Source organism: Humibacillus xanthopallidus, assembly GCF_006717145.1.
GTDB classification, from domain to species: Bacteria; Actinomycetota; Actinomycetes; order Actinomycetales; family Dermatophilaceae; genus Humibacillus; species Humibacillus xanthopallidus.
Map to the genome: position 1 here is coordinate 1 of NZ_VFQF01000001.1, position 57,671 is coordinate 57,671.

46 protein-coding genes and 1 pseudogene (1 of these 47 running past the window's edge) are annotated in these 57,671 nt (G+C 71.4%); 25 read left to right on the plus strand and 22 right to left on the minus strand.

Annotation, left to right across the window (positions count from 1 at the left end; translation table 11 throughout):
* Nucleotides 1-96 (plus strand): Rv3235 family protein (locus FHX52_RS24500; protein WP_281287993.1); only part of this gene is annotated, 96 nt, incomplete at its 5' end.
* A gap of 182 nt (nucleotides 97-278) precedes the next feature.
* Here FHX52_RS24500 and secA (FHX52_RS00005) read toward each other — a convergent pair.
* Nucleotides 279-3,106: pseudogene (gene secA / locus FHX52_RS00005) on the minus strand (preprotein translocase subunit SecA).
* A gap of 257 nt (nucleotides 3,107-3,363) precedes the next feature.
* Nucleotides 3,364-3,534, minus strand: a complete 171-nt coding sequence (locus tag FHX52_RS23660; RefSeq protein ID WP_185747013.1) for a hypothetical protein — start codon at nucleotides 3,532-3,534, stop codon at nucleotides 3,364-3,366.
* Nucleotides 3,535-3,759: 225 nt separating this feature from the next.
* On the opposite strand from FHX52_RS23660, the gene FHX52_RS24050 reads away from it, so the two are divergent.
* Both FHX52_RS24050 and FHX52_RS24055 read left to right on the plus strand, forming a co-directional pair.
* Nucleotides 3,760-5,133 (plus strand): S8/S53 family peptidase, encoded by a 1,374-nt coding sequence (locus FHX52_RS24050; protein ID WP_221630375.1) that lies wholly within the window; start codon nucleotides 3,760-3,762, stop codon nucleotides 5,131-5,133.
* On the plus strand, nucleotides 5,130-7,067 hold the full coding sequence (locus FHX52_RS24055) for a S8 family serine peptidase (protein WP_221630377.1): 1,938 nt from the start codon (nucleotides 5,130-5,132) through the stop codon (nucleotides 7,065-7,067). Before FHX52_RS24050 ends, FHX52_RS24055 begins: the two co-directional genes overlap by 4 nt.
* Nucleotides 7,068-7,158: 91 nt before the next feature.
* Here FHX52_RS24055 and FHX52_RS00015 read toward each other — a convergent pair whose 3' ends face one another.
* The 4 genes from FHX52_RS00015 to FHX52_RS00030 form a co-directional block, all read right to left on the minus strand.
* Nucleotides 7,159-8,364 (minus strand): winged helix-turn-helix domain-containing protein, encoded by a 1,206-nt coding sequence (locus tag FHX52_RS00015; RefSeq protein ID WP_221630379.1) that lies wholly within the window; start codon nucleotides 8,362-8,364, stop codon nucleotides 7,159-7,161.
* Between the two features lie 17 nt (nucleotides 8,365-8,381).
* A complete protein-coding gene (locus FHX52_RS00020; RefSeq protein ID WP_141818835.1) occupies nucleotides 8,382-9,068 on the minus strand; it encodes a response regulator in 687 nt (228 codons plus the stop codon).
* A 91-nt stretch (nucleotides 9,069-9,159) separates the two neighbouring features.
* Nucleotides 9,160-9,849, minus strand: coding sequence for a ribosome hibernation-promoting factor, HPF/YfiA family (hpf, locus tag FHX52_RS00025; RefSeq protein WP_246069534.1), 690 nt, complete (start codon nucleotides 9,847-9,849; stop codon nucleotides 9,160-9,162).
* A 254-nt stretch (nucleotides 9,850-10,103) separates the two neighbouring features.
* The gene (locus FHX52_RS00030) at nucleotides 10,104-10,811 is read right to left on the minus strand and encodes a ComF family protein (RefSeq protein WP_141818837.1); all 708 of its coding nucleotides are present in this window, start codon (nucleotides 10,809-10,811) and stop codon (nucleotides 10,104-10,106) included.
* Nucleotides 10,812-11,570: 759 nt separating this feature from the next.
* On the opposite strand from FHX52_RS00030, the gene FHX52_RS00035 reads away from it, so the two are divergent.
* The 4 genes from FHX52_RS00035 (at nucleotide 11,571) to FHX52_RS00050 (ending at nucleotide 15,223) form a co-directional block, all read left to right on the plus strand.
* Nucleotides 11,571-12,278 carry a ComF family protein gene (locus tag FHX52_RS00035; protein WP_141818837.1) on the plus strand — a complete coding sequence of 236 codons (708 nt, stop codon included), beginning with the start codon at nucleotides 11,571-11,573 and terminating at the stop codon, nucleotides 12,276-12,278.
* Nucleotides 12,279-12,532: 254 nt separating this feature from the next.
* On the plus strand, nucleotides 12,533-13,222 hold the full coding sequence (gene hpf / locus FHX52_RS00040; protein ID WP_246069534.1) for a ribosome hibernation-promoting factor, HPF/YfiA family: 690 nt from the start codon (nucleotides 12,533-12,535) through the stop codon (nucleotides 13,220-13,222).
* Nucleotides 13,223-13,313: 91 nt separating this feature from the next.
* Nucleotides 13,314-14,000 (plus strand): response regulator, encoded by a 687-nt coding sequence (locus FHX52_RS00045; RefSeq protein WP_141818835.1) that lies wholly within the window; start codon nucleotides 13,314-13,316, stop codon nucleotides 13,998-14,000.
* 17 nt (nucleotides 14,001-14,017) lie between these two features.
* Nucleotides 14,018-15,223, plus strand: coding sequence for a winged helix-turn-helix domain-containing protein (locus FHX52_RS00050; RefSeq protein ID WP_221630379.1), 1,206 nt, complete (start codon nucleotides 14,018-14,020; stop codon nucleotides 15,221-15,223).
* Nucleotides 15,224-15,314: 91 nt separating this feature from the next.
* Here FHX52_RS00050 and FHX52_RS00055 read toward each other — a convergent pair whose 3' ends face one another.
* Nucleotides 15,315-18,815 carry a DUF11 domain-containing protein gene (locus FHX52_RS00055; RefSeq protein ID WP_141818839.1) on the minus strand — a complete coding sequence of 1,167 codons (3,501 nt, stop codon included), beginning with the start codon at nucleotides 18,813-18,815 and terminating at the stop codon, nucleotides 15,315-15,317.
* 27 nt (nucleotides 18,816-18,842) lie between these two features.
* On the opposite strand from FHX52_RS00055, the gene FHX52_RS23665 reads away from it, so the two are divergent.
* Nucleotides 18,843-19,013, plus strand: coding sequence for a hypothetical protein (locus FHX52_RS23665; protein WP_185747013.1), 171 nt, complete (start codon nucleotides 18,843-18,845; stop codon nucleotides 19,011-19,013).
* Nucleotides 19,014-19,270: 257 nt separating this feature from the next.
* Complete coding sequence (gene secA / locus FHX52_RS00060; protein ID WP_141818841.1) at nucleotides 19,271-22,099, plus strand: preprotein translocase subunit SecA; 2,829 nt, start codon at nucleotides 19,271-19,273, stop codon at nucleotides 22,097-22,099.
* A 182-nt stretch (nucleotides 22,100-22,281) separates the two neighbouring features.
* Here the strand turns inward: secA (FHX52_RS00060) and FHX52_RS23670 are convergent, their stop codons facing one another.
* Both FHX52_RS23670 and FHX52_RS23675 read right to left on the minus strand, forming a co-directional pair.
* Complete coding sequence (locus tag FHX52_RS23670; protein WP_185747015.1) at nucleotides 22,282-22,920, minus strand: Rv3235 family protein; 639 nt, start codon at nucleotides 22,918-22,920, stop codon at nucleotides 22,282-22,284.
* Entirely contained in the window at nucleotides 22,917-23,837 is a 921-nt protein-coding gene (locus FHX52_RS23675) for a LysM peptidoglycan-binding domain-containing protein (RefSeq protein WP_185747016.1), read from the minus strand. The genes FHX52_RS23670 and FHX52_RS23675 overlap by 4 nt, the downstream gene beginning before the upstream one ends.
* A gap of 110 nt (nucleotides 23,838-23,947) precedes the next feature.
* Here FHX52_RS23675 and FHX52_RS00070 point away from each other — a divergent pair, with 110 nt between their 5' ends.
* Nucleotides 23,948-24,511: a hypothetical protein gene (locus FHX52_RS00070; protein ID WP_141818845.1), complete on the plus strand. Its 564-nt coding sequence runs from the start codon at nucleotides 23,948-23,950 to the stop codon at nucleotides 24,509-24,511.
* Nucleotides 24,512-24,522: 11 nt separating this feature from the next.
* On the opposite strand, the gene FHX52_RS00075 is transcribed toward FHX52_RS00070, so the two are convergent.
* A complete protein-coding gene (locus FHX52_RS00075; RefSeq protein WP_141818847.1) occupies nucleotides 24,523-24,750 on the minus strand; it encodes a helix-turn-helix domain-containing protein in 228 nt (75 codons plus the stop codon).
* Between the two features lie 214 nt (nucleotides 24,751-24,964).
* Between FHX52_RS00075 and FHX52_RS00080 the strand changes: the two genes are divergently transcribed.
* Together FHX52_RS00080 and FHX52_RS00085 are read left to right on the plus strand one after the other, a co-directional pair.
* Nucleotides 24,965-25,627, plus strand: a complete 663-nt coding sequence (locus FHX52_RS00080; protein WP_141818850.1) for a CpaB family protein — start codon at nucleotides 24,965-24,967, stop codon at nucleotides 25,625-25,627.
* The gene (locus FHX52_RS00085) at nucleotides 25,624-27,162 is read left to right on the plus strand and encodes a CpaE/TadZ family protein (protein ID WP_141818852.1); all 1,539 of its coding nucleotides are present in this window, start codon (nucleotides 25,624-25,626) and stop codon (nucleotides 27,160-27,162) included. Before FHX52_RS00080 ends, FHX52_RS00085 begins: the two co-directional genes overlap by 4 nt.
* On the opposite strand, the gene FHX52_RS00090 is transcribed toward FHX52_RS00085, so the two are convergent.
* Genes FHX52_RS00090 through FHX52_RS00100 form a run of 3 tightly spaced genes read right to left on the minus strand, consistent with a single transcriptional unit; the run spans nucleotide 27,140 to nucleotide 29,605 of the window.
* Nucleotides 27,140-27,847, minus strand: a complete 708-nt coding sequence (locus FHX52_RS00090; RefSeq protein WP_141818854.1) for a GAP family protein — start codon at nucleotides 27,845-27,847, stop codon at nucleotides 27,140-27,142. The genes FHX52_RS00085 and FHX52_RS00090 overlap by 23 nt on opposite strands.
* 22 nt (nucleotides 27,848-27,869) lie before the next feature.
* Nucleotides 27,870-29,219, minus strand: a complete 1,350-nt coding sequence (locus tag FHX52_RS00095; RefSeq protein WP_246069535.1) for a hypothetical protein — start codon at nucleotides 29,217-29,219, stop codon at nucleotides 27,870-27,872.
* Complete coding sequence (locus tag FHX52_RS00100; RefSeq protein ID WP_246069536.1) at nucleotides 29,216-29,605, minus strand: cupredoxin domain-containing protein; 390 nt, start codon at nucleotides 29,603-29,605, stop codon at nucleotides 29,216-29,218. The genes FHX52_RS00095 and FHX52_RS00100 overlap by 4 nt, the downstream gene beginning before the upstream one ends.
* A 40-nt stretch (nucleotides 29,606-29,645) precedes the next feature.
* Here FHX52_RS00100 and FHX52_RS00105 point away from each other — a divergent pair, with 40 nt between their 5' ends.
* The 8 genes from FHX52_RS00105 (at nucleotide 29,646) to pruA (ending at nucleotide 36,773) form a co-directional block, all read left to right on the plus strand.
* The gene (locus FHX52_RS00105) at nucleotides 29,646-31,067 is read left to right on the plus strand and encodes a WS/DGAT/MGAT family O-acyltransferase (protein WP_141818856.1); all 1,422 of its coding nucleotides are present in this window, start codon (nucleotides 29,646-29,648) and stop codon (nucleotides 31,065-31,067) included.
* Nucleotides 31,067-31,510 (plus strand): DUF6912 family protein, encoded by a 444-nt coding sequence (locus tag FHX52_RS23680; RefSeq protein ID WP_185747017.1) that lies wholly within the window; start codon nucleotides 31,067-31,069, stop codon nucleotides 31,508-31,510. Before FHX52_RS00105 ends, FHX52_RS23680 begins: the two co-directional genes overlap by 1 nt.
* 11 nt (nucleotides 31,511-31,521) lie before the next feature.
* Nucleotides 31,522-32,067, plus strand: coding sequence for an NUDIX hydrolase (locus tag FHX52_RS00115; RefSeq protein WP_246069537.1), 546 nt, complete (start codon nucleotides 31,522-31,524; stop codon nucleotides 32,065-32,067).
* A gap of 52 nt (nucleotides 32,068-32,119) precedes the next feature.
* Complete coding sequence (locus FHX52_RS00120) at nucleotides 32,120-32,722, plus strand: TetR/AcrR family transcriptional regulator (RefSeq protein WP_141818858.1); 603 nt, start codon at nucleotides 32,120-32,122, stop codon at nucleotides 32,720-32,722.
* A 74-nt stretch (nucleotides 32,723-32,796) separates the two neighbouring features.
* Entirely contained in the window at nucleotides 32,797-33,735 is a 939-nt protein-coding gene (locus tag FHX52_RS00125) for an alpha/beta hydrolase (RefSeq protein ID WP_185747018.1), read from the plus strand.
* A gap of 59 nt (nucleotides 33,736-33,794) precedes the next feature.
* Nucleotides 33,795-34,508 carry an SGNH/GDSL hydrolase family protein gene (locus FHX52_RS00130; protein WP_141818862.1) on the plus strand — a complete coding sequence of 238 codons (714 nt, stop codon included), beginning with the start codon at nucleotides 33,795-33,797 and terminating at the stop codon, nucleotides 34,506-34,508.
* 104 nt (nucleotides 34,509-34,612) lie between these two features.
* The gene (locus FHX52_RS00135; RefSeq protein WP_141818864.1) at nucleotides 34,613-35,014 is read left to right on the plus strand and encodes a DUF4870 domain-containing protein; all 402 of its coding nucleotides are present in this window, start codon (nucleotides 34,613-34,615) and stop codon (nucleotides 35,012-35,014) included.
* A gap of 130 nt (nucleotides 35,015-35,144) precedes the next feature.
* Nucleotides 35,145-36,773 (plus strand): L-glutamate gamma-semialdehyde dehydrogenase, encoded by a 1,629-nt coding sequence (gene pruA, locus FHX52_RS00140; protein WP_141818866.1) that lies wholly within the window; start codon nucleotides 35,145-35,147, stop codon nucleotides 36,771-36,773.
* A gap of 37 nt (nucleotides 36,774-36,810) precedes the next feature.
* Here the strand turns inward: pruA and FHX52_RS00145 are convergent, their stop codons facing one another.
* The 3 genes from FHX52_RS00145 to FHX52_RS00155 are packed head-to-tail and all read right to left on the minus strand — an operon-like array spanning nucleotide 36,811 to nucleotide 38,174.
* Complete coding sequence (locus tag FHX52_RS00145) at nucleotides 36,811-37,308, minus strand: DUF2505 domain-containing protein (protein WP_141818868.1); 498 nt, start codon at nucleotides 37,306-37,308, stop codon at nucleotides 36,811-36,813.
* A 27-nt stretch (nucleotides 37,309-37,335) separates the two neighbouring features.
* Nucleotides 37,336-37,857 (minus strand): hypothetical protein, encoded by a 522-nt coding sequence (locus tag FHX52_RS00150; protein ID WP_141818870.1) that lies wholly within the window; start codon nucleotides 37,855-37,857, stop codon nucleotides 37,336-37,338.
* Nucleotides 37,854-38,174, minus strand: coding sequence for a hypothetical protein (locus FHX52_RS00155; RefSeq protein WP_141818872.1), 321 nt, complete (start codon nucleotides 38,172-38,174; stop codon nucleotides 37,854-37,856). The genes FHX52_RS00150 and FHX52_RS00155 overlap by 4 nt, the downstream gene beginning before the upstream one ends.
* Before the next feature lie 155 nt (nucleotides 38,175-38,329).
* Between FHX52_RS00155 and FHX52_RS00160 the strand changes: the two genes are divergently transcribed.
* The 3 genes from FHX52_RS00160 (at nucleotide 38,330) to FHX52_RS00170 (ending at nucleotide 48,697) form a co-directional block, all read left to right on the plus strand.
* A complete protein-coding gene (locus tag FHX52_RS00160) occupies nucleotides 38,330-43,645 on the plus strand; it encodes an NAD-glutamate dehydrogenase domain-containing protein (RefSeq protein ID WP_141818874.1) in 5,316 nt (1,771 codons plus the stop codon).
* 141 nt (nucleotides 43,646-43,786) lie between these two features.
* Nucleotides 43,787-47,113: a fibronectin type III domain-containing protein gene (locus FHX52_RS00165; protein ID WP_141818876.1), complete on the plus strand. Its 3,327-nt coding sequence runs from the start codon at nucleotides 43,787-43,789 to the stop codon at nucleotides 47,111-47,113.
* Nucleotides 47,114-47,209: 96 nt separating this feature from the next.
* The gene (locus FHX52_RS00170; protein ID WP_141818878.1) at nucleotides 47,210-48,697 is read left to right on the plus strand and encodes a sensor histidine kinase; all 1,488 of its coding nucleotides are present in this window, start codon (nucleotides 47,210-47,212) and stop codon (nucleotides 48,695-48,697) included.
* A 182-nt stretch (nucleotides 48,698-48,879) separates the two neighbouring features.
* Here the strand turns inward: FHX52_RS00170 and FHX52_RS00175 are convergent, their stop codons facing one another.
* Nucleotides 48,880-49,128 (minus strand): WhiB family transcriptional regulator, encoded by a 249-nt coding sequence (locus tag FHX52_RS00175; protein ID WP_141818880.1) that lies wholly within the window; start codon nucleotides 49,126-49,128, stop codon nucleotides 48,880-48,882.
* A 397-nt stretch (nucleotides 49,129-49,525) separates the two neighbouring features.
* Here FHX52_RS00175 and FHX52_RS00180 point away from each other — a divergent pair, with 397 nt between their 5' ends.
* Nucleotides 49,526-49,969: a hypothetical protein gene (locus FHX52_RS00180; RefSeq protein WP_246069538.1), complete on the plus strand. Its 444-nt coding sequence runs from the start codon at nucleotides 49,526-49,528 to the stop codon at nucleotides 49,967-49,969.
* Nucleotides 49,970-49,995: 26 nt separating this feature from the next.
* Here FHX52_RS00180 and FHX52_RS24630 read toward each other — a convergent pair whose 3' ends face one another.
* From FHX52_RS24630 to FHX52_RS00205, 5 genes are all read right to left on the minus strand, one after another.
* On the minus strand, nucleotides 49,996-50,928 hold the full coding sequence (locus FHX52_RS24630) for a GDSL-type esterase/lipase family protein (RefSeq protein WP_141818882.1): 933 nt from the start codon (nucleotides 50,926-50,928) through the stop codon (nucleotides 49,996-49,998).
* Between the two features lie 15 nt (nucleotides 50,929-50,943).
* Complete coding sequence (locus FHX52_RS00190) at nucleotides 50,944-51,120, minus strand: DUF6104 family protein (RefSeq protein ID WP_141818884.1); 177 nt, start codon at nucleotides 51,118-51,120, stop codon at nucleotides 50,944-50,946.
* A 72-nt stretch (nucleotides 51,121-51,192) separates the two neighbouring features.
* On the minus strand, nucleotides 51,193-55,062 hold the full coding sequence (locus FHX52_RS00195; protein ID WP_141818886.1) for a multifunctional oxoglutarate decarboxylase/oxoglutarate dehydrogenase thiamine pyrophosphate-binding subunit/dihydrolipoyllysine-residue succinyltransferase subunit: 3,870 nt from the start codon (nucleotides 55,060-55,062) through the stop codon (nucleotides 51,193-51,195).
* Nucleotides 55,063-55,215: 153 nt separating this feature from the next.
* Nucleotides 55,216-56,019, minus strand: coding sequence for an ABC transporter permease subunit (locus FHX52_RS00200; protein WP_141818888.1), 804 nt, complete (start codon nucleotides 56,017-56,019; stop codon nucleotides 55,216-55,218).
* Nucleotides 56,016-57,068, minus strand: a complete 1,053-nt coding sequence (locus tag FHX52_RS00205) for an ABC transporter ATP-binding protein (RefSeq protein WP_141818890.1) — start codon at nucleotides 57,066-57,068, stop codon at nucleotides 56,016-56,018. Before FHX52_RS00205 ends, FHX52_RS00200 begins: the two co-directional genes overlap by 4 nt.
* A gap of 175 nt (nucleotides 57,069-57,243) precedes the next feature.
* Here FHX52_RS00205 and FHX52_RS00210 point away from each other — a divergent pair, with 175 nt between their 5' ends.
* Nucleotides 57,244-57,671, plus strand: the beginning of a protein-coding gene (locus FHX52_RS00210) for a hemolysin family protein (RefSeq protein ID WP_141818892.1). Its footprint extends 949 nt past the window's final position; only the first 428 of its 1,377 coding nucleotides appear in the window; the start codon lies at nucleotides 57,244-57,246; its stop codon lies beyond the right edge, outside the window.

Sequence of the window (57,671 nt, forward strand, 5' to 3'; positions counted from 1 at the left end):
CCGTCCGTCGTCGCGCACGGCAGGGTGCGGGCGCTCGCCATGCGCCTCGAGGGGCTCGACGGCAGATGGGTCGTCACGGCCCTGACGATCGGCTGAGTGGCCGAGCGGGCCGAGCCACGACGTCCTGTGGCACCGATGCGCGGACGGCCGGCCCTCGCGGACACGCCCAGACGCCCAGACAGCGGCGCCGACACAGCCCGGACAGGGAAGGGTCCGTCCCCCAGGGGGACGGACCCTTCTCGCGGTTCTCGTGCGGCAGGCGGGCTGCCGGCCGGCTCTCAGCGGCGCTTGCGCTTGACCTTCTTGCCGCGTCGGTCTGCCTGTCGCTCCACGGTGCGCTGCGGCTCGGTCTCGACGACGTGGCCGTCCTCACCCGGAGCCGAGTAGCGCAGGGCTGCCGGGCGCTGGCCGTCCTGGAGGTCGACGCCGGAGACCTGGACGCCGGAGCGGGCGAACGAGCGACCGCTCTCGTCGTCGGCTGCCGCGCCCGTGTGGTCCGCGCCGGAGGCGACCGCACTGTCGCCCGGCGCCGCGGCGGCGAGGCCGCCGACGAGGTCGCCGACGGACATCGGCGCCGCGCCCACGGCGGGCGCGGCCGGCTGCGCGACCTGCACCTCGACGGAGAACAGGTGGCTGACCGACTCCTCCTTGATGGCCTCCATCATCGCCTCGAAGAGCTGTAACCCCTCGCGCTGGTACTCGATGAGCGGGTCGCGTTGCGCCATCGCGCGCAGGCCGATGCCCTCCTGGAGGTAGTCCATCTCGTAGAGGTGCTCGCGCCACTTGCGGTCGAGCACGGAGAGGACGACGCGGCGCTCGACCTCGCGCATCGTGTCGGAGCCGAGGGCCTCCTCGCGCTGGTCGTAGGCGTGGTGGGCGTCGGACATCAACTGCTCGCGGAGCACGGCGGCCGAGATGGCCTGGCGTCCGCCGGCGAGGTCCTCCACCTGCTCGATCGTGATGCCGACGGGGTAGACCTGGCGCAGGGCCTCCCAGAGCCGCTCGAGGTCCCAGTCAGCGGCGAAGCCCTCGGCCGTTGCCGCGTCGACGTAGGACCCGACGACGTCGTTGACGAACATCCGCAGCTGCTCGTGGAGGTCCTCCCCCTCGAGCACCGCCCGACGCTCCTCGTAGATGACCTGACGCTGGCGGTTCATGACGTCGTCGTACTTGAGGACGGTCTTGCGGATCTCGTAGTTCTGCGCCTCGACCGACCCCTGCGCCTTCTGGATCGAGTTCGTGACCATCTTGCTCTCGATCGGCACGTCGTCCTCCATGCCGGCCGTCGTCATGAAGCGGTCGACGAGGGCGGCGTTGAACAGGCGCATGAGGTCGTCGTTGAGCGAGAGGTAGAACCGCGACTCACCCGGGTCTCCCTGGCGGCCGGAGCGGCCACGGAGCTGTTGTCGATGCGGCGCGACTCGTGGCGCTCGGTGCCGAGGACGTAGAGGCCGCCGAGCGCGGTGACCTGCTCGTGCTCCGCGGCCACCTCCGCCTCGGCCTTGGCCAGGGCCTCGTCCCAGGCTGCTTCGTACTCCTCCGGCGTCTCGTGCGGGTCGAGGCCGCGGCGCTTGAGCTCGGCGACGGCTCGGAACTCGGAGTTGCCGCCGAGCATGATGTCGGTGCCTCGACCGGCCATGTTTGTCGCGACGGTGACGGCGCCCTTGCGTCCGGCGTCGGCGACGATCGTCGCCTCGCGCTCGTGCTGCTTCGCGTTGAGGACCTCGTGGCGGATCCCCCGCTTCTTCAGCTGCTGCGAGAGGTACTCGCTCTTCTCGACCGACACCGTGCCGACGAGCACCGGCTGGCCCTCGGCGTGACGCTCGGCGATGTCGTCCGACGACGGCGTTGTACTTCGCCACCTCGGTGCGGTAGACGAGGTCGGCCTGGTCCTTGCGGATCATCGGTCGGTTCGTCGGGATCGGGATGACACCGAGCTTGTAGATCGAGTTGAGCTCGGCGGCCTCGGTCTGGGCCGTGCCGGTCATGCCCGAGAGCTTGTCGTACATGCGGAAGTAGTTCTGCAGGGTGATCGTGGCGAGCGTCTGGTTCTCGTTCTTGATCTCGACGCCCTCCTTCGCCTCGATGGCCTGGTGCATGCCCTCGTTGTAGCGCCGGCCGGGCAGCATACGGCCGGTGTGCTCGTCGACGATGAGGATCTCGCCGTTCATGACGACGTAGTCCTTGTCCTTCTTGAACAGCTCCTTGGCCTTGATGGCGTTGTTGAGGTAGCCGATGAGAGGGTGTTGACGGTGTCGTAGAGGTTGTCGATGCCGAGCAGGTCCTCGACCTTGGCGATGCCCGACTCGAGCACGCCGACGGTGCGCTTCTTCTCGTCGACCTCGTAGTCGCCGCGGCCGTCCTCACCGCGGTGCAGGCGCTGCACGATCCGGGCGAACTCGACGTACCACTTGGTGGCGAGGTCGGCCGGGCCGGAGATGATGAGCGGCGTGCGGGCCTCGTCGATGAGGATGGAGTCGACCTCGTCGACGATGCAGAAGTGGTGGCCGCGCTGCACGAGCTCGGCCGGGTCCCAGGCCATGTTGTCGCGCAGGTAGTCGAAGCCGAACTCGTTGTTCGTGCCGTAGGTGATGTCCTTGGCGTACTCCGCCCGGCGCTGCTCGGGCGTCATCGACGCGAGGATGCACCCGGTCTCCATGCCGAGGGCGCGGTGGACGCGGCCCATGAGCTCGGACTGGTACTCGGCGAGGAAGTCGTTGACGGTGATGACGTGGACGCCCTTGCCGGTCAGGGCGTTGAGGTAGCTCGGGAGCGTCGCGACGAGGGTCTTGCCCTCACCGGTCTTCATCTCGGCGACGTTGCCCATGTGCAGGGCCGCTCCACCCATGATCTGCACGTCGAAGTGCCGCTTGCCGAGGGTGCGCTTGCTCGCCTCGCGCACGGCGGCGAAGGCCTCGGGCAGGAGCATGTCGAGGGTCTCGCCGTTGTCGAGGCGCTCGCGGAAGCCCTTGGTCTCGTCGCGCAGCTCCTCGTCCGTGAGCTTCTCGAAGTCGGCCTCGAGGGCGTTGACCTGCTTGGCGATGCCCTGGAGCCTCTTCAGGGTCCGACCTTCGCCGGCACGAAGCAGCTTCTCGATGACGGCCATCTGGTGATCTCACTCCCGACTCAACGTGTGGACCCGCCCGGTGGGTGGGCTCCATCGCCCGCGATGGGTCACGGGACCCGCCTAGGCTATCCGTCCACCTGACGGAACGACCAACGCACCGTCTCCTCCGCTGGTTCCGCACCAGCTGCTCCCCTGGTTCCGCACCAGCGACCAGGCCGTATGCCGTCCGCCCGGGTCCGTGGCCACGCCTGCGTCCGCGTCCCCGACCGGGTGAGCATCGGTGTGCCCCGATCCGGTCATTTCGCCGGTGGGCGGGCCACCCCGGGAATAACCTGAAAAGTCTCGGGGATCCAGCCGAACGAGCGGAGATCAGTCGCCATGATTGCCATCGTCGGCCCCAGCACCTGCGCCCGCACCAGCGCCCGCACCTGCTCGGACCGTTCAACGTCCTGCCGCGCAGCCGTCATCTCACCCCCTCCGTCAGGAGGTTCGAGATGTCCCCTGACCCGCAGGCCCCCTCGGGCGCCTCACCATTGCCGCCGGTGTGGTGGCGCTCATCAACTCGGGTGCCGCGGTCGCCGTGGCCCTGCCCTCCAGCTCCTCAGCGATCCCCCTGACCGCTGCCACCACCGCGGCATCGGGTGTCCGCAACGGCCACGTCCGCGGCGAAGACCTCCAAGGTCCCTTCCCTCGTGAACCAGCGAGCGGCAGAGGTGCGCGCGGCCACCGGCGGTGGGCACCGGCTCACCCCGGCCAAGCAGAAGTCGGTGAGCGACCTGCTACTGCGCGTCGACGGGGCCGGTGCGCTCGACCTCGAGATCCACGCCCTCGGCACGCTCACCGGCAAGGAGCGGGCCGACCTTCGTCGGCTCGGCGTGAGCGTGCTCAACGCCTCGGACCAGTGGGTCAAGCCCGCAAAGCTCAAGGCGCTGCCCAATGCCGGGGTGCTCCGAACCCTCGTGCCGTATGACCGCGTCGACGCGGTCGCGGCGCTCGGCTGGGTGGCCGCCATCCGACCGACGGAGATCCTCCCCGCCGACGCGGGCAGCTTCCTCAGCGAGGGTGTCCCCCTGCATCGGGCCGACGACGCACAGGCGATCGGCATCGATGGTGGGGGCGTCGACGTCGGCGTCATCTCCGACGGTGTCAGCGCGATCGCCGCTGCCCAGTCCCTCGGAGACCTGCCTGCCGGCGTCAACGTGCTCGATGCCGGCAGCGGCGACGAGGGAACGGCCATGCTCGAGATCGTCCACGACATGGCTCCCGGCGCCGGACTCCTCTTCCACGGCACCGGCGGCGGGGTCGCCGCCCACGTGTCGGCCCAGAACGACCTCGTGACGGCCGGCGCCGACATCGTCACCGAGGACATCCCGTTCGATGCCGAGCCCGCCTTCCAGAAGGGCCTCGCCGCCACGAACGGCGAGATCCTCGGCGCCGCGGGCGTGTGGGTCAGCTCGTCCTCGGGCAACCTCAACTCGACGCACGCACCGCGTGTCGTTGCGACGGGCACGGGCAATGGTCCTGACAACCAGGCGCCTACGGGCTGCGTGGTCGCACCGACGAACACGGTCGCCTTCAACGGGGCCGACACGACGTTCGACGTCAGCGTGAACCCCGGCGCGACGATCGGGGCGACGCTGCAGTGGAGCGAGCCGCGCGCGATCTTCCCGACCGCCGGCGCGGGCGGATTCACCAACCTCGACCTCTACATCCTCAACGCGGCAGCGACCAGCTGCCTCGCCACGAGCACCGCCGCCCAGGGTGGCGGCTCCGGCGACACGATCGAGCAGGCGTCCCTGGACCAACGGCGGCGCGAGCCCCGTCACGGTCAAGCTCGCCGTCAACAACAGCGGCAACAGCGGCGCCAAGGGCACCCCGACGCTCGACCTGCGCTGGCGCGGTGCCGGCGCGATCGACGCCACGGGCAGCGGAGGCTCGCTCAACCCCGACAGCAACTACACCGACTTCGCCACGTCGGCAGGCGCCGTGAACGGCGGCGCCGACCAGAACCCCACGACGACGCCCCTCGAGGGCTTACAGCGGGCAGGGGCCCGTCTCACTCGTGAGCACGACGGTGTGCTCGGCGTCCTACCCGTGCCCCGCGTCGGCCGCGCCCGGCGCGAACCAGAGCGTCCTCGGGGGCGGCGGCCGCACGGCCATCGCGCCGACGTATGCCGCGGCCGACGGCGTGTCGGTCAGTGGCGCCGGCGGCTTCGGGGCGGGCTCGTGCCCGGCGGCGACCCAGGGCGACTGTCGCTTCTTCGGCACCTCGGCGGCAACGCCGTCCTCTGCCGGTGTCGCAGCCCTCGTCCTCGACGCTTCGGGCGGCCCCGGATCGCTGACGCCCTCGGCGCTCACCGCCGTCATGACGGCCAACGCGACCGATCGTGGCACCCCCGGCACGGACAACGCCTTCGGAGCCGGCGTCCTCGACGCCTTCTCGGCGGCGACGGGCCGAGCCGACCTGTCGGTGACGAAGAACTGCCTCCCGAACGGAGACGCACCGGCCGGTGTGCTCAATCCCTGCTCGATCACGGTCACCAACTCAGGGCCGGCGATCGCCCGGGCCGTCACGCTGAGGGACGACATCCAGTCGACCACCGGCTTCACCGTCGCGACGTCGTCCACTGGCTGCACCGCCCCCGCAGGCACACAGTCGGGCAACGCTACGGCGACCTGCGCCTTGGGCGACCTCGGCGCCAACACGTCCATCACCATCGAGATCAGCGAGCGGTCGAACGAACCCCAGGACCTCGCCGACACCGCGAAGGTCTCGTCCGGGACGATCGACCCGAACCCCTCCAACAACTCGGCGAGTGACACGCTGCACGTCGTCGGGGCAGCGGAAGTGAGCATCGTCAAGACGGCGCCGGCGACGGCCACCGCCGGTGGGCAGATCACGTGGACGAGCACCGTCTCCAACGCCGGTCCGTCGACGGCGACCGGCGTCGTCGTGCGCGACGTGCTGCCCGCTGCCGTCACGGTCGTCTCCGTCACCGCCTCCACCGGGTCGTGCACCGCCGGTGTGCCGGGTAACTCGTCACAGCCGACGACCTGCTCCTTCGGCAACGTCGCCTCAGGCGCGTCCCCCACCATGACGGTCGTCGCCACCATCGATCCCGGCTTCACGGGCTCGATGCACAACGACGCCGTCGTCTCGTCGACCACCGCTGATCCGGACACGGGAAACAACTCCGCCACGGTCAGCACCACGGTCGCAGCGTCGGCAGACCTCAGTGTCACGATGGTGGACAGTCCTGACCCCGTGCTGGCCGGGCGTCCGCTGACCTACACGCTGACGGTACGCAACAACGGTCCGTCGACGGCCAAGGACGTCAGCCTCGTCGACGTCCTGCCGGGCGCGGTCGACTTCACGTCGGTCGCGGTCACGTCGGGTTCGGGCACGTGCGTGCACGTGACCATTCCGATCGACCCGCCGGAGCACCAGGTCGAGTGCCTCCTCGGCACGATCCTGCCGGGGGCCGGACCGACGACGGTCGTCATCCAGACGCTCGTCAAGCCGGCGACGCCGGCCGGTTCGATCAGCGACTCGGCTACGGTCGACTCCTCCACGAACGACCCGGTATCGAGCAATGACACCGCGTCGGCGACGACGTTGGTGAACACGAAGGCCGACCTCCGCATGGCACTGACGAGCGACAAGGACGTCTACAAGCCGTCCGCGACGATCGTCTACACGGCAACGGTGACGAACGTCGGACCGTCCGACGCCGCCGCGCCGACGGTCACGATCGCCCTGCCCGACATCAAGGCGGCCGTCTACGTCTTCGACACGGCCGGCTGCACCAAGGCCGGCCAGACGCTGACGTGCCCGCGGCCGACGTCGCTCGCGGCGGGTGGTACGTGGTCGTTCAACGTCCACCTGCTCGTCAAGGGCAACAAGGGAGTCGTGACGACGTCTGCGACGGTCGCCTCGGCCACTCTCGACGACGCCCCGGCGAACAACTCGATCACGCGCACGGTGAAGATCGGCAAGTAGCCCGAGAACCGTCCGGTGCTGCTCGCGCCGGACCGACCACTGCAGGTGTCCCGCCGAGCGGGGCACCTGCAGTGCGTCACCGGCGACGGGGTCAGCCGTCAGTCAGGCCAGGGAGGTCGACCCGCCCCAGGCCGAGCCAGGACGCCATCGACTCGAGGTTCGTGACCAGGGCGGCCCGGGCCGCCGGGGGTGCCCCTGCCTCCCAGGTGATGCGGTGGCACCGGAGCACCCCGGCCGCGCGATCGGCCTTGAGGTCGCAGCGGGCGACGAGGTCCTCTCCGAAGAGGAAGGGCAGGACGTAGTAGCCGTGTACGCGCTTCTCGACCGGGGTGTAGATCTCGATGCGGTAGTGGAAGTCCCAGAGCGCGAGGATCCGGTCGCGTTGCCAGACGAGCGAGTCGAAGGGGCTGAGCAGCGCCTCGGCGTGCGCACGCCGGGGCAACCGTGCCTCGGCGTGCAGCCAGGCCGGCTTCCACCCGGGGACGGAGACCGGGACGAGCTCGCCGTCGGCGACGAGTCGGGCGATCGCCGGCCGGGCGTCCTCGCGCCTGATGCGGAAGTAGTCGGCGAGGCAGAGCTCGGTGCCGACGCCGTGCGCACGCGCCGCGATCCGCACCAGCTCGACGTGCCGCTCGGGGTCGGCCTCGGCGCCCGGCCGCTGGGTCCACGCCTCACGCAGCGGCGGGGGCGCGGTGGCCGGCAGGGCGGCATACCGCCGCTCGAACTGGGCGGTGCGCCCGGCCGAGCTGATGCGTCCGGCCCAGAAGAGGTACTCGAGCGCCTGTTTGACGTCGGACCAGTTCCAGCCCCAGTGGTCGGTGCGGCGCGGCTGGTCGTGCTCGAGGGCCGCCTCGACCTCGCGAGCGGTCATCGGCCCCCGAACCTCGACCTCTGCGCACACGAGGTCGACGTAGTCAGGGCGCTCCTCGAGGATGCGGCGCATGCCGCCCCATGCCTTCTCGGCGGCGGCCCGCATCCTGAAGTCGAGCAACGGCCAGGTCGACGGCGGGATGAGGCTGGCCTCGTGGGCCCAGTACTCGACGAGGCGCCGGGGCGCCCGGTCGCGCGCGCGGTCGAGCAGAGCGGTGTCGTAGGGACCGAGCCGCGAGAAGAACGGGAGATAGTGGCTGCGGGTCAGCACGTTGACGCTGTCGATCTGCACGACCTGGACACGGTCGATGACGCGCTGGACCTGGCGCGCCGTCGCCGCGAAGGGAGCCGGACGGGGGTCGAGGAAGCCCTGGGCGGCGATGGCCACGCGCCGGGCCTGGGCGCGAGTGAGCGACCTCGTCGTCACGGGAGGGGCCACTCCCCTCACTCGCCGGGGTCGATGAGCCGCTGCCGGACGGCATACATCGCCGCCTCCATGCGCGAGTGCATCTGCAGCTTGTCGAGGATGTTGCGGATGTGGTTGCGCACGGTGTTCTCGGAGATGTAGAGCTCGGCGGCGATCTCGCGGTTGAGCCGGCCGCGGGCCACGAGCCGCAAGATGCCGAGCTCGCGCTCGGTGAGCCGCGGCAGCTCGAGACCGGGAGTCGGCGCGGGCAGGGTGTCACGCTGGCTGATCTGAGCGAACTCCAGGAGCAGCTTGGAGGCCATCATCGGGGAGAGCAGCGACTGGCCCTGGTGCACACCGCGGATGCCGGCCGCGACCTCCTCCGGCGGAACGTCCTTGAGGAGGTAGCCGTTGGCGCCGGCCCGCACCGCCTCGAAGAGGTTGGCCTCGTCGTCCGAGCTCGTCAGCATGAGGATGCGCGCCGACGGCACGCGCTGCTTGATGACGCGGCAGGCGTCGATGCCGCCGCGCTTCGGCATGCTGACGTCCATGACGATGACGTCGGGCAGCGTCTCCTCAGCCTGGTCGACCGCCTCGATGCCGTCGGCCGCCTCGCCCACCACCTCGATGCCGTCCTCCACCTCGAGCACGGTGAGCAGGCCCCGCCGGTAGAGGGCGTGGTCGTCGACGATGAGCACCCGGATGACCTCTGCGGTGACGTTCACGTCGTCATCCTGTCAGGCGGTGGCGACGGCGGGGCGTCGACCGGGCATTCCCGGTGACGCCCCGACGCCTCGCCGCACCGGCCGCAGGGGGTCAGCCCGTGGCGGCGACACTCCCGACAGCCTCGACAGGGGACGGGGTGTGTCGGGAGTCGGCTCCGGATGCAGAGTCGGTCTCGAGGTGCAGGACGCCGTAGCTCCAGCCCCTGCGCCGGTAGACGACGCTCGGGCGGTCGGTGTCGGCGTCGTGGAACAGGAAGAAGTCGTGCCCGACGAGCTCCATCTGGTTGACCGCGTCCTCGAGCGACATCGGCGCCGCCGTGTGGACCTTCTCGCGGACCTCGATCGGGGAGTTGCCCAGGGCTCCGAAGCGGTCGAGGTCGTCGACCTCAGCCTCGGGCGTCGCCGTCGTCACAGGGGCTGCACCGTTGGTCGCAGCGTCGATGCGGGCGGTGGCCCGGGCCACCGACTCCGGCTGGCGCCGGCCGCGACTCACACGTTGCTTGTCGTGCACCCGCCTCAGTCGTTCCATGAGCTTGTCGACGGCCGCGTCGAGCGCGGCGAACTTGTCGTCCATGCACGCCTCGGCCCGGATGACGGGCCCCTTGGCGTGACAGGTGATCTCCACCTTCTCGGATCCGCGAGCAACCCGCTCGTGGGTGACGACGACGTCGATGCGATGGACCTTGGGAGCCAGCGCCGGCACCTTGGCCAGTCGCTCCTCCAGCAGCTCACGGAATCGGTCGGGGATCTGGACATGGCGTCCAGTGACGACGATCTCCACGGTTCCTCCTTGTCGCGCGCGACTTCTTCGCGCGCATGTGGCGACGTGTTGACCGGGCCGGCCTCAGCGAGGTCAGGCCCGCCGTTCGATCGGCACCACCCCTCTCCCGCTCCGTGCGTCCTGACCTCGAGCACGCCCGTCGATCGGGCTGCCGAGCCCTTCAGGACGGGGCCTTGACTCGACCCTACTTGGCCCGAGACGACCATGTGAAGCGTTGTGACGCCCGGACTGCACCATCACAGCGGACTCATGGGTCACACCTTCTCGTGACGCTGCGTGGCCGCGAGCGACGCGCCGACGACCTGCACGGCGCCGGCTCGGCGCAGCGCCCGAGCGGCCTCGGCGAGGGTGGCGCCCGTGGTGACGACATCGTCGACGACCATGACATATCGGTCGCGAATCACGTTGTGCCACATGGGGTTGACCGCCATGGCGCCGGCGAGGTTGCGGCGTCGTTCGGCGATGTTGAGTCCGGACTGGTCTGCGACCCGCCGCACCTGACGCAGCGCCGGGACCACGCGCAGCCGGGAATGTCTCGGCTGCCGCCCGACCCAGGTGGCGAGGTCGAGCAGAGGCGCGTCACCGCGACGCCGCTGCGCCCCCGCCGACGAGGGCGCCGGCACGACGACGACCGGCCGCTCGCCCCAGCCGGCCGCGTCGAGGGCCGCCTGGACAGAGCGGTCGAGCAGGGGTCCGAGCACGGCCACGAGGTCGCGGCGATCCGCGTCCTTCCACGCCGACACGGCTGCCCTCACCGGGTCGGCGTAGGCCACGACGGCGTGGGTCGGGGGCATCGACGGCGGCAGCGGCCGAGGACGCACGGGCACCGGGTCCGGTCCGAGCTCGAGCCGCTGCAAGGCGAGGTCGCAGCGCGCGCACCACCGGGTGCCGGGGCGGTGGCACGCGGCGCACTCGGTGGGCAGCACGAGGTCGACGAGTCGAGAGGCGAGGGGCTGGAGCATCCCCGGAGTCGACCATTCGGACCGAGGTCCCCGCCCCTATGTGGATTCCGCTGTGGACGACGACAGCCCGAGCCGCTGCCCCATCCGGGAGGTGTGGACGAGCCACGACGGTCGGCTCGCGCCCTCGTCCCCTCCCCTGCGACACACCGAGCAGTCGTCAACACCACGAGGTATGTCGCGGCGCCGGGCACGGGTGGGTCCGGTCGACTCGCCGTCGTGCGGCCGTGGCTGCGCATGCGTCGAGGCCCATGCCGACCGTGCCCACCCAGGCCGAACCGCTCGGCCGACGGCCGCAGCCGGTTCGGCCCTGCTGGGCACGGTCGGCAATGGGCCTCGACGCATGCGCCGCCACGGCCGCACGACGGCCGAGCGAGCCGGACCGCACCCGTGCCCGCGCCGCGACCATCACGACCGCGGGCCCACGGGGGATCGTCATCACGTCGGACGACGGCTGGGCCTGGACCGGGCGGGGTCCGCATGGCGGCAGGTCGTGCGGGCCACCGACGTCCTCGTCCCTGCCCGTGACTGCTCCCTCACCACCTGGGCGGCCGGCCGGGCCCCGGTGTCGTGACCGGGGGCGCGGCATACCCTCGTGGTGTTGACGACTGCTCGGTGGGTCGCAGGGGAGGGGACGAGGGCGCGAGCCGACCGTCGTGGCTCGTCCACACCTCCCGGATGGGGCAGCGGCTCGGGCTGTCGTCGTCCACAGCGGAATCCACATAGGGGCGGGGACCTCGGTCCGAATGGTCGACTCCGGGGATGCTCCAGCCCCTCGCCTCTCGACTCGTCGACCTCGTGCTGCCCACCGAGTGCGCCGCGTGCCACCGCCCCGGCACCCGGTGGTGCGCGCGCTGCGACCTCGCCTTGCAGCGGCTCGAGCTCGGACCGGACCCGGTGCCCGTGCGTCCTCGGCCGCTGCCGCCGTCGATGCCCCCGACCCACGCCGTCGTGGCCTACGCCGACCCGGTGAGGGCAGCCGTGTCGGCGTGGAAGGACGCGGATCGCCGCGACCTCGTGGCCGTGCTCGGACCCCTGCTCGACCGCTCTGTCCAGGCGGCCCTCGACGCGGCCGGCTGGGGCGAGCGGCCGGTCGTCGTCGTGCCGGCGCCCTCGTCGGCGGGGGCGCAGCGGCGTCGCGGTGACGCGCCTCTGCTCGACCTCGCCACCTGGGTCGGGCGGCAGCCGAGACATTCCCGGCTGCGCGTGGTCCCGGCGCTGCGTCAGGTGCGGCGGGTCGCAGACCAGTCCGGACTCAACATCGCCGAACGACGCCGCAACCTCGCCGGCGCCATGGCGGTCAACCCCATGTGGCACAACGTGATTCGCGACCGATATGTCATGGTCGTCGACGATGTCGTCACCACGGGCGCCACCCTCGCCGAGGCCGCTCGGGCGCTGCGCCGAGCCGGCGCCGTGCAGGTCGTCGGCGCGTCGCTCGCGGCCACGCAGCGTCACGAGAAGGTGTGACCCATGAGTCCGCTGTGATGGTGCAGTCCGGGCGTCACAACGCTTCACATGGTCGTCTCGGGCCAAGTAGGGTCGAGTCAAGGCCCCGTCCTGAAGGGCTCGGCAGCCCGATCGACGGGCGTGCTCGAGGTCAGGACGCACGGAGCGGGAGAGGGGTGGTGCCGATCGAACGGCGGGCCTGACCTCGCTGAGGCCGGCCCGGTCAACACGTCGCCACATGCGCGCGAAGAAGTCGCGCGCGACAAGGAGGAACCGTGGAGATCGTCGTCACTGGACGCCATGTCCAGATCCCCGACCGATTCCGTGAGCTGCTGGAGGAGCGACTGGCCAAGGTGCCGGCGCTGGCTCCCAAGGTCCATCGCATCGACGTCGTCGTCACCCACGAGCGGGTTGCTCGCGGATCCGAGAAGGTGGAGATCACCTGTCACGCCAAGGGGCCCGTCATCCGGGCCGAGGCGTGCATGGACGACAAGTTCGCCGCGCTCGACGCGGCCGTCGACAAGCTCATGGAACGACTGAGGCGGGTGCACGACAAGCAACGTGTGAGTCGCGGCCGGCGCCAGCCGGAGTCGGTGGCCCGGGCCACCGCCCGCATCGACGCTGCGACCAACGGTGCAGCCCCTGTGACGACGGCGACGCCCGAGGCTGAGGTCGACGACCTCGACCGCTTCGGAGCCCTGGGCAACTCCCCGATCGAGGTCCGCGAGAAGGTCCACACGGCGGCGCCGATGTCGCTCGAGGACGCGGTCAACCAGATGGAGCTCGTCGGGCACGACTTCTTCCTGTTCCACGACGCCGACACCGACCGCCCGAGCGTCGTCTACCGGCGCAGGGGCTGGAGCTACGGCGTCCTGCACCTCGAGACCGACTCTGCATCCGGAGCCGACTCCCGACACACCCCGTCCCCTGTCGAGGCTGTCGGGAGTGTCGCCGCCACGGGCTGACCCCCTGCGGCCGGTGCGGCGAGGCGTCGGGGCGTCACCGGGAATGCCCGGTCGACGCCCCGCCGTCGCCACCGCCTGACAGGATGACGACGTGAACGTCACCGCAGAGGTCATCCGGGTGCTCATCGTCGACGACCACGCCCTCTACCGGCGGGGCCTGCTCACCGTGCTCGAGGTGGAGGACGGCATCGAGGTGGTGGGCGAGGCGGCCGACGGCATCGAGGCGGTCGACCAGGCTGAGGAGACGCTGCCCGACGTCATCGTCATGGACGTCAGCATGCCGAAGCGCGGCGGCATCGACGCCTGCCGCGTCATCAAGCAGCGCGTGCCGTCGGCGCGCATCCTCATGCTGACGAGCTCGGACGACGAGGCCAACCTCTTCGAGGCGGTGCGGGCCGGCGCCAACGGCTACCTCCTCAAGGACGTTCCGCCGGAGGAGGTCGCGGCCGGCATCCGCGGTGTGCACCAGGGCCAGTCGCTGCTCTCCCCGATGATGGCCTCCAAGCTGCTCCTGGAGTTCGCTCAGATCAGCCAGCGTGACACCCTGCCCGCGCCGACTCCCGGTCTCGAGCTGCCGCGGCTCACCGAGCGCGAGCTCGGCATCTTGCGGCTCGTGGCCCGCGGCCGGCTCAACCGCGAGATCGCCGCCGAGCTCTACATCTCCGAGAACACCGTGCGCAACCACATCCGCAACATCCTCGACAAGCTGCAGATGCACTCGCGCATGGAGGCGGCGATGTATGCCGTCCGGCAGCGGCTCATCGACCCCGGCGAGTGAGGGGAGTGGCCCCTCCCGTGACGACGAGGTCGCTCACTCGCGCCCAGGCCCGGCGCGTGGCCATCGCCGCCCAGGGCTTCCTCGACCCCCGTCCGGCTCCCTTCGCGGCGACGGCGCGCCAGGTCCAGCGCGTCATCGACCGTGTCCAGGTCGTGCAGATCGACAGCGTCAACGTGCTGACCCGCAGCCACTATCTCCCGTTCTTCTCGCGGCTCGGTCCCTACGACACCGCTCTGCTCGACCGCGCGCGCGACCGGGCGCCCCGGCGCCTCGTCGAGTACTGGGCCCACGAGGCCAGCCTCATCCCGCCGTCGACCTGGCCGTTGCTCGACTTCAGGATGCGGGCCGCCGCCGAGAAGGCATGGGGCGGCATGCGCCGCATCCTCGAGGAGCGCCCTGACTACGTCGACCTCGTGTGCGCAGAGGTCGAGGTTCGGGGGCCGATGACCGCTCGCGAGGTCGAGGCGGCCCTCGAGCACGACCAGCCGCGCCGCACCGACCACTGGGGCTGGAACTGGTCCGACGTCAAACAGGCGCTCGAGTACCTCTTCTGGGCCGGACGCATCAGCTCGGCCGGGCGCACCGCCCAGTTCGAGCGGCGGTATGCCGCCCTGCCGGCCACCGCGCCCCCGCCGCTGCGTGAGGCGTGGACCCAGCGGCCGGGCGCCGAGGCCGACCCCGAGCGGCACGTCGAGCTGGTGCGGATCGCGGCGCGTGCGCACGGCGTCGGCACCGAGCTCTGCCTCGCCGACTACTTCCGCATCAGGCGCGAGGACGCCCGGCCGGCGATCGCCCGACTCGTCGCCGACGGCGAGCTCGTCCCGGTCTCCGTCCCCGGGTGGAAGCCGGCCTGGCTGCACGCCGAGGCACGGTTGCCCCGGCGTGCGCACGCCGAGGCGCTGCTCAGCCCCTTCGACTCGCTCGTCTGGCAACGCGACCGGATCCTCGCGCTCTGGGACTTCCACTACCGCATCGAGATCTACACCCCGGTCGAGAAGCGCGTACACGGCTACTACGTCCTGCCCTTCCTCTTCGGAGAGGACCTCGTCGCCCGCTGCGACCTCAAGGCCGATCGCGCGGCCGGGGTGCTCCGGTGCCACCGCATCACCTGGGAGGCAGGGGCACCCCCGGCGGCCCGGGCCGCCCTGGTCACGAACCTCGAGTCGATGGCGTCCTGGCTCGGCCTGGGGCGGGTCGACCTCCCTGGCCTGACTGACGGCTGACCCCGTCGCCGGTGACGCACTGCAGGTGCCCCGCTCGGCGGGACACCTGCAGTGGTCGGTCCGGCGCGAGCAGCACCGGACGGTTCTCGGGCTACTTGCCGATCTTCACCGTGCGCGTGATCGAGTTGTTCGCCGGGGCGTCGTCGAGAGTGGCCGAGGCGACCGTCGCAGACGTCGTCACGACTCCCTTGTTGCCCTTGACGAGCAGGTGGACGTTGAACGACCACGTACCACCCGCCGCGAGCGACGTCGGCCGCGGGCACGTCAGCGTCTGGCCGGCCTTGGTGCAGCCGGCCGTGTCGAAGACGTAGACGGCCGCCTTGATGTCGGGCAGGGCGATCGTGACCGTCGGCGCGGCGGCGTCGGACGGTCCGACGTTCGTCACCGTTGCCGTGTAGACGATCGTCGCGGACGGCTTGTAGACGTCCTTGTCGCTCGTCAGTGCCATGCGGAGGTCGGCCTTCGTGTTCACCAACGTCGTCGCCGACGCGGTGTCATTGCTCGATACCGGGTCGTTCGTGGAGGAGTCGACCGTAGCCGAGTCGCTGATCGAACCGGCCGGCGTCGCCGGCTTGACGAGCGTCTGGATGACGACCGTCGTCGGTCCGGCCCCCGGCAGGATCGTGCCGAGGAGGCACTCGACCTGGTGCTCCGGCGGGTCGATCGGAATGGTCACGTGCACGCACGTGCCCGAACCCGACGTGACCGCGACCGACGTGAAGTCGACCGCGCCCGGCAGGACGTCGACGAGGCTGACGTCCTTGGCCGTCGACGGACCGTTGTTGCGTACCGTCAGCGTGTAGGTCAGCGGACGCCCGGCCAGCACGGGGTCAGGACTGTCCACCATCGTGACACTGAGGTCTGCCGACGCTGCGACCGTGGTGCTGACCGTGGCGGAGTTGTTTCCCGTGTCCGGATCAGCGGTGGTCGACGAGACGACGGCGTCGTTGTGCATCGAGCCCGTGAAGCCGGGATCGATGGTGGCGACGACCGTCATGGTGGGGGACGCGCCTGAGGCGACGTTGCCGAAGGAGCAGGTCGTCGGCTGTGACGAGTTACCCGGCACACCGGCGGTGCACGACCCGGTGGAGGCGGTGACGGAGACGACCGTGACGGCAGCGGGCAGCACGTCGCGCACGACGACGCCGGTCGCCGTCGACGGACCGGCGTTGGAGACGGTGCTCGTCCACGTGATCTGCCCACCGGCGGTGGCCGTCGCCGGCGCCGTCTTGACGATGCTCACTTCCGCTGCCCCGACGACGTGCAGCGTGTCACTCGCCGAGTTGTTGGAGGGGTTCGGGTCGATCGTCCCGGACGAGACCTTCGCGGTGTCGGCGAGGTCCTGGGGTTCGTTCGACCGCTCGCTGATCTCGATGGTGATGGACGTGTTGGCGCCGAGGTCGCCCAAGGCGCAGGTCGCCGTAGCGTTGCCCGACTGTGTGCCTGCGGGGGCGGTGCAGCCAGTGGACGACGTCGCGACGGTGAAGCCGGTGGTCGACTGGATGTCGTCCCTCAGCGTGACGGCCCGGGCGATCGCCGGCCCTGAGTTGGTGACCGTGATCGAGCAGGGATTGAGCACACCGGCCGGTGCGTCTCCGTTCGGGAGGCAGTTCTTCGTCACCGACAGGTCGGCTCGGCCCGTCGCCGCCGAGAAGGCGTCGAGGACGCCGGCTCCGAAGGCGTTGTCCGTGCCGGGGGTGCCACGATCGGTCGCGTTGGCCGTCATGACGGCGGTGAGCGCCGAGGGCGTCAGCGATCCGGGGCCGCCCGAAGCGTCGAGGACGAGGGCTGCGACACCGGCAGAGGACGGCGTTGCCGCCGAGGTGCCGAAGAAGCGACAGTCGCCCTGGGTCGCCGCCGGGCACGAGCCCGCCCCGAAGCCGCCGGCGCCACTGACCGACACGCCGTCGGCCGCGGCATACGTCGGCGCGATGGCCGTGCGGCCGCCGCCCCCGAGGACGCTCTGGTTCGCGCCGGGCGCGGCCGACGCGGGGCACGGGTAGGACGCCGAGCACACCGTCGTGCTCACGAGTGAGACGGGCCCCTGCCCGCTGTAGCCCTCGAGGGGCGTCGTCGTGGGGTTCTGGTCGGCGCCGCCGTTCACGGCGCCTGCCGACGTGGCGAAGTCGGTGTAGTTGCTGTCGGGGTTGAGCGAGCCTCCGCTGCCCGTGGCGTCGATCGCGCCGGCACCGCGCCAGCGCAGGTCGAGCGTCGGGGTGCCCTTGGCGCCGCTGTTGCCGCTGTTGTTGACGGCGAGCTTGACCGTGACGGGGCTCGCGCCGCCGTTGGTCCAGGACGCCTGCTCGATCGTGTCGCCGGAGCCGCCACCCTGGGCGGCGGTGCTCGTGGCGAGGCAGCTGGTCGCTGCCGCGTTGAGGATGTAGAGGTCGAGGTTGGTGAATCCGCCCGCGCCGGCGGTCGGGAAGATCGCGCGCGGCTCGCTCCACTGCAGCGTCGCCCCGATCGTCGCGCCGGGGTTCACGCTGACGTCGAACGTCGTGTCGGCCCCGTTGAAGGCGACCGTGTTCGTCGGTGCGACCACGCAGCCCGTAGGCGCCTGGTTGTCAGGACCATTGCCCGTGCCCGTCGCAACGACACGCGGTGCGTGCGTCGAGTTGAGGTTGCCCGAGGACGAGCTGACCCACACGCCCGCGGCGCCGAGGATCTCGCCGTTCGTGGCGGCGAGGCCCTTCTGGAAGGCGGGCTCGGCATCGAACGGGATGTCCTCGGTGACGATGTCGGCGCCGGCCGTCACGAGGTCGTTCTGGGCCGACACGTGGGCGGCGACCCCGCCGCCGGTGCCGTGGAAGAGGAGTCCGGCGCCGGGAGCCATGTCGTGGACGATCTCGAGCATGGCCGTTCCCTCGTCGCCGCTGCCGGCATCGAGCACGTTGACGCCGGCAGGCAGGTCTCCGAGGGACTGGGCAGCGGCGATCGCGCTGACACCGTCGGAGATGACGCCGACGTCGACGCCCCCACCATCGATGCCGATCGCCTGTGCGTCGTCGGCCCGATGCAGGGGGACACCCTCGCTGAGGAAGCTGCCCGCGTCGGCGGGGAGGATCTCCGTCGGTCGGATGGCGGCCACCCAGCCGAGCGCCGCGACCGCGTCGACGCGGTCATACGGCACGAGGGTTCGGAGCACCCCGGCATTGGGCAGCGCCTTGAGCTTTGCGGGCTTGACCCACTGGTCCGAGGCGTTGAGCACGCTCACGCCGAGCCGACGAAGGTCGGCCCGCTCCTTGCCGGTGAGCGTGCCGAGGGCGTGGATCTCGAGGTCGAGCGCACCGGCCCCGTCGACGCGCAGTAGCAGGTCGCTCACCGACTTCTGCTTGGCCGGGGTGAGCCGGTGCCCACCGCCGGTGGCCGCGCGCACCTCTGCCGCTCGCTGGTTCACGAGGGAAGGGACCTTGGAGGTCTTCGCCGCGGACGTGGCCGTTGCGACACCCGATGCCGCGGTGGTGGCAGCGGTCAGGGGGATCGCTGAGGAGCTGGAGGGCAGGGCCACGGCGACCGCGGCACCCGAGTTGATGAGCGCCACCACACCGGCGGCAATGGTGAGGCGCCCGAGGGGGCTGCGGGTCAGGGACATCTCGAACCTCCTGACGGAGGGGGTGAGATGACGGCTGCGCGGCAGGACGTTGAACGGTCCGAGCAGGTGCGGGCGCTGGTGCGGGCGCAGGTGCTGGGGCCGACGATGGCAATCATGGCGACTGATCTCCGCTCGTTCGGCTGGATCCCCGAGACTTTTCAGGTTATTCCCGGGGTGGCCCGCCCACCGGCGAAATGACCGGATCGGGGCACACCGATGCTCACCCGGTCGGGGACGCGGACGCAGGCGTGGCCACGGACCCGGGCGGACGGCATACGGCCTGGTCGCTGGTGCGGAACCAGGGGAGCAGCTGGTGCGGAACCAGCGGAGGAGACGGTGCGTTGGTCGTTCCGTCAGGTGGACGGATAGCCTAGGCGGGTCCCGTGACCCATCGCGGGCGATGGAGCCCACCCACCGGGCGGGTCCACACGTTGAGTCGGGAGTGAGATCACCAGATGGCCGTCATCGAGAAGCTGCTTCGTGCCGGCGAAGGTCGGACCCTGAAGAGGCTCCAGGGCATCGCCAAGCAGGTCAACGCCCTCGAGGCCGACTTCGAGAAGCTCACGGACGAGGAGCTGCGCGACGAGACCAAGGGCTTCCGCGAGCGCCTCGACAACGGCGAGACCCTCGACATGCTCCTGCCCGAGGCCTTCGCCGCCGTGCGCGAGGCGAGCAAGCGCACCCTCGGCAAGCGGCACTTCGACGTGCAGATCATGGGTGGAGCGGCCCTGCACATGGGCAACGTCGCCGAGATGAAGACCGGTGAGGGCAAGACCCTCGTCGCGACGCTCCCGAGCTACCTCAACGCCCTGACCGGCAAGGGCGTCCACGTCATCACCGTCAACGACTTCCTCGCCGAGTACCAGTCCGAGCTCATGGGCCGCGTCCACCGCGCCCTCGGCATGGAGACCGGGTGCATCCTCGCGTCGATGACGCCCGAGCAGCGCCGGGCGGAGTACGCCAAGGACATCACCTACGGCACGAACAACGAGTTCGGCTTCGACTACCTGCGCGACAACATGGCCTGGGACCCGGCCGAGCTCGTGCAGCGCGGCCACCACTTCTGCATCGTCGACGAGGTCGACTCCATCCTCATCGACGAGGCCCGCACGCCGCTCATCATCTCCGGCCCGGCCGACCTCGCCACCAAGTGGTACGTCGAGTTCGCCCGGATCGTGCAGCGCCTGCACCGCGGTGAGGACGGCCGCGGCGACTACGAGGTCGACGAGAAGAAGCGCACCGTCGGCGTGCTCGAGTCGGGCATCGCCAAGGTCGAGGACCTGCTCGGCATCGACAACCTCTACGACACCGTCAACACCCCTCTCATCGGCTACCTCAACAACGCCATCAAGGCCAAGGAGCTGTTCAAGAAGGACAAGGACTACGTCGTCATGAACGGCGAGATCCTCATCGTCGACGAGCACACCGGCCGTATGCTGCCCGGCCGGCGCTACAACGAGGGCATGCACCAGGCCATCGAGGCGAAGGAGGGCGTCGAGATCAAGAACGAGAACCAGACGCTCGCCACGATCACCCTGCAGAACTACTTCCGCATGTACGACAAGCTCTCGGGCATGACCGGCACGGCCCAGACCGAGGCCGCCGAGCTCAACTCGATCTACAAGCTCGGTGTCATCCCGATCCCGACGAACCGACCGATGATCCGCAAGGACCAGGCCGACCTCGTCTACCGCACCGAGGTGGCGAAGTACAACGCCGTCGTCGACGACATCGCCGAGCGTCACGCCGAGGGCCAGCCGGTGCTCGTCGGCACGGTGTCGGTCGAGAAGAGCGAGTACCTCTCGCAGCAGCTGAAGAAGCGGGGGATCCGCCACGAGGTCCTCAACGCGAAGCAGCACGAGCGCGAGGCGACGATCGTCGCCGACGCCGGACGCAAGGGCGCCGTCACCGTCGCGACAAACATGGCCGGTCGAGGCACCGACATCATGCTCGGCGGCAACTCCGAGTTCCGAGCCGTCGCCGAGCTCAAGCGCCGCGGCCTCGACCCGCACGAGACGCCGGAGGAGTACGAAGCAGCCTGGGACGAGGCCCTGGCCAAGGCCGAGGCGGAGGTGGCCGCGGAGCACGAGCAGGTCACCGCGCTCGGCGGCCTCTACGTCCTCGGCACCGAGCGCCACGAGTCGCGCCGCATCGACAACCAGCTCCGTGGCCGCTCCGGCCGCCAGGGAGACCCGGGTGAGTCGCGGTTCTACCTCTCGCTCAACGACGACCTCATGCGCCTGTTCAACGCCGCCCTCGTCGACCGCTTCATGACGACGGCCGGCATGGAGGACGACGTGCCGATCGAGAGCAAGATGGTCACGAACTCGATCCAGAAGGCGCAGGGGTCGGTCGAGGCGCAGAACTACGAGATCCGCAAGAACGTCCTCAAGTACGACGACGTCATGAACCGCCAGCGTCAGGTCATCTACGAGGAGCGTCGGGCGGTGCTCGAGGGGGAGGACCTCCACGAGCAGCTGCGGATGTTCGTCAACGACGTCGTCGGGTCCTACGTCGACGCGGCAACGGCCGAGGGCTTCGCCGCTGACTGGGACCTCGAGCGGCTCTGGGAGGCCCTGCGCCAGGTCTACCCCGTCGGCATCACGATCGAGCAGGTGGAGGACCTCGCCGGCGGACGCCAGGCCATCTCGGCCGCCGTGCTCCGCGAGCAGTTGATGTCCGACGCCCACCACGCCTACGACCAGCGCGAGGAGGCCCTCGGCTCCGACACGATGCGCGAGGTCGAGCGCCGCGTCGTCCTCTCCGTGCTCGACCGCAAGTGGCGCGAGCACCTCTACGAGATGGACTACCTCCAGGAGGGCATCGGCCTGCGCGCGATGGCGCAACGCGACCCGCTCATCGAGTACCAGCGCGAGGGGTTCCAGCTCTTCGAGGCGATGATGGAGGCCATCAAGGAGGAGTCGGTCAGCCACCTGTTCTCCGTCGAGGTGCAGGTCGCGCAGCCGGCCGCGCCCGCCGTGGGCGCGGCGCCGATGTCCGTCGGCGACCTCGTCGGCGGCCTCGCCGCCGCGGCGCCGGGCGACAGTGCGGTCGCCTCCGGCGCGGACCACACGGGCGCGGCAGCCGACGACGAGAGCGGTCGCTCGTTCGCCCGCTCCGGCGTCCAGGTCTCCGGCGTCGACCTCCAGGACGGCCAGCGCCCGGCAGCCCTGCGCTACTCGGCTCCGGGTGAGGACGGCCACGTCGTCGAGACCGAGCCGCAGCGCACCGTGGAGCGACAGGCAGACCGACGCGGCAAGAAGGTCAAGCGCAAGCGCCGCTGAGAGCCGGCCGGCAGCCCGCCTGCCGCACGAGAACCGCGAGAAGGGTCCGTCCCCCTGGGGGACGGACCCTTCCCTGTCCGGGCTGTGTCGGCGCCGCTGTCTGGGCGTCTGGGCGTGTCCGCGAGGGCCGGCCGTCCGCGCATCGGTGCCACAGGACGTCGTGGCTCGGCCCGCTCGGCCACTCAGCCGATCGTCAGGGCCGTGACGACCCATCTGCCGTCGAGCCCCTCGAGGCGCATGGCGAGCGCCCGCACCCTGCCGTGCGCGACGACGACGGCGCAGGCCTCGACGACCCCGTCGGCGGGCTCGCACAGCCGGACCCGTCGGACCAGCGGAGACCGTTGCGCACCTGGCGTCCGGCGGCGTCCGGCGACCATGGACTGCCGGGCGAGCACGGAGTAGACGCTCGGCGCGGTGTGCCGGATCAGCTGAGGGGCAGGGCGCTGGCCGGACACGACCTCGATGACGGTCTGGGCGAGTCGGGGCACGAGAGGAGCGGGGTCGGGCAGGAGCGCCCGGCGCGTCGGTTGCGGCCCGAAGTCGTCCTCGTCGATCTGTGACTGGAAGTCGAGGGCAAGGGCGTCCTGGGAGTAGGGCTCCTGGCCGTACCAGGCCTCGTCGGCGCTGATGATCTCGGGCGCCGTCGCGGGGATCGGCCGCACCACGAAGCCCGCGACGATGCGGCCGACCTGGGCCCGACCACCGGCCGCCGCAGGCGCCGAGCTGGGCGCTGAGCCGGGCAGCGGCTCCGCGGCGGCCTCGCCTCCTCCACCGGCGGGCGTGCCGGGGGTCGTGCCGGGGGTCGTCGCCAGAGGTGTCATGAGAGGTCTCCTTCTCGAGGCGGGACGAGCTGCATGCCGGGTCGGATGAGGTCGGGGTCCTCGCCGATGACTGCGCGGTTCGCGGCGAACCACCGCGGCCACGCCCGCGCGACCTCCGCGTCGCTCGCGCCGGCTGCGAGGTGTCGTGCGGCGAGGGACCAGAGGCTGTCGCCTCGGCGCACCGTGACGGTGTCGAGCGCCGCGACGTCGGGCCGTGGTGGCGGTGCGAGGAGGCTGGACCCCGCCCTGTCGTGGGCCGGCAGCGGACGTGTGGGCCGGAAGCCGGGCGTGGCGTCGCCAGGTGTGTATGCCCGCTGGCTCGCAGCAGACCCGGGAGTCGTGTGGAAGCCCGGGCCCACTTCGCCGGTCGGGGCATAGCCGGGGCTGGCCTCGGGAGTCGGCTGGTAGCCCGGACTGCCGACGCCGGTCGGGGCGTAGCCGGGGTCGGGCACGGCCGCAGCCGTGCCCGGGTGCTCGGCGTGACGCGTCGCGCCGTCTGAGTTGCCGGGCATCGCATGCCCGACCGGCATGGGGGCGGCAACGGTGCCGACGACGCTGGCCGGAGGGAGCGCCATAGAGACGGTGGAGGTGCCGAGAGCGACAGTGAGCACCCGGCGCACGAGCAGGGGCGTCAGATGGTCGGCGAGTCGGCCGCACCCTCGACCGAGGGCGCCGGGGACCGTCGAGAGCAGGCCGAGGGCCGAGCCGAGAGCGAGCCAGCCCGCGAGCGCCATCCCCACCCAGGCCAGCACGACGACGAGCACCTCGTCCGGGCGCCGAGCCGACGAGCCCCAAAGTGCTCCGCCTCCGGTCGGCGACGAGGCCACGCCACGCAGCAGGGCGAGCGACAGGACGGACAGACCGAGCCCGAGGACGGACCGCAGGCCCGTCGCGGAGGGGTGGCGCACTGCTGACATTCGTTCATTCAATGCCGTTTGCTTGTGTTTGGTCAAGTATGAATGCGGCAGACTGTGGACACGATGGTTCTCGGCTGGCGCAGCCGGGTTCGGCGATGAAGGGTGGGCACATGCGGTGGGAGCGTCTCTTCGACGACCTGGAGGCTCAGCTTGCCTCCGACGACGCGCACGACCTCGAGTCGGAGATCGCCGACCGCACGCGCCGCGAGCGCGCCCTCATCGACCTGCACGCCCGGCTGCTCGCCAACGTCGGCGCGCGGGCCACCTGGTGGGTCGGCGGTGAGTCGCTCGCCGCCCAGGTGGTCGACGTCGGGCCGGACTGGGTCCTCGTCGAGCCGGCGCCGACCCGGCCCATCCTGCTCCGCCTCGGGGCGGTGCGGTCCGTGGCAGGTCTGCGGCGCGGCGCCCAGACGCCGTCAGTCGTGGCCCGGCGCTTCACCCTGGCCCTGGCGCTGGGAGCGATCAGCCGTGACCGCGCGCCGGTCGAGATCCGCGACGTCGACGGGAGGCTGCTCGTCGGCACCATCGACGTGGTGGGGGCCGACCACCTCGAGATCGCGGAGCACCCCGCCGATGCGCCGCGGCGACCGGCCAACATCACGTCGGTCGCGCTCGTGCCCTACGCGTCCTTGGCCTGGGTCCGCCGGGTCCGACCCGTCACCGCTGACGGCTGAGCACCCTGCCGTCAGTCCTCGACCGAGCCGCCGAAGGGATGCGCCTCGACGAAGGACCGGGTCTCGGCATACATCCGCTGGATGTAGGCCTCGAGCTCGGTGGCCTCGACGCGCCACTGGCCACGACCGCCGATCTTGATGGCGGGCAGCTCGCCGGACCGCACGAGGGCGTAGGCCTGGGCGGCGGAGATGTTGAGCACCTCGGACACCTCGGCGAGCTGCAGGAAGCGTTGGGTCACGCTCTCTCTCCTCCTCGTGGTCGTGCGACGGGCCGGTCCCATCGTAGGTCGCCGCCGTATGCCGCCGGGCCCGGTCTCCACAGCTGTGCAGCTCGCCGCGCGCAACGTCCCCTCGTGTTGCAGGATGTGGTCGCACTCACCGCGCACATTGCACGACACATCACACGACACGGCCCGACGCCGCACGACATCGCACGACCTCAGGGGACATCGCATGACCGAGCTTGCCCGACCCACCGCCAAGAGACTTCAGCGGCCTTCGTGGCGTGACAGCCGGCTCGTCGCGGGCGTGCTCCTCGTGCTCGTCGCGGCGACCCTCGGCGCCAAGGCGGTCGCGAGCGCCGACGACCGGGTGCCCGTCTGGGCCGCGGCCGCCGACCTCGTCGTGGGCGACCGGGTCGACGCGGCGTCCTTCACCCGGGTCGACGTGCTGCTCGCCGACGGCTCCGTGCCGTACCTGTCGGCAGACGCCCCCGCACCCACGGGGAGCTTCGTCGTTCGTGACGTCAGGGCCGGCGAGCTCGTGCCCGCGTCAGCCGTGGGGAGCCCGACCGACGTCGACGTGCGCCGGGTCACGGTGCGCGCCGACTCCGCGTCGACCGCCGGGTTGGCCCGCGGGAGCCGGGTCGACGTCTTCGTCACCCCCAAGGCTGCGACCGGCGGCGACGCCGAGCCGCCTCGAACGACGCGCCTCATCGAGGCGGCCGGAGTCGCTGCGGTCTCCACGACCACGGGAGGGCTCGGCGCCAACGCGACGACCTCGGTGCAGCTCTACGTCCCGGCCGCCACCGTGCAGGACCTCGTCGAGGCGGTCGACGGCGACGCCAAGCTGACCCTGGTGCCGGTGGCCGGCTCGGTCGGCGGTGGTGGCGCGTGACCGACGTCATCACCGGGCTCGGACCCCGCTGGGAGGCGCAGGTCGCGACGTCGCTCGAGCGGGTCCCGGGGGTGACGATCGCACGCCGCTGCGCCGACGTCGCCGAGCTGCTCTCCGTCGCCGAGGCGGGGGTGGGGCAGGTCGCCGTCGTCTCGCACGACCTGCGCGGTCTCGACCTCGACGTGGTGGCGCGCCTGCGGGCCAAGGGGATCCGCGTCATCGGCCTCCACCCCGCCGACGACGAGCCGGCGCAGAAGCGGTTGCGGCAGCTCTCCGTCCGGACCCTCCTGCCCCTCGACGCAGCGGTCGGTGACCTCGGCGACGCCTTCGACCCCGCAAGGGCCGACGGCTCCGGCACCGAGGGCATCGATGGCGTCCCGGGCGTCGGGCGGAGCGGCACGCAGAACGGCAACTCCTCCGGCGACGGCGCCGCCGACCCCGTCTCCAGCGTCGTCCTCGGAGGCCCCGGCGACGCGGACCTCCCTGACGAGTGGACCGGTTGGCGGCCACGCGGCGACGGCGTCGACCCCGCCGATCGTGACGACGACGGCATCGACCCCGCCGGCCGCGCCAACGGAGCCAACCGAGCCGACCGAGCCGACCGCGCCGACCGAGCCGACCGAGCCGACCGAGCCGACCGTGCCGACCGTGCCGACCGTGCCGACCGCATCGACGCCGTTCCCGAACGGGGACGGATCGTCGCCGTCTGGGGGCCGACCGGCGCACCAGGACGCACCACGGTCGCGACGACGCTCGCGGCGGAGGTGGCCTCGCGCGGCGGGGAGGTGCTCCTCGTCGACGCCGACACCTACGGCGGCTGCATCGCCCAGGCGCTGGGCCTGCTCGACGAGGCACCCGGGATCGCGGCGGCCTGCCGTGCGTCCGAGCAGGGCGCCCTCGACCTGCCCGCACTCGCCGCCCTCGCACCCCAGGTGCTCCCCGGCCTGCGGGTGCTGACCGGACTGCCCAAGGCCGAGCGCTGGCCCGAGGTGCGGGCCGCTGCGCTCGAGCGTGTCCTCGAGCTCAGCCGCTCGCTCGTGTCGCTCGTCGTCGTCGACTGCGGCTTCTGCCTCGAGGACGACGAGGAGCTGAGCTACGACACCGTCGCTCCCCGGCGAAACGAGGCCACCCTGACGAGCCTCGCTGCAGCCGACACGGTCGTGGCGGTCGGGGGAGCCGACCCCGTGGCCCTCCAACGGTTCGTGCGAGGACTCCAGGAGCTCGGCACCGTGCCGTCGCCCCCGCCGCTTCCCGTCGTCAACCGGGTGCGCAGCGCCTCGGTCGGGTCGCGTCCCGAGGCCCGCATCGCTGCGTCCCTGCAGCGCTTCGCCGGTCTCGAGGAGGTGCGCTTCGTTCCGGACGACCCCGCGGCGGTCGATGCCGCGGTGCTGGCCGGCCGCTCCATCGTCGAGCAGTCACCGGAGTCGCCGGTCCGCTCGGCGGTCGGCGACCTCGCCTCCGTGGTCGCGCCGTGGACGGCGCCCACGGCGCGCCGGCGGCGACCTCGTGGCCTCAGAGCGCTGTCACGCCGTTGACGAGCACGATGACACCGAGCACGGCGAGCACGACAGCGCTGAGGACGCTGGCCCTGGCCTGGAGCCACTCGTCGCCGCGGGCGAGCGCGCGGCCCGCGCCCTCGCCGCCGGCCACCCGGTAGATCGCGGGGCCGGCGACGCCGATCGATCCCACGAGGGCGAAGAGGACCACCGCAGGCACCTGGTCGGCCGGAGCCACGGAGGCCGCGAGCATCGACGACGCGCCGCTCGCGATGATCGCGAGGTTCTTCGGGTTGAGCGCCCCGAGGCCGAGACCCGTGGCGAAGGCCTGACGGGTGCTCCACCCGCCGACGCCCTTCATCCAGCCGGGCTGCTTCGCCGAGCCGCGGGCCTGCCACGAGCGGACGGCCAGCACGAGCAGGGCGATGCCGGCGACGATGCGCACCCACGCGAGCACCGCCGATGACGTGGTGCCGGGCGCGTCGAGGCCGTCCGAACCGCCAGTGCCGTCTGCCACCGCCACCGCGACGTCGGACACCGCGACGACGACGCCCAGCGCGGCCGCGAGGCCGAGCGCCCACCCGCCCGCGAAGCCGAGGCCGACGGGGGCCGGGCGCGACGAGGCGAGCACGAAGGCCAGCACCACGACGGGCACCCCGGCGAGGGCGACCGCTCCTCCATAGGTCAGTGCCACGAGGAGGGCCGCGCCCAGGTCCGAGGTCATGGCGTGAGCCTAGGCACGATCGCTACGGCGTGAAGAGGATGGTCAGCCCGCCGACCGTGTAGAGGATCATGACGACCATGAGCGGCACCTGGCCGATGATCGCGGCGCGGTGCGGCAGGACGGTGATGGCCCGCTCGTGGGCGGCGAGCACGCCGAGCAGGTGGCCGATGACGATGCTGACGGCCTGGATGGTCGCGACGAGCGTCGGCTGGATGAGGGCGTCGGCCGGCACGAGCCCCGCCGTGCCGAGCCAGTCGACGCCAATGCCGAGCGGGTCGCTCAGCAGCTGCCAGGTCACCTGCCCCTGGTAGACCCAGAGCGACCAGTAGTGCGCGATGACGTAGCCGCCGGCGATGGGGATGAGCGACGGCGCCATGTCGCTGACGAAGCTCACCGACTGCCGCAGTGGCTCGCCCGCGAGCCGCACCGAGACCGCCGACGCCAGCCACAGGGTCAGCGCGACGAGCCCGAAGAACCCGATGAGGGTGACGGTCCGCAGCAGTGACGAGGGCAGCGGCGAGCTCTGCACGAAGGTCGCCCACCCGAGGTTCGCCGAGAAGCCGTCGTATGCCGTCCCGCCGAGCATCACGGCCACGGTGGCCACGAGCCCCCGCTGGCCGCGCAGCGTGTTGACGCCGTGCAGGGGGGTGCGGAGCACCCATCGCCCGTCGTCGCGCCGGCCGAGCGGGGCGAGGAGGCCGAGCAGCCGAGACCACGCCTCGAACGGGTCCGCGTAGTCGAACCACGTGCGACCGAACACCGCAGCGCCGAGCAGCGACAGGGCGAAGAAGGACGCGATGAGCAGGCGCAGGAAGCCGAGCGAGGTGTTCTCCTCGGCGACGAGCTCGACCCACGTGAACGTGCCGAGCCCCAGGGCAGCCGGCCACAGCCCCCACCGGTAGGGCAGGACGGCGAGGTCGGGCGACACCCGGGCCAGTCGCAGCACACCGGCGTGGAGCATCCGCACGGGGTTGATGACCCGCCAGACCGGCCCGAGAAGCATCGAGGCGAAGGCGAGGCCCACCCAGAACCACACGTAGACGACGTGCGGCACCGGGTTGAGGGCCGAGTCGGGTCCGAAGACGAGGGCGAAGAGGGTCCACAGCGTGAGCACGACCGCGAGCACCTGGGCCGCGAGCCGCAACCACCGCGAGTCGAGCACCCGGGCGAGCCAGCCCGGCAGCAGCAGCCCGTCGCTCTCGCGCAGCCGCGGCTCGCGCCACAGGAAGCCGATCGCGACGAACGAGATGAGCAGGGCGGCGCCGGCCGCGACGACGAGTGCCGCGAAGGGCAGCGGCAGGTCGCCCCTGCTGCCGACCCCGTGGGCGGGCAGCGCTGCGGACCAGCCCGCGAGAGACTCCCGCCCGGTCACCGAACGGCGACGGTGAGCAGGGTCAGTGCGGGCTCGTGCGTCTCGACCTCGTAGCGGCCGGGCTCCTTCGCCGTGAGCCGCAGCGTCGTCGGCACGCCGGCCTTGAGCGTGGCCTCCTGGTCGAAGCCGTGCGCGTGCAGCTCGTCGTCGTGGTCGCTCGTCACGACGAGCTCCAGCGTGCTGCCGACGGGCAGCTCGACCTGGGCCGGCGCCGGGGTCACCGTGGTGCCCGTGATCGTCACCTCGAGGCGCTTGACGGTGCCCGTCGCGCTGGAGACCGACGACCCCGTGGACCCGCTGTCCGAGGCGCACCCGGCCACCCCGGTGAGCGAGCCCGCGAGCACGAGGGCGGTGACGGCATACGGGATGGGGCGAAACGAGCGCATGGCCACGATCCTAGGTCGGGGCGTCTGGCAGAGTGTCACCATGTCCGACCGGCTGACCTCGCTCGACGCGTCATTCCTCTATCTCGAGGAGTCGACGACGGCGATGCACGTCGGCTCCGTCATGGTCTTCCAACCCCCGCGCGAGGGGTTCGACTACGACCAGCTGGTCGGCATCATCGAGAGCCGCATCGGGGCGATCCCGCGCTTCCGCCAGAAGGTGCGTGACGTGCCGGGGCGCATCGCCAACCCCGTGTGGGTCGACGACGAGGGCTTCGACATGAGCTACCACGTGCGGCGGGCCGGTCTGCCGCGCCCGGGCAGCGAGGAGCAGCTGCAGGACTTCGTGGCCCGGGTGCAGCCGCGCAAGCTCGACCGCACCCGTCCGCTCTGGGAGGTCTACCTCGTCGAGGGTCTGCAGGACGGCCGCTTCGCGATCGTCACGAAGACCCACTACTCCCTCATCGACGGCGTCAACGCCCTCGACATCGCCCACGTGATCGTCGACGCCGTGAAGGGTGAGGGCGAGGGCCTCGAGCCCGTGCCCTGGGAGCCGAGCCGGGCTCCGAGCTCGGCCGAGCTGCTGACCGAGGCGGTCGTCGACGCGGTGCGCCGCCCCACCCAGGTCGTCGACCTCGTGCGCGGTGGCCTCAACGACGTGCTCAACGTCGGCCTGCGCGCTGCCGAGTCCGCGGGCACGCTGCTGTCGGCCGTCGCCCGAACGGCCGCGCGGCCGGCGCCCGACTCGCCGCTCAACGCCGAGGTCGGCACGGCACGTCGGTGGGTCATGGTCTCGACCGACCTCGACGACTACCGCACGGTGCGGGGGCGCCTCGCCCGCGGCGCCTATGCCGAGGACGTCACGATCAACGACGTCGTCCTCGCGACGATCGCCGGCGGACTGCGCACCTGGCTGCTGGGACGCGGCGAGGCGGTCAGCGGGCCCACGGTGGTGCGGGCGATGGTGCCGGTCAGCATCTACGGCGACGACCCCGCGGGCATGTATGCCAACCAGGTCATGGCCTGCGTCGTCAACCTGCCCGTCGGCGAGCCGGGCGCCTCGATGCGGCTGCACCAGATCGCCTTCGCGATGCGCCAGCAGATGGAGGGTGGTCAGGCCGTCGGGGCCTCCTCGCTCGCCAACCTCGCCGGCTTCGCGCCGCCGACGCTGCACGCGCTGGGCGCGCGGCTCGGCTCGGCCATGTCGCGCCGGCTCTACAACGTCATGATCACCAACGTTCCCGGGCCGCAGAGCCCGCTCTACGCCGGCGACGCCAAGATGCTCTCGACCTTCCCCGTCATGCCGCTCGCGAAGGGGCAGGCGCTCTCGATCGGCATCACGTCCTACGACGGAGGGGTCTACTACGGCCTCAACGCCGACCGCGAGGCCATGCCCGACGTCGACGACCTCGGCTCCTCGATCCTCGAGTCCCTCGCGGAGCTGACGAGTGGGCGGGAGTCCTGATGGCCGTCGTCCGCGTCTACGTGCCGCTCGCGCGGACTGACCTCGAGCAGCTCGCGACGGCGGGCAGCCTCCCGGCGGGGCAGGGCGCCCCTGTCTCCGCGTATGCCGTGACGTCGGCCCTGCGATCGCGTGCCCCCGGTCTCGACGTCGAGGATCTCGAGTACGCCGCCTTCAGCGACGCGGTCGCGGCGGCCGCCTCGGTGCGGTCCTCGCCACGGCACCGTCGGGTCGTCGCGGCGGCCGACGCCGACCCGGCCTGGCTCGTCCAGGGGGTCGGGGAGCCGGCCTCGAGCGTCGTCCTCGTCGCGCCGCTGCCGCTCTCTCGCGTCGCCTCCTTCCACATCGACGACGAGTCGGCGGTCGGTGTCGCCGACGAGGAGGCCGACGAGCTGCTCTGGTACGACGTGACTGAGCTCGACGACGTCCGCTCCTTCCTCGGCTGACGGCGCCCTCGGTGAGCGGGCAGCCCGCAGGGGGCAGGCCGGGCGACGAGCTCGTCGCCCGCTACGACGCGCGGGGCCACGTCGTGGGGGAGGTCGTGCGCTCGGTCATGCGTCGCGAGAACCTCTGGCACGCAGCGTCTTCCGTCGTGGTGCGCGACCCGCTGGGGCGCATCTACCTCCACCGGCGCACTCCGACCAAGGACGTCTATCCCGGTCTGCTCGACTTCGCGGCCGGAGGTGTCGTGCTCGCCGGAGAGGACCCGGGTCTCGGTGCCGTCCGCGAGGTGGAGGAGGAGCTCGGGGTGCACGGGGTGGCGCTCGAGCCGGTCGGCGTCGTGGCCTACGAGGACGCGCACACCCGCTACCACGCCCACCGCTTCACGGTCGAGTGGGACGGCCCGATCCGGTGGCAGCCCGAGGAGGTCGTCGGGGGCGAGTGGGTCGACCTGGACGCGCTCGTCCGGCGCCTGGACGACGACCCAGCGACGGTCGTGCCCGACAGCGCCGCCGTCTGGGGCGACGTGCTGCGCGGCTGGCAGGCCGCCCGGCGCGGGTGACGTCGCGACCGGGACCCTTGAGGAACCCGAACGATCGTGCTTTTATTGACCCATGAGCAAGGGTGACGAGACGAGGACCGCGATCCTCGACGAGGCGGCGGAGCTCGCCTCGCTCGTCGGGCTGGGCGGCCTCACCATCGGCACCCTCGCCGCGGCGACGAAGCTGAGCAAGAGCGGGCTCTATGCCCACTTCGCGTCGAAGGAGGCCCTCCAGGTGCAGGTCCTCGAGCATGCCCGTGGACGGTTCACCGATGTCGTCATGCGTCCCACCCTGGCCGCGCCGCGGGGGGAGCCCCGGCTTCGGGAGTTCTTCGACCAGTGGCTGCGGTGGCAGTCGGAGGCCTTCGACGGCGGCTGCATCTTCGTCGTGGCCGCCACGGAGTTCGACGACCAGGAGGGCCCGGTCCGCGACGAGCTGCTCCGAGCCGAGCGCGACAAGCTCGAGTCGGTGACCCTCATCGTGGGCACCGCCGTCAGCGAAGGGCACTTCCGACCCGATGTCGATGCCGAGCAGGTCGCCTACGAGCTCGAGGGCATCCTGCTGGCTCACCAGCACGCATGCCGCCTCATGCGCGACTCCGGCGCGGAGGCGCGCGCCCGGCGAGCCTTCGAGCGGCTCGTCGCTGACTGCCACCCCGTCGCGCCGACCGGCTGACGGGTCGACCCACGCGCAAGGAGCTTGACATGACAGTTGCATCGATGCGGAAAAGCACGATCGATCGTGCAATTATGCAACAGGGGATGGCGCTGGCCGAGCGCATCGCACCGGCTCTCGGGGCGCGCCTCGTCAACCGCAGCTGGTTCCGGGTGCCGGCGGCGCCCTCCCGTCACCCCGACGCGGGCGCAACGCCGATCGAGGAGCTGCTCGGCAGCCCCTTCGAGGTCGCCCTCCACGGGCGCAGCGTCCGCGGCTGGTTCTGGGGCGCGGGCCCGGTGGTCTACCTCGTGCACGGCTGGGGCGGGTCCCTCGAGCAGCTCACCCCACTGGTGACCCCCCTCACCCGGCGGGGACTGCAGGTGGTGGCCTTCGACGGGCTGAGCCATGGCCGCTCCGACCCCGGCGCCCACGGCCCCCGGTCGAGCCACGCCGTCGAGCTCGGCCGGTCGCTCGACGCCGTGGCGGCCCGCTTCGGGCCGTCCCGGGCCGTCGTCGCGCACTCGCTGGGCGGCCTGTCGACCCTGCTGGCCCTGCGCGACGGGTGGCTCGGCACCGAGCGTCTCGTGCTCGTCGCCCCCGTGAGCGGGGTGCCCGAGGTCCTCGGGCGCCTCAGGGGCGAGCTGGGCTTCGGCGACCGCGTCGAGCGACGCCTGCGCGCCCTCGCCGAGCGCCGCACGGGGTATGCCGTGAGCGACCTCGAGCTCGCCCGGCTCGCGGGTGCGATCGAGCGTCCGAGGCTGCTCGTCGTCCACGACCTGCTGGATCGCGAGGCGCCCCACGCCGCCTCCGTGCGTCTCGTCAGGGAGTGGGCGGGGGCCGAGCTCTACTCGACTTCCGGTCTGGGGCACCGGCGCGTCCTCGCAGACCCCGCCGTCGGTGGGGCGGTCGCGAGGTTCGTCGACCGGCTGCCGGTGGAGCCGAGCCTGCACGCCGGTGAGCCGCGCGCTCCCTGGCCGCTCGGCGCTGCAGACGGCCAGACGGAGGCCCGGTCTGCCGCACGGGTCGCCTGAGCGTCCACCCACTGGGCCGGGGGAGTCGGTGGCGCCCCGTCGCTTGTTACGTTGCTCTGATGGACTTCACGGCTGACGAGTACGCCCGACGCGATGCCGACCGACTCCGCGAGGTGCTCGCCGGGCCACCGGTGACGTGGGTGTTCCTCGGCGACAGCATCACGCAGGGGGTGCACCACACCCGCGGCAGGCGAGGCTACGTCGAGCACTTCGCAGAGCGGGTGCGCGGCGAGCTGGGGCGGCGCAGCGACGCCGTCATCAACTCCGGCGTCTCGGGCACGACCACCGACGACCTCCTGCCTGAGTTCCACTGGCGCGCGGGGCGGTTCGCGCCCGACGTCGTCTTCGTGATGTTCGGGACCAACGACCAGACCGCTGGTCCCGACGGCATCCGCGGCTTCCGCTACCGCCTCGACCAGATCGTGCAGCGCTCGCGCGACGTCGGCGCGATGGTCGTGCTCCAGACGCCGCCGCCCGTCGAGGCCGACGGCGACCGCTCGCCCGAGCTGGCGGAGTCCTACGCGCAGGCCGTCCGCCAGGTCGGTGACGACCTCGGGGTCCTCGTGGTCGACCACGCAGCGGCCTGGAGTGCTGCGGCCGAGCGCAGCGGTGCAGCAACCGCGCCGGACGGCTGGCTCGACGATGCCTTCCACCCGAGCGCCCGCGGTCACCACGAGCTGGCCCTCACGCTCTTCTCCGGCCTCGGCATCGCCGACGCGTCGAGCGAGGTCTGCTCGCTCGTGATCGACGAGTCCGTCGGCGCCAGCGCCTGAGCCACCCCGGAGCGCCTGGACTCCCCGCCACTCAGGGGTGGATCAGGGTCGGATCAGGGCCGACCCCAGCAGCGCACGGGGGCGGGAGGCGGGACGATGGAGCCATGACACAACCGATTCCCTCCCCGCAGGGCCAGGGCCTGCCCGCCACCACGGCCGAGGAGCGCACCTGGGCGATCCTCGGCCACCTCGCCGCCGTCATCGCCGCCGTCATCTCGGCGGGGTGGCTCAGCATCGTGGGTCCGCTCGTGATCTGGGCGCTCTACAAGGACAAGAGCGCCTTCGTGCGACAGGCCGCGGCCGGCGCCTTCAACTTCAACCTCGCCGTGTGGGCCGCCGTCATCGTCGGCTGGATCATGTTCTTCACGGTCATCCTCATCCCTGTCGCGCTCATCGTGTGGCTGGTCGCGGTCGTCGCCGCCCTCGTCTTCCACATCAAGGCCGCTCTTGCTGCGAACCGCGGCGAGCTCTACCACTACCCGTGGGCCATCACGGTCCTGCGCTGAGGCACCTTCCCCGGGGATCTGACCGGGGCCTTGCAGGCATGGAACGATGGGGTGGCCGCTCACGAGGCGGCCACCCCATCGCGCGCCGGCTCGGCCCGCGCGCGCCCCGTGCTACAGCAGGAGAAGGTCGATGGATGCAGTGACGCACGTGCCCGCGCCGGTCAACGAGACGGTGCTCGACTACGCCCCGGGGTCGTCTGAGCGCGCCTCGCTCGAGGTGGCGCTGGCCGAGCTCGGGAGCTCGTCAGTCGAGCTGCCCCACGTCATCGACGGGCAGCGGGTGACCGGCACCGGCCGTGCGGTGGCCGTGCGGCAGCCGCACGCGCACCGCTCGGTGCTCGGCACCCTGCGCAACGCCACCGTCAAGGAGGGGCAGGCCGCGGTCGACGCGGCCAAGGCTGCCGCCCCGATGTGGCGCGAGCTCGCCTTCGACGACCGCGCAGCGATCCTCCTCAAGGCGGCGGAACTGCTCTCCGGCCCGTGGCGCGCCCGGCTCAACGCGGCGACCATGCTCGGGCAGAGCAAGACGGCCTACCAGGCCGAGATCGACAGCGCCTGCGAGCTCATCGACTTCTGGCGGCTCAACGTCCACTTCGCGCGTCAGATCCTCGAGGAGCAGCCGCCGCTCAACACCAAGGGCATCTGGAACCGCTCCGACTACCGCTCGCTCGAGGGCTTCGTCTACGCGATCACGCCCTTCAACTTCACGGCGATCGCCGGCAACCTGCCGACCGCGCCGGCCCTCATGGGCAACACGGTCGTCTGGAAGCCTTCTCCCACACAGCAGTTCGCGGCGTCACTCACGATGCAGCTGCTCGAGGAGGCGGGCATGCCGCCGGGTGTCATCAACATGGTGACCGGCGACGGGATCAACGTCTCCAAGGCGGCGCTCGCCGACCCCGACCTCGCCGGCATCCACTTCACCGGCTCGACGCCGACGTTCCAGCACCTCTGGTCCGAGGTCGGCTCCAACCTCGGCCGCTACCGCACCTACCCGCGACTCGTCGGCGAGACGGGTGGCAAGGACTTCATCCTCGCCCACCCGAGCGCCGACCCGGCCGTCCTGCGCACCGCGATGATCCGGGGCGCCTTCGAGTTCCAGGGCCAGAAGTGCTCGGCCGCCTCCCGCGCCTACGTGCCGGCGTCGCTGTGGAAGCAGATCAAGGCTGACCTCGTCGAGATCACCAACGGGCTGTCGCAGGGCGATGTCACCGACCTGTCGAACTTCATGGGTGCCGTCATCGACGACCGGGCCTTCGCCAAGCACAAGGACGCCATCGACCGCGCCCACGCCACGTCGGGCATCGACGTCATCGCCGGTGGCACCTACGACGACTCGGTGGGCTACTTCGTACGCCCGACCGTCCTCGAGATCAAGGACGCCTCCGACGAGTCGTTCCGCACCGAGTACTTCGGCCCGATCCTGTCGGTGCACGTCTACCCGGACCGCCAGTACGACCGGGTGCTCGACCAGATGGAAGGCTTCGCCCCCTTCGCCCTCACCGGGTCGATCATCGCCCAGGACCGCCGGGTCATCGCCGACGCGACGAAGCGGCTGCGCTTCGCGGCCGGCAACTTCTACATCAACGACAAGCCGACCGGTGCCGTCGTCGGTCAGCAGCCCTTCGGTGGGGGCCGCGCCTCGGGCACGAACGACAAGGCCGGCGCGGCGCAGAACCTCCTGCGGTGGACGAGCGTCCGCTCGATCAAGGAGACGTTCGTGCCCCCGACCGCTCACGCCTACCCCCACATGGGCTGACGCTGTGCCGACGGGCCTGGCCGAGATCCCTTGCGGGTCAGGCCCGTTCGGCCAGCCACCGTGCGCCGGTGCGCCCTTCGCCGTGGATCGCGTCGATGACCGCCGGAGCGGCAGCCTTCTCGACCTTGCCGCCGAGGAGCGGGATCGAGGCCTTGAGGTCTCCGTCGATCGTCATGGCCGTGTTGGCGGCGCCGGGGACCAGTCGCACCTTCGCGCGCAGCGCCACGGGTGCCCCGGCGACCTCGACGACGAGGCTGCCGTCGCGGCTGCCGTCGGCGGCCGCTCCCGCCCAGTCGTAGGTCTCGGTGACCGAGAGGGTGTCGCCCACGATGGATCGCGCGAAGTCGGGCAGGTTGTGGGCCGGCAGGTCGCGCTGGGTCACGACCCGGGCCCCGTCACCGGTGGGCGTCACGGCCGACTCGTGTCGCGCTGAGCCGGCCTCGAGGCACTTGGCCTCCTGGAAGGCGGGGTCGGTCAGCATCGCGAAGACGGCGTCGGGCGCGGCCGTGTAGTCGATCCGTTCGGTGATCTTCATGGGCCCACGCTAGGGCACCGCCTCCGCTCACGACGTGGCGGACCGGCCCGCTCGCGCGTCGAGCGCCACCGCTGCCAGGGCGTCGTGCGAGTGCTGCAGCTCGCGACCGAGTCTCGCGAGCTCGCGGGCACGAACCATCGTCACGCGGTTGAGCAGCTCCTGCAGGCGCTGCCGCTCGCGCGCCCGGGTCTGCGGGTCGACGCGGCTCGGGCCCGACGACTCGACGACGACCTGGCCGTCGATGACGAGGTCCGCCCGCGCGAGGTCGGGGGCCAGCTGTCGGGCCCGTGCGGCCGTCTCGACGCTCGTCGTGGTCCAGGCCTGGAGCAGCGCCCCGACCCGGTCGAGCTCGGTCGCCGCCCGCTCGAGCAGCAGCCGCTCGTGCGAGCTGACGTCGTCGACGGGCCGCCGCCGGGCCTGTGACGCGCGAGCCGCACGGGCCGCCGACCCGCCGAGCTCGGTGACGAGGTCGGCCAGCCGGGCCGACTGGGTGAGCAGGGCACCGCCCAGGGCCGAGACCGAGGCGGGGTCGCCGGTGGGGAGGGTCATCGGGGACCGCCCTCCGGGGCACCCGGCCGGGCGGACCTCGCGAGGTCGCCAGCGGCATACCCCGTCGGTATGCCGTCCGGCGCGCTCGCGCGGCCGAGGTCGAGCAGGCGCTCCTCCGCCGCCTCGGACAGGGCGCGCAGGGCATCGGCGGCCTGCTCGACCCACGTGTCGAGCAGGCGCTGGGTCGGGACGTCGCCGAGGTCGGGGAGGTGGTCGAGCAGCCGGTCGGACATCGCCCGGGTCTCGAGGCGCGCCGTCGCGAGCGCCCGCAAGGCCGCGGCGTCAGCCGTCGCGGGACGGCTGCTCGCATCGCTCATGAACCCCACTCTAGGCAGTCCGGCGACGACACCCGGAGAGTTCTCCACGGGTCGTTTCGGACCCGGCGCCGGTCGGCGCTAGGCTCACATCGTGAGATGCCCGGCACGACGAGGTGCCGGCGCACGCGCCACACGGTGAGGAAACCGACACACGCATGACCGCGTCACTCGAAGAGTCTCGGATCGACGTCCTCCGTACCGCCGCCGCCGCGGCGGCGCCACCGACGACCAGCACACGAGCCGAGGGTCGCCGTGGCCGGCGCGCAGACCCCACCGCGGAGGTCGAGGCGTTCCTCGCCTCCTACTACCGACTCGTCGCGACCGAGGACCTGCTCGCCCGCCCCGCCCGCGAGCTCTCGACGATGGCCCTCGCGCACCGCGACTTCGCCCAGCAGCGCCCCGTCGGCACGCTCAACGTCCGGGCCTTCAACCCCACGGCGCAGGACGAGGGCTGGTCGACCGGCCTCACGGTCGTGCAGATCGTCTGCGACGACATGCCCTTCCTCGTCGACTCTGTCGTCTCGGCGCTCGGCGGGTTCGACCGGGGGGTGCACCTCATCGTCCACCCCCAGATGACGGTCGAGCGCACCATCACGGGTGAGCTGCGCTCGGTGCTGCCCGAGGGCAGCTCGATGGGAACGCACGACGACTCCATCGGCGTGGTGCGTGAGTCGTGGATGCACGTCGAGATCGACCGCCTGCCCCCGAGTGCCCTCGAGGACCTCGAGGCGCGGCTGCGCCACGTGCTCGAGAACGTCCGCGACTCCGTCGAGGACTGGCCGAAGATGCGCGCGCACGCGCTGACCATCGCGAGCGAGCTCAAGTCGGCCACCCCTCCCGGGACCGACCCCCGCCAGGCGCGCGAGGCGAGCCGCTTCCTCGAGTGGCTCGCGCACAACAACTTCACCTTCCTCGGCTACCGCGAGTACGCCCTGAAGCACGAGAGCGGCCACGACATCTCGGTGCAGGTGGCCGGCACCGGCCTGGGCGTCCTGCGCTACGACCGGCCGCACGCCGGCACGGGTGTCGTGCTGACGCCCGCGGCGAGCCGGGCCGCCCGCGACTCGACGATCCTCATCATCACCAAGGCCAACTCGCGCGCCACCGTGCACCGCGACGTCTACCTCGACTACATCTCGATCAAGAAGTTCGACGCGCGCGGCGAGTGCGTCGGCGAGCAGCGCTTCCTCGGGCTCTACGCCTCGGCCGCCTACAACGACACGATCCACGACATCCCGCTGCTCGACGTCAAGGCGGAGGAGGTGCTGCGCCTCACCGGGCTCTCCCCGGACAGCCACTCCGGCAAGGACATCCTGCAGATCCTCGAGACCTACCCGCGCGACGAGCTCTTCCAGACGAGCCCCAAGCAGCTCTCCGACATCGCGACGAGCGTGCTGCACCTCCAGGAGCGCCGCAAGACCAAGCTCTTCACGCGTCGCGACGAGTTCGGCCGCTTCGTCTCCTGCCTCGTCTACCTCCCGCGCGACCGCTACAACACGACGGTGCGCCTGCGCATCGAGGCCATCCTGCTCGAGGCCTACGGCGGCCAGACGATCGACAACACGACCCGCGTCAGCGAGTCGACGCTCGCGCGCCTGCACTTCGTCGTCCGTATGCCGTCCGGCGTGGACATCCCCGACATCGACGAGGACGCGCTGGAGCGTCGCGTCATCGACGCCACCCGCACGTGGGACGAGGATCTCTCCGAGGCGCTCAGCCAGTCGCGCGGCGTCGACGAGGGCGCCCGCACGATGGCGGCCTACGCCAAGGCGCTGCCCGAGGCGTACAAGGAGGATTTCGACGTCGAGACGGCCGTGGCCGACCTCGACCGCATCGAGCGCCTCGGTGAGGGCGACCGCACCACCGCGCTGCACCTCTATGCCGATGCCGCAGCAGAGGGGCCCGAGGAGCGGCGGTTCAAGCTCTACCGTCGGGCCGACCTGTCGCTGACTCAGGTGCTCCCGCTCTTCACCCACCTCGGTGTCGAGGTGACCGATGAGCGGCCCTACGAGGTGCGGGTCGTCGACCACCAGCGCGTGCTGCACATCTTCGACTTCGGCCTGCGGGCTCCCGCCGAGCGGTGGGGCACCGGCGCCGACGCCGACGAGGTGCGGGGCCGCTTCGAGGACGCCTTCCGCGCGGTCTGGGAGGGCCGCGCCGAGTCCGACGGCTTCAACGCCCTCGTCCTCGCCGCCGGTCTGACGTGGCGCCAGGTCGTCATCCTGCGCACCGTCGCGAAGTACCTCCGCCAGACCGGGTCGACCTTCTCGCAGGACTACGTCGAGTCGGCCCTCGTCGCCCACACCGGCATCGCGCGCAGCCTCGTGGAGCTCTTCGAGGCGCGCTTCGACCCCGACGCCTTCGACGACACGACCGAGGCAGGGGTCGCCCAGCGCGCCGCCCGGCAGCGCACGCTCGTCGCGAGCGTCAAGGAGGCCCTCGACGACGTCGCGAGCCTCGACCACGACCGCATCGTGCGGGCCCTGCTCGGCGTCATCCAGGCAAGCCTGCGCACGAACTTCTACCAGCCCGACGAGCGCGGCAACGACAAGACCTACGTCTCGCTCAAGCTCAACCCCAAGAAGGTCCCCGACCTGCCGGCGCCGCGGCCGATGTTCGAGATCTGGGTCTACAGCCCCCGCGTCGAGGGTGTGCACCTGCGCTTCGGCAAGGTCGCCCGAGGCGGCCTGCGCTGGAGCGACCGCCGTGAGGACTTCCGCACCGAGATCCTCGGCCTCGTCAAGGCACAGATGGTCAAGAACGCCGTCATCGTGCCGACCGGGAGCAAGGGCGGGTTCTATGCGAAGCAGCTGCCCGACCCCGCCGTCGACCGCGCGGCGTGGATGGACGAGGGCATCGCGGCATACCGGCTGTTCATCTCGGGCCTGCTCGACCTCACCGACAACCTCGTCTCCGGCGAGGCGGTGCCGCCGCAACGGGTCGTGCGCCACGACGAGGACGACACCTACCTCGTCGTCGCCGCCGACAAGGGCACGGCGAAGTTCTCCGACATCGCCAACGGCATCTCTGCCGACTACGGCTTCTGGCTCGACGACGCCTTCGCGTCAGGCGGCTCGGCCGGCTACGACCACAAGGGCATGGGCATCACCGCCCGGGGCGCCTGGGAGTCGGTCAAGCGGCACTTCCGCGAGCTCGGCGTCGACACGCAGACCGAGGACTTCACGGTCGTCGGCGTGGGCGACATGAGCGGCGACGTCTTCGGCAACGGCATGCTCCTGTCGGAGCACATCCGCCTCGTGGCCGCCTTCGACCACCGGCACATCTTCGTCGACCCGACGCCCGACGCCGCGAGCTCGTATGCCGAGCGGCGCAGGATGTTCGAGCTGCCCGGCTCCTCGTGGGCCGACTACGACGCCTCGCTCATCTCCAAGGGTGGCGGCATCTTCGACCGCTCGGCCAAGTCCGTGCCGATCAGCGCCCCGATGGCGACCGCCCTCGGCCTGCGCGCCGGCACCAAGAGCATGACCCCGGCCCAGCTGATGAAGGCGATCCTCCAGGCGCCGGTCGACCTGCTCTGGAACGGCGGCATCGGCACCTACGTCAAGGCGACCTCCGAGAGCAACGGCGAGATCGGCGACCGCGCCAACGACGCCATCCGCGTCAACGGCGCCGACCTGCGCTGCAAGGTTGTCGGCGAGGGCGGCAACCTCGGCGCGAGCCAGCTCGGCCGCATCGAGGCGTCGCTGCGCGGCGTGCGCGTCAACACCGACGCCATCGACAACAGCGCCGGCGTCGACACGTCCGACCATGAGGTCAACATCAAGATCCTGCTCACCGAGCTGACCCGCTCGGGCGAGCTGACGATGAAGCGGCGCAACACCCTGCTCGCGTCGATGACCGACGACGTCGCCCAGCAGGTCCTGCGCGACAACTACGAGCAGAACGTCCTGCTCGGCAACGCCCGCGCCCAGCAGCACGCGATGCTGACGGTGCACGAGCGGCTCATCCAGTTCCTCGAGCAGCACGGCGACCTCGACCGAGGGCTCGAGTTCCTGCCGAGCGACGCCGAGATCTCGCGCCGCAACAAGGAGGGTCTGGGCCTCGTGTCACCGGAGTTCTCGGTGCTCGTCGCCTACGCGAAGCTCTACCTCAAGAACCAGCTCATCGCGACGTCGCTGCCCGACGACCCGTGGTTCGCCGAGACCCTCGCCGGCTACTTCCCGAAGGCGTTGCGGGGCAAGTACGCCGAGCAGATCGCTGCGCACCCGCTGCGCCGCGAGATCATCACGAACTCCGTCGCCAACTCGATGGTCAACCGCGGTGGCATCACCTTCGCCTACCGGGCGGGTGAGGAGACCGGCGCGTCGCCTGAGCAGGTGGCCCGGGCCTACGTCGTCTGCCGCGAGATCTTCGACCTCGCGGGCTTCGTGCGCCAGGTCGAGGCGACCGACAACGTCGTGAGCACCGGTGCCCAGACGGCCCTCTACCTCGAGTTCCGTCGACTCATCGACCGCTCGGTGCGGTGGTTCCTCACGACCCGGCCGGCCACGCTCGACATCGCTGCCGAGGTCGCGCGCTTCCGTCCCGGCATCGAGACGTATGCCGCCCGCATCCCCGAGCTGCTCCAGGGCACCGAGCGTGCGCGCCTCATGCGCCGCTCGCGCGACCTGCAGGGTAAGGGCGTGCCCGAGGAGCTCGCGATGGTCGCGGCCTCGCTGCTCGACGGCTACTCGTTGCTCGACATCATCGAGATCGCCGAGGAGACCGGTGAGAAGCTTGACGACGTGGTCGGCGTCTACTTCCTGACGTCAGAGACGTTCTCGATCGACGCGATGCTCGGCCGCGTGACGATGCTGCCCCGCGACGACCGCTGGGACGCCATGGCCAGAGGGGCCCTGCGCGACGACCTCTATTCCGTGCTCCACAGCCTCACGAGGTCGGTGCTCGAGGTGAGCAACCGGAGCAGCGCCCCCGCTGAGCGTCTGACCGAGTGGTCCGAGCTCAACGCCGACGCCCTGAGCCGGGCTCGCGGTGCGCTCGGAGGCATCGAGCGCATGACGCACGCGGGCATCGCCGCCCTCTCGGTCGCCCTGCGCACCCTGCGCACCGTCACCAAGCCGGCGAGCTCGAGCGCTGCCGTCACGGTCACGGCCACGGCAGCGCCCGCGGCTCCAGCCGCGAAGAGGGCTCCGGTGGCGAAGAAGGGGGCGGCCGTCAAGAAGGCGGCGGCCGTCAAGAAGACGGTGGCGGTCAAGAAGGCGGCGGCCGTCAAGAAGACCATGGCGGTCAAGAAGACGGCGGCCGTCAAGAAGACGGCGGGGGCCACGAAGCCAGGGCCCGCCAAGCAGGCCACGGCGACGAAGAAGGCGACGCCCGCGAAGAAGGCCACCCCCGCCACGAAGGCAGCGAGCACGAAGAAGGCCGCGCCCCCGACGAAGGGCGGTGCCGTGAAGTCCTCGGCGGCTCCCCGCAAGGCCGCCGCGAAGCGCTCGGCCGCGTCGCGAGGCTGACCTGGCGGACCCGTGTCGTGGGCCGATCGCCCACGACAAGGGTCCGCCGTGCAAAGACCCGATCGCCCTCGCCGCACCGCCGGGCGAGCAGGCTCTAGGCTGTGCCCGCCACGGACCGTGGCCGACCCCTAGGAGAGTCACGTGCGCCGTGTCAGCGCCATCGCTGCAGCCCTTCTCGTCGTCTGCGCCGCCCCTCCGGCGCTGGCCTCAGCGCCGGCCTCGCCCGCCTCGCCGGCCGTGCTGAGGTCCGCGTCGACGTCACCGTCGATGGTTGCTGCGACGGCCGGCTCCACGGTGCCCGGGGGCCTCGTGCCGCTGCCCGCCCACCGGCTGCTCGACACGAGGTCCGGACTCGGTGCGCCCCGGGGTGCGGTCGCTGCGGGCACGAGCCTCAGCCTTGCCGTGGCAGGCCGCGAGGGGATACCCGCTGGCACGTCCGTCGTCGCGATCACTGTCACGGCCGTAAGCCCGACGGGTGCCGGCTTCGTCACGGCCCACGCCCACGGCACGCCGACTCCTTCGGCCTCCTCGCTCAACTTCGCACCGGGACAGACCACGCCGAATCTCGTTGTGGCTCAGGTGTCCCCGGACGGGCTCGTCGACCTGACGGTGGGTGGGTCAGGCGCGGTGCACCTGCTCGCCGACGTGGCCGGCTACGTCGTTCCGGGTGCGGCCACGGATGCGGCGACCTTGAGGTCGGTGACCCCCGCCCGAGTGCTCGACACCCGGTCGGGAGTGGGCGCCCCGAAGGCAGCCGTCGCCGGGGGATCGACGGTCACCCTGCCGGTCAGTGGTCGCGGCGGCGTGCCGCGCAGCGGAGCCGGTTCGGTCGTCCTAAACGTCACGGCTACCGGCGGCACGGCAGCCGGCTACGTGGTCGTGGCGCCCACGGTCGTCGGGACGCCCCGCACCTCGTCACTGAACTACGCGAAGGCGCAGACTCGGGCCAACCTCGTCGTCGTGCCGCTCAGCTCCACCGGGACGGTCGACCTGCGCGTCGTCTCGGGCGGCACGGTGCAGCTCATCGCCGACGTCGTGGGGTGGGTTCCCGACGGTGTGCCGTCGGTGGACGGCGCGCTCACGGCGGTCTCGCCGGTGCGCCTGCTCGACACCCGAACGAGCAACGACCCGCTCGGCTACCACGACTGGGCCACCGTCGATGCCGTGGACGTCGCCGGGGTGCCTGCCCACTTTGTCTCGGCGGTGCTGCTCAACGTGACGGCCACCGGTGCCACGGCTACCGGCAACCTCAGCGTCCTGCCCAACGGGCCCGGGCTGCCGACCGGGTCCAACCTCAACTTCCTCGCCGGCTCGACAGAGGCCAACCTGGTGCTCGCCCCCGTCTCTGCCGAGGGCTTCGTCGACATCTTCGCGACGACCTCGGGCTCGGTCCACGTCGTCGCCGACGTCGTCGGCTACGTCCTGGGTGACCCGCTCGACACGTCCCCTCCTCAGGGCGTCACGGGCCTGACCACGACCCAACCGGCCAAGAACGCCATCGCCCTCGGCTGGACCAACCCGAGCGATGCCGACTTCACAGGAGTGACGATCCGCCGGGTGGTGGGTCCCACCCCCAGCGACGACCCCCTGGTGGGACAGGTCGTCGCGGAGACGACCGGCGCGACCTTCACCGACAGCGACCTCACCCCCGGCACGACCTACAGCTACACGCTCTGGGCGCACGACGGCTTCCCGAACGTCGCCCAACCGGCGACCACGACAGCAACGACGACGCCGCTCGAATGGGGGACACCGGCCGTGGTCGCACCCTATGTCGGCGCGCCGAGCACGCTCTCCTGTCCGACGAGCACCTGGTGCCTCGCAGGGGACTGGTCAGGGCAGTCCCTCATCTGGGACGGCACGTCGTGGAGCGCGCCGGCTCGAGCCGTCGATGTCGACCGCGAGGAGGACATGGGCGGCTTCCACGCCATCGGCTGTGCCTCGACGAGTTTCTGCGCCGCGAGCGTTCTCGACGGTGGGCTCGTGACCTACAGCAATGGCGTCTGGGGCAGCATCGTCAGGCCGACGCTGCCGGCCGACATCGGTGGCTGGAACGACGTCGACTGCGTGTCCACGACCTTCTGCATGGCGGTCAACGGCAGTGGCTACGTCACCCGGTTCAACGGCACGACCTGGAGCACGCCGGTCCGGACGTCGGGCTACTACTGGTCGGTCGACTGCGTCTCGACGACGTTCTGCATGGCGGCCGGTCAGGACACGACCGTCGGGGCCGGCTACGCGGCGCGCTACAACGGCAGCACCTGGACGGTGAGCAAGATCGCCGGCGCGGGCACCTCGATCTATGCCGTGTCGTGCGCGTCGACGACGTTCTGCATCTCGACCGGTAGCGCCATCGCGGTGCGGTGGAACGGCTCGTCGTGGTCCGCACCGGCCACGCTCGACTCGAGCGGGAGCTTCCAGGGGCGTCAGGTGTCGTGCACCTCGTCGTCGTTCTGCGTCACGACCGACCCCGAGCAGGGAGCGAAGCGGTGGAACGGCACGACGTGGAGCGCCGCGACGAGGCTCAGCTCCGTAGGCGCTCTCAACGGTGCGCTGTCGTGCGCCTCGACGACGTGCCTCGCGACCGACCAGCACGGCCGCTTCAGCAGGTACAACGGCAGCACGTGGACGTCGATGGCGACCTTCGACCCCACGCGCGGCGGGATCGTCGACCTCTCCTGCCCCAGCACGTCCGGCTGCCAGGCCACTGACGGCCGTGGGGCGGCATACCGCTGGGGTGGCTCGAGCTGGTCGGGGCCGACGCAGCTGGGGTACTGGGCCCGGTCGGTAGCCTGTGCCACGACGACGTGGTGCGTGTCCCTCGACGCGCAGATGCGGCAGTCCCGGCTCTACACGGGATCCTGGGCCGCGTCGGTGAGCACCCCGGCCGACCTCGGCAGACCGAGCTGCCCCGTGTCCGGCTGGTGCGTGGCCTTCGACTCCGTGGGCCGTGCCTCGACCACGACGGGGTCCGGCTGGTCGACACCCAAGGCGGTCTTCGCGATCGCGGGTGCGAGCTATCCGACGTTCGTCGACTGTGTCAGTCGCACCTCGTGCGTGGCGGTCACGGCCTACAACGCGTACTGGTCGCGCTGGGACGGGACGAGCTGGTCGCCGGCCCGCAGGATCGATTCGAGGTTCGAGGGCGCCGAGGACGTCGCCTGCGCCTCGACGACGATGTGCCTCGCCGTGAACTACGACGGCGCGAGCTACCGGTTCACCGGGTCGTCGTGGCAGAAGGTGCCCACGAGCTCCATCGTCTCGCAGGTGTATGACCTCAGCTGCCCCGCGGCCAACTTCTGTGCGGGTCTCGACGGCGGCGGGCGCTTCTTCACCTTCAACGGCCAGACGTGGAACGACACCGTGCAGCAGGTGGGCGTGACGGCGCCGCGGACCTTCCGGCTCGACTGCCCAGCCGTCTACACCTGCGTCGCGGCGGCGTCGACGACCGTCGTGACCTCGCGCTGACCGCCCCGCGGTTCGCCGACCACCGGTTACGCCGGATCTCCCGGATCGCCCCGGACCGGTCGGCGGTGCCGCAGCGGCGACGCATAGGCTCGGGTCGTGGCCACCCTGAGCGAACTCCTGCGCGGGCGGACCAATCTGCCCGACCACGACGTCGACTGGCTGCACCTGCTCGTCGGCGACTGGCAGCTCGTCGCCGACCTCTCCTTCGCCGACCTCCTGCTGTGGGTGCGCACCGTCGGCGACCACTGGGAGGCCGTGGCCCACGTCCGACCGACGACCGGCCAGCTCGTCTTCGTCGAGGACCAGGTCGGGCGCGTCGCGGAACCGGGCCGAACCCGCGACCTGCTCGACGAGGCAGCTGCGGAGCAGCGCATCCTGCGGGTGCGACAGGTCCTCGTGCCGCACGACCACGCCCCCGACCAGTCGGTGCGCGAGGAGTACATCCCGGTCGTCCGCGGGGGCCACGTCGTCGCCGTGCTGACGCGGCACACCAACCTCTGGACGACCCGAACCCCGAGCCGCCTCGAGCTGACCTACCTCGCAACGGCCGACGCTCTGTGCCGGATGGTGACGGGCGGCGAGTTCCCGCACGGCGGCGCCCCGACAGGCCTGCGCCGCGGCGCCCCACGGGTCGGCGACGGCGTCATCCGGCTCGACATCGACGGCCTCGTGACCTACGCCAGTCCCAACGCCGTGTCGGCCCTGCACCGGCTCGGGCACCTCGGTGAGGTCGTGGGCGCGAGCCTCGCGCAGATCGTCACCGACAACGTGCGCGACTCGTATCCCGTCGACGAGGGCCTGCCCCTCGTCGTGACCGGCCGGCAGCCGTGGCGCACGGAGGTGGTCGCGGGCGGCACGACGGTCTCGATGCGTGCGATCCCCCTGACCGAGGCGGGCCAGCGCTTCGGGGCCATCGTCCTGCTGCGCGACGTCGGGGAGCTGCGGCGCCGCGAGCGCGAGCTCATGACCAAGGACGCGACGATCCGCGAGATCCATCACCGCGTCAAGAACAACCTCCAGTCGGTGGCGGCGCTGCTGCGCCTGCAGGCCCGCCGGGTGCCGGAGGGTGAGGCCCGCACCGCACTCCAGGAGGCCGAGCGCCGGGTCGGCACGATCGCCATGGTGCACGACCAGCTGAGCCAGGGCTTCGACGAGACGGTCGAGTTCGACACCATCGCGCAACGCGGCCTCAACGCCGTCGTCGAGGTGACGGCCAACGGGGCCCCCGTCCGCACCGTCACCGAGGGCTCCTTCGGCAGGCTGAGAGCCGAGGACGCGACGTCCCTGGCCATGATCATGAGTGAGCTCGTGCAGAACTCGATCGAGCACGGCCTGGGAGACGCCGGGGGAGAGGTGCGCATCAGCATCGAGCGGTCGTCTGACGAGCGGGGCAAGCCGATGCTCGCCGTGTCCGTCGAGGACGACGGCAAGGGAATCGACCCGGCTCGCCGGCCCGGCTCGGGTCTGGGCACGCAGATCGTGCAGTCGCTCGTCGGCGACCTCCAGGGCCGCATCACGTGGGAGCCGGTGAGCCCGCACGGGACCCGGGCCCGCTTCACGGCGAGCCTGCGCCCGCTGGAATAGCCAGCCGGGGACCGAGCCTCCGTCGACCACGAGTCGCAGGCGGAAGACCTTGGCCACTCGACTTGGGGCAGGCGGCAGACTTTGGCCACTCGACGTGGGGCAGGCGGCAGACTTTGGCCACTCGACGGGGTGCATGCAAAAGCCCGGTGACGGGGGTCGTCACCGGGCTGGCAGGCGGGGACTCAGCCGGCTCGGCGGGCCCGGGCGTTGCGGCGCTTGAGGGCGCGACGCTCGTCCTCCGAGAGGCCACCCCAGACGCCGGCGTCCTGCCCGGTCTCGAGGGCCCACTTGAGGCAGGTGTCCATGACGGGGCAGGTACGGCACACAGCCTTGGCCTCCTCGATCTGCAGGATCGCCGGCCCGGTGTTCCCGATGGGGAAGAACAGCTCCGGGTCGACTTCCAGGCAGGCAGCGCGGTCGCGCCAATCCATATGGCTGTGCTCCTTCTGTGGTCTGTGTCGTCACCGCCCCCGGCGGAGCCCCGCGGTCGCGGGAGCCGGGCGCCAGCGTCGTTGACGGAGCCGTGAGGGGGTGAAGTCGTGGTGTGGTGGTGGGTGGGACATGACGGGGCGGGGGTCGAGGCGGCCATGCACCGGCGTCATCGTGCTGTGGGACAGCCCCATCTGACGAACGCCGCCGAGCACCGGAAGATTCCGTGCCCGGAGAGTTCATGACCAGTGTGCCCAGAGCCCACGTGCGTGTTCAACGTGTTGGACGCAAGTCACACCGAGGAAACACTCTATCGGCAGGAGCCTCACAGTTCCACACCTACGGCCGGGCTTCCCTGGCCGGTGCGGTGGGACTTCTCACGCTCGCTACGCTGCTGCCGTGACCGATCCCAGCTCCAGCCCGAGCGGACACCCCACCCCTGGGCCGCGCCCACAGCCTCGCGGCGCCGCCACGGTGGCCCATCGCGTGGCGGGCGCGCTGACCGCCCTCGAGGGGCTCGTCCTGCTCGGCTTCACCGTCTTCTACGTCGTCGAGATGGTCTCCGGAGCCACCGACAACCTGTCGCGGGCGGCGGTGTCGACGGTGCTCATCCTCGTCTTCGGGGTCGGGCTGCTCGCGCTGGCGCGAGGGTGGTTCGGCGCAGCCGACTGGCCCAAGACGCCGACCGTGCTGTGGAACGCCCTGCTGCTGCCGGTGGCGTGGTCGCTCCGCGAGGGGGACCGTGCCCAGATCGCCGTCGCGCTCGGGGCGGTCGCGCTGGCGAGCATCGTCGCTGCGGTCGCCGCTCCCCGGAACCGGCGCGAGACTTCCGACGGCGGCTGATCTCCAGGCGGGGTCCCCTCGCGGGGTCAGCTGATCGCGAGCCAGTCGTTCCAGCCGTTGTGCAGCACGAGCCAGGCGACGAGGCCGTAGCCGGCCTGCCCGGGGTGCACCCGGTCGGGACTGGCCGCGAGGTCCGCCATCCACTGGTCGTGGCTGACGAGCGGCCGGAAGCAGTCGACGTAGGTGATGCCGCGTCGGGCGCACACGTCGGCCTGCGCCTCGGCGAGCGCCTCGATCTTGCGGTTGTGCTCGGCGTCGAGCGTCGGCGTCAGGCCGACGACGAAGACGCCGATGCCGGAGTTGGTCGCCTCGTCGAGCACGTTCGCGAGGTTGAGCCGCGACCGCGCCATCGTCATGCCCGACGTGATGTCGCCGGCGCCGACCGAGACGACGAGCCGCCGCTCGCCTCGTCCCTTCCAGCGGGGGTGCGACTCGGCCCCCCAGCGCGCGACGACGTCGCCCGAGGTGTTGCCGCGCACCCCGAGGTTGTATGCCGTGAGGTCGAGGTCCGGGTGCTGCGTGCGGGCCACGACCCGGCCGACCCACCCGAGCCCCTTGGGATCGCCGTAGCCCGCCGTCATCGAGGCGCCGATGAAGACGAGCCCCACGTCGCGCACCCCGTCGGCCACCGCGAACTCGCGACTCGGGGTGAAGGAGGGCTCCGGCTCGGTCGCACTCCGCGCACCGGGGGGAGCCTGGTGCGTCGTCGCCGGAGTGGGCGCTGTGGCAGGGGCCGCAGGTGCGCTCGGTGCACCTGACACGGCTGCGGTAGGGGCGGGGTCGGGCTCTCGAGCGGGGGCCACGGGAGCCGGCGCGGGAGCGGCGGCAGGCGCGGCGGCATACCGGCTCGGCGGGGGCTCGGACGTGAACTCCGTGTGGCGCGAAGGGTAGGCGGGGCCGACGCCGTAGGGCCTGCGCCCGGTGCCGGTGTCGTCCGAGGTGTCGGTGGGTTCGCTCACGTCGTCAGTTCCTCGTCAGTCTTCGTCATCGTCGAGCCGCGCCAGCCACGTCGCGAGCCGCTCGATCGGCACCTCGAACTCCGGGTTGAGGTCGACGAAGGTGCGCAGCTGCTCGGCGAGCCAGTCGAAGCTGACCTCTTCCTCACCGCGGCGAGCGGCGAGCTCTTCGATGCCCCGGTCGGTGAAGTACACGGTAGGGAGGCTATCGCGAGACGACGCCCGGCCCACGGAGGCGGGCCGGGCGTCGACGGTGCGGGTGCGGGCTCAGCGGTTGAAGGCGCGGTCCATCAGCTCGGCCTGCTCCAGCGCGTGCTTCTTGGACGAGCCGGTCGCGGGGGACGCCGAGGCCTTGCGGGCCACGACGCGCCACGGGCGGGTCTCGCCCATCTCGCAGAGGTCCTCGTGCAGCCACTGCGCCATGAGCGGCCAGGCGCCCTGGTTGCGGGGCTCGTCCTGCACCCACACGAGCTCGGCGCCCGGGTAGCGCGAGACCGCGTCACGGATCTCCTGCTCGGGGATCGGGTAGAGCTGCTCGACGCGGACGATCGCCGTCTTGGTGTCGCCGCGCTTCTCGCGCTCGGCGTCGAGCTCGTGCACGACCTTGCCGCTCGCGAGGATGACGCGGGTGACGTCGGTCGTGACGCCCTCGTGGTCGGGCAGGACCGGGCGGAAACCACCCTGGGTGAAGGCCTCGACGTCGCTGGCCGCCGCCTTGCTGCGCAGCATCGACTTCGGGGTGAAGACGATGAGCGGCGTGCGCGGGCGGGCGTAGGCCTGCCGGCGCAGGAGGTGGAAGTAGCTGGCCGCGGTCGAGGGGTAGGCGACCGTCATGTTGTTCTCGGCGCAGAGCTGCAGGTAGCGCTCGATGCGCGCCGAGCTGTGGTCGGGACCCTGGCCCTCGTAGCCGTGGGGGAGGAGGAGCACGACCGAGCTGCGCTGGCCCCACTTCTGCTCCGAGCTCGAGATGAACTCGTCGACGATGGTCTGGGCGCCGTTGCCGAAGTCGCCGAACTGCGCCTCCCACAGCACGAGGGCGTCGGGCCGCTCCACGGAGTAGCCGTACTCGAAGCCCATCGCGGCGTACTCCGACAGGAGCGAGTCGTAGACCCAGAAGCGGGCCTGTCCCTCACCGAGGTAGAGCAGCGGGGTCCACTCCTCCGCGTTGTTCTTGTCGATGAGCACGGCGTGACGCTGCACGAAGGTGCCGCGGCGGCTGTCCTGGCCTGCGAGGCGGATCGGGGTGCCCTCCTTGAGGAGGGTGCCGAAGGCGAGCAGCTCGGCCATCGGCCAGTCGATGCCGCCGTCGCGGACCATCGCGGCGCGGCGGTCCATCAGCTGCTTCAGCTTCGGGTGGACGGTGAAGCCCTTGGGCGGGTTGGCGAAGCTCTCGCCGATGTGGATGAGCTCGCCCTGGCTGACCCCGGTCTGGGTGGCCGAGCGGCGCGGGGCGGTGTCGTCCTGAACCTGCGCGGTCGGACGCTCGAGGCCGGCGTTGTCGGGGGCGTCGGAGTCGCGGTCGGCACCTGCCGACGGCGCACCCGCCGGGGCCTTCTTGGCCTCGCGGGTCTCGATGAAGACGCGCTCGAGCTGCTGCTGGTAGTCACGCAGCGCGGCCTCGGCGTCCTCGACGCTGATGTCGCCGCGGCCGATCAGCGACTCGGTGTAGAGCTTGCGCACCGAGCGCTTGGCCTCGATGAGGTTGTACATCAGCGGCTGGGTCATCGACGGGTCGTCGCCCTCGTTGTGGCCACGGCGGCGGTAGCACACCATGTCGACGACCACGTCCTTGTTGAACTCCTGCCGGAACTCGTAGGCGAGCTCGGCGATGCGCACGCAGGCCTCCGGGTCGTCGCCGTTGACGTGGAAGATCGGCGCCTGGATCATCCGTGCGACGTCGGTCGAGTAGACCGAGGAGCGCGAGCTGCTCGGCGAGGTGGTGAAGCCCACCTGGTTGTTGATGACGACGTGGATCGTGCCGCCGGTGCGGTAGCCGCGCAGCTGCGAGAGGTTGAGCGTCTCGGCCACGACACCCTGGCCGGCGAAGGCCGCGTCGCCGTGCATGAGCACGGGCAGCACCGGGAAGGACTCGCCGGCGAGGTTGAGCCGGTCCTGCTTGGCGCGCACGATGCCCTCGAGCACCGGGTTGACCGCCTCGAGGTGCGAGGGGTTGGCCGCGAGGTAGACCTTCGTCGTCGAGCCGTCCTCGGAGACGAACTTGCCCTCGGTGCCGAGGTGGTACTTCACGTCGCCCGAGCCCTGGACCGACTTGGGGTCCTGCTTGCCCTCGAACTCGCGGAAGATCTGGCCGTAGGACTTGCCGGCGATGTTGGCGAGCACGTTGAGGCGGCCGCGGTGCGGCATGCCGATGCAGACCTCGTCGAGGTTGTCGCTCGCGGCTCGGCAGAGGATGCGGTCGAGCAGGGCGATGACGGACTCGCCGCCCTCGAGCGAGAAGCGCTTCTGGCCGACGAACTTCGTCTGGAGGAAGGTCTCGAAGGCCTCGGCGGCGTTGAGCCGGCGCATGATGCGCATCTGCTCGTCGCGACCGGCCTTCTCGTAGGGCCGCTCGACCTTGTCCTGGATCCACTTGCGCTGGTCGGGGTCCTGGATGTGCATGTACTCGATGCCGCTCGTGCGGCAGTACGAGTCACGCAGGATGCCGAGGATCTTGCGCAGCTTGAGGAAGGGCGCGCCGCCGAAGCCGCCGGTGGCGAAGGTCCGGTCGAGGTCCCAGAGGGTCAGGCCGTGGGTCGTGACGTCGAGGTCGTGGTGGCGACGCTGCTTGTACTCGAGCGGGTCGGTGTCGGCCATGAGGTGGCCGCGCACGCGGTAGGCGTGGATGAGCTCCTGCACGCGGGCGACCTTGTTGATGTCGTCGTCGTGCGAGGAGTCGACGTCCTGGATCCAGCGGATCGGCTCGTAGGGGATGCGCAGCGACTCGAAGATCTCGTCGTAGAAGCGGTTGTCGCCGAGGAGCAGCTGGTGGATGATCCGCAGGAAGTCGCCGCTCTGGGCGCCCTGGATGATCCGGTGGTCGTAGGTCGAGGTCAGCGTGATGATCTTGCTGACGGCGTTGCGGTTGAGGGTCTCGTTGCTCGCGCCCTGCCACTCCGCGGGGTAGTCGAGCGCGCCGACGCCGATGATCGTGCCCTGGCCCGACATGAGGCGGGGGACCGAGTGCACGGTTCCGATGCCGCCGGGGTTGGTCAGCGAGATCGTCGTGCCCTGGAAGTCCTCGACGGTCAGCTTGTTGTGCCGGGCCTTCTTGACCATGTCCTCGTAGGCGGTCCAGAAGTGGACGAAGTCCATCTCCTCCGCCGACTTGATGGAGGGCACGACGAGGGTGCGGGTGCCGTCGTCCTTCTGGAGGTCGATGGCGAGGCCGAAGTTGACGTGGGCCGGCTGGAGCAGCGCCGGGCGGCCGTCCTTCTCGGTGAAGCCGTTGTTCATCGCAGGCATGATCGCGAGGGCCTTGACCATCGCGTAGCCGATGAGGTGCGTGAAGCTCACCTTGCCGCCGCGCGAGCGGGCGAGGTGGTTGTTGATGACGACGCGGTTGTCGATGAGCAGCTTGGCCGGCACGGCACGCACGCTCGTGGCGGTGGGGACGGTGAGCGAGGTCTCCATGTTGGCGACGACGCGCTGCGGGGCTCCGCGCAGGGGGGTGACGGTGTCCTCGTTGACGGGGCCGGTCTGCTTCACCGCCGGGACGTCACGCGGCTTGGGCTCGGCCTTCTGCTCGGCCTTGGCGGCGGGAGCTGCGGGCGCTGCCGGAGCGGCCGGAGCTGCCGTGGCGGCCTTGGCCTCGGGGGCGGCCGGGGCCGCAGGTGCCGGCGCGGGCTCGGCCTTGGCGGTCGGAGCGGCGGTCGGAGCGGCTGGCGATGCGGCGGGCTCGGCCGTGACCGGGGCTGCGCCGTTGGTCTGCGTGGCTGTGCCGTTGGTGGCGGGCGGAGGTGTCGGGGTCGAACCGTTGACGCCACGTCCTCCGTCCGAGCCGTAGTCCTCGAAGAACTCCCACCAGGCCCTGTCGACGGAGTGCTTGTCGGTGAGGTAGCGCTGGTAGAGCTCGTCGACGAGCCATTCGTTGGGCCCGAATGCTGCGATGGGGTCGCCGGACGTGGACTGTTCGGACACGGCGGATGCGCCTCTTTCGTTGGCTCGGGTGCGTCGTTGCCTGTACGGGGGTCCAGCCTAGCCCCGAACCGGTCGATACCAGCCATGGCCCCGGGCCGTCGAAACGCTCCCGTGACGAGGCGTTCGTCACGCCCGTTTGCCGCCCGTATGCCGTCAGGCGATGTCGCGTCGCACCGTTCGCCAGGTGCCCAGTCCCGCCATCACGGCCGCATACGCGGCGAGTACGAGCGCCCCCGCCCACCACGAGAGCTGGTCGACGGGCTGGCCGTCGAAGCCGCCACTGGTCGACTCGAGCATCGCCGCGGTCGCCCGGCTCGGCAGGTAGGGGGAGATGTTCTGGCCCCAGTCGGTGAGGGCGAGCACGAGCCCGAGCACGGGCTCGACGATCCACGCGACGGCGATCGAGATGAGCAGCGCGGCGACCTGGTTGGGGATGAGGATGCCCGCGCCGAGACCGATGAGAGCCCAGAGGCCGAGGACGAGCAGCGACAGGGCGAGCGTGCGCCAGATCGAGCTGTCGGCGAAGGGGTGGTGGCCCTTGGCCGTGAGCACGAGGGCGCCCGCCCCGACGGCGCCGGCGAGCGACAGCACGCCGTAGAAGGCTCCGATGACGAGCAGTGAGATGACCTTGGCCCCCATGACCCGGCCGCGGCGCGGCACGGCGAGGAAGGTCGCGGTGATCGTCTGGTGGCGGTACTCGGCCCCGATCGTCATGACGCCGATCGCGAGGGTGAGCAGGTAGCCGATCTGGATGCCGCCGGTGAAGACCGCCTTGGCGAGGGCGGCGTCAGTGGTCGGCACGGCTGCCCCCTGCGGTCCCCTCGCGATGTCGCTGGTGAAGACGAGGGCGAAGAGGACGGCGAAGGCGGCGCCGGAGAGGATGACGGCGATCGCCATGCCCCACCAGAGCCGGGTCGTGAAGAACTTGCGGAACTCGGCGCGGATGGCGGCGCTCATCGTCCGGTCTCCTTGGCGTCGGCCGGCGGAGCGGCGATCACGGACGGGTCGACCGGCGGGCCGCTCGGTGGCGGGAGGGTCGGCGGCGGAAGGTCCGGCGACCCACCCGCTCGCGCGGAGGTCGCACCGGTGAGGCGGTTGCGGTCGCCCTCGGTCTCCGTGAGGTTGAAGAAGAGCTCCTCGAGGTGGGTCTGCTCGCTGCGCAGCTCGTGGATCGCGACGTCGCTCGCGTGAGCGATGTCGCCGACGACGGCGAGGTCCTCCGTGGTCACCTGGAGGCCGCTGCCCTTCGGGGCGACGCGGAGGCCGCGCTGCTGCAGCGCCGCGGTGAGGCGGTCGGGGTCAGAGGTCCGCACGAAGGCCGTCGGCTCACCGCGCAGCTCCTCGACCGTGCCCTGCGCCACCCGTCTGCCGTTGGCGATGATGACGACGTCGTCGACGGTCTGCTCGACCTCCGAGAGCATGTGGCTCGAGATGAGCAGGGTGCGCCCCTCGTCGGCGAGGTGACGCAGGAAGCCGCGCAGCCAGCGGATGCCCTCGGGGTCCAGACCGTTGGCGGGCTCGTCGAGGATGAGCACGTGCGGGTCGCCGAGCATCGCGGCCGCGAGGCCGAGGCGCTGGCGCATGCCCATCGAGTAGCCGCCCGCCCGCTTGCGCGCCGCCGCGGGGATGCCGACGAGCTCGAGGAGCTCGTCGACGCGCTTGTCGGAGACGCCGGAGGCGGCAGCCTGGACGCGCAGGTGGTTGCGCCCGGTGCGTCCGGGGTGGAAGTTCGTCGCCTCGAGGGCCGACCCGACGACCGTCAGCGGGTTGGGGATGTCGGCATAGCGCCGGCCGTCGATCGTGGCCGTTCCAGCGGTGGGTCGCACGAGCCCGAGCAGCATGCGCAGCGTCGTCGTCTTGCCGGCGCCGTTCGGGCCGAGGAAGCCGGTGATGCGGCCCGGCGCGACGTCGAGGTCGAGGTGGTCAACGGCGGTGAACGAGCCGAAGTGCTTGGTCAGCCCGCGCACCTCGATGCGACCGGTGGGCTCTGGGCCTGCGGGATCCACGACAGCTCTCCTCCTCCGGCCCCCGCCGGGTCGATCCTGACGGGGCCAACTCAACCACAGCGGGTCGCGGCGGGGACGCAGACCTCTGCACACGGCATACGGGCGGCTCCTCCCTATAGTGGGGCGCGATGACCGACGCCGACGATCGCCTGGCCTCCGCCGGCTGGATGCTCCCGTGACCGAGTGGCTGCTGCTGCTCGTCGCCGTGCTGCTCACCGCCGGCACGGCCGTCTTCGTCGCGGCCGAGTTCTCGCTCGTCGCGATCGACCGGCCGACCGTGCAGCGGGCGATCGACGAGGGGGACTCGAGGGCGCGCGTCGTTCTCCAGTCGGTGACCCAGCTCTCGACCCAGCTGTCGGCGGCCCAGGTCGGCATCACGATCACGACGCTCGTCGTCGGTGCCCTCGCGCAACCCTCCATCGGCAGCCTCGTGGCGGGCCCGCTCACGGCGCTCGGCCTGTCGGCCGGAGCCGTCGAGGCGGTCTCGAGCGCGCTCGCCCTCGTGCTCGCCACGATCTTCTCCATGGTCTTCGGCGAGCTGCTGCCGCAGTTCCTCGGCATCTCGGCGCCCCTCGCGACGGCGAAGGTCGTCGCCCTGCCGGT

What these genes read in the sequence shown, in the direction of transcription:
- FHX52_RS23660 (WP_185747013.1), bottom strand. Translation starts at nt 3,534, where the DNA reads ATGACGGCTGCGCGGCAGGACGTTGAACGGTCCGAGCAGGTGCGGGCG.
- FHX52_RS00030 (WP_141818837.1), bottom strand. Translation starts at nt 10,811, where the DNA reads ATGCTCCAGCCCCTCGCCTCTCGACTCGTCGACCTCGTGCTGCCCACC.
- FHX52_RS00035 (WP_141818837.1), top strand. Translation starts at nt 11,571, where the DNA reads ATGCTCCAGCCCCTCGCCTCTCGACTCGTCGACCTCGTGCTGCCCACC.
- FHX52_RS00055 (WP_141818839.1), bottom strand. Translation starts at nt 18,815, where the DNA reads ATGTCCCTGACCCGCAGCCCCCTCGGGCGCCTCACCATTGCCGCCGGT.
- FHX52_RS23665 (WP_185747013.1), top strand. Translation starts at nt 18,843, where the DNA reads ATGACGGCTGCGCGGCAGGACGTTGAACGGTCCGAGCAGGTGCGGGCG.
- secA (WP_141818841.1), top strand. Translation starts at nt 19,271, where the DNA reads ATGGCCGTCATCGAGAAGCTGCTTCGTGCCGGCGAAGGTCGGACCCTG.
- FHX52_RS23670 (WP_185747015.1), bottom strand. Translation starts at nt 22,920, where the DNA reads ATGACACCTCTGGCGACGACCCCCGGCACGACCCCCGGCACGCCCGCC.
- FHX52_RS23675 (WP_185747016.1), bottom strand. Translation starts at nt 23,837, where the DNA reads ATGTCAGCAGTGCGCCACCCCTCCGCGACGGGCCTGCGGTCCGTCCTC.
- FHX52_RS00070 (WP_141818845.1), top strand. Translation starts at nt 23,948, where the DNA reads ATGCGGTGGGAGCGTCTCTTCGACGACCTGGAGGCTCAGCTTGCCTCC.
- FHX52_RS00080 (WP_141818850.1), top strand. Translation starts at nt 24,965, where the DNA reads ATGACCGAGCTTGCCCGACCCACCGCCAAGAGACTTCAGCGGCCTTCG.
- FHX52_RS00090 (WP_141818854.1), bottom strand. Translation starts at nt 27,847, where the DNA reads ATGACCTCGGACCTGGGCGCGGCCCTCCTCGTGGCACTGACCTATGGA.
- FHX52_RS00100 (WP_246069536.1), bottom strand. Translation starts at nt 29,605, where the DNA reads ATGCGCTCGTTTCGCCCCATCCCGTATGCCGTCACCGCCCTCGTGCTC.
- FHX52_RS00105 (WP_141818856.1), top strand. Translation starts at nt 29,646, where the DNA reads ATGTCCGACCGGCTGACCTCGCTCGACGCGTCATTCCTCTATCTCGAG.
- FHX52_RS23680 (WP_185747017.1), top strand. Translation starts at nt 31,067, where the DNA reads ATGGCCGTCGTCCGCGTCTACGTGCCGCTCGCGCGGACTGACCTCGAG.
- FHX52_RS00120 (WP_141818858.1), top strand. Translation starts at nt 32,120, where the DNA reads ATGAGCAAGGGTGACGAGACGAGGACCGCGATCCTCGACGAGGCGGCG.
- FHX52_RS00125 (WP_185747018.1), top strand. Translation starts at nt 32,797, where the DNA reads ATGCAACAGGGGATGGCGCTGGCCGAGCGCATCGCACCGGCTCTCGGG.
- FHX52_RS00130 (WP_141818862.1), top strand. Translation starts at nt 33,795, where the DNA reads ATGGACTTCACGGCTGACGAGTACGCCCGACGCGATGCCGACCGACTC.
- FHX52_RS00135 (WP_141818864.1), top strand. Translation starts at nt 34,613, where the DNA reads ATGACACAACCGATTCCCTCCCCGCAGGGCCAGGGCCTGCCCGCCACC.
- pruA (WP_141818866.1), top strand. Translation starts at nt 35,145, where the DNA reads ATGGATGCAGTGACGCACGTGCCCGCGCCGGTCAACGAGACGGTGCTC.
- FHX52_RS00145 (WP_141818868.1), bottom strand. Translation starts at nt 37,308, where the DNA reads ATGAAGATCACCGAACGGATCGACTACACGGCCGCGCCCGACGCCGTC.
- FHX52_RS00150 (WP_141818870.1), bottom strand. Translation starts at nt 37,857, where the DNA reads ATGACCCTCCCCACCGGCGACCCCGCCTCGGTCTCGGCCCTGGGCGGT.
- FHX52_RS00155 (WP_141818872.1), bottom strand. Translation starts at nt 38,174, where the DNA reads ATGAGCGATGCGAGCAGCCGTCCCGCGACGGCTGACGCCGCGGCCTTG.
- FHX52_RS00160 (WP_141818874.1), top strand. Translation starts at nt 38,330, where the DNA reads ATGACCGCGTCACTCGAAGAGTCTCGGATCGACGTCCTCCGTACCGCC.
- FHX52_RS00175 (WP_141818880.1), bottom strand. Translation starts at nt 49,128, where the DNA reads ATGGATTGGCGCGACCGCGCTGCCTGCCTGGAAGTCGACCCGGAGCTG.
- FHX52_RS00200 (WP_141818888.1), bottom strand. Translation starts at nt 56,019, where the DNA reads ATGAGCGCCGCCATCCGCGCCGAGTTCCGCAAGTTCTTCACGACCCGG.